The sequence below is a fragment of the Microbacterium meiriae genome, assembly GCF_025143875.1.
GTDB classification, from domain to species: domain Bacteria; phylum Actinomycetota; class Actinomycetes; order Actinomycetales; family Microbacteriaceae; genus Microbacterium; species Microbacterium meiriae.
Genome location: NZ_JAMBDU010000004.1, coordinates 113573 through 169209 on the forward strand (window position 1 = coordinate 113573; position 55637 = coordinate 169209).

The 55637-nt window shown below is 71.6% G+C and carries 54 protein-coding genes, 1 tRNA gene and 1 riboswitch (2 of these 56 running past the window's edge); of the genes, 33 read left to right on the forward strand and 22 right to left on the reverse strand.

What is annotated here, in order from left to right; translation table 11 throughout:
- Together M4D53_RS03950 and M4D53_RS03955 are read left to right on the forward strand one after the other, a co-directional pair.
- Nucleotides 1–1013: the 3' portion of a glyceraldehyde-3-phosphate dehydrogenase gene (locus M4D53_RS03950; RefSeq protein WP_259952092.1), read on the forward strand. Its footprint begins 430 nt before the window's first position; only the last 1013 of its 1443 coding nucleotides appear in the window; its start codon lies off the left edge, out of view; it ends in the stop codon at nucleotides 1011–1013.
- 104 nt (nucleotides 1014–1117) lie between these two features.
- On the forward strand, nucleotides 1118–2161 hold the full coding sequence (locus M4D53_RS03955) for a winged helix DNA-binding domain-containing protein (RefSeq protein ID WP_259952095.1): 1044 nt from the start codon (nucleotides 1118–1120) through the stop codon (nucleotides 2159–2161).
- A gap of 92 nt (nucleotides 2162–2253) precedes the next feature.
- Here the strand turns inward: M4D53_RS03955 and M4D53_RS03960 are convergent, their stop codons facing one another.
- Nucleotides 2254–3696: an XRE family transcriptional regulator gene (locus M4D53_RS03960; RefSeq protein ID WP_259952096.1), complete on the reverse strand. Its 1443-nt coding sequence runs from the start codon at nucleotides 3694–3696 to the stop codon at nucleotides 2254–2256.
- A 109-nt stretch (nucleotides 3697–3805) separates the two neighbouring features.
- Between M4D53_RS03960 and M4D53_RS03965 the strand changes: the two genes are divergently transcribed.
- Nucleotides 3806–5668 carry a phosphoenolpyruvate carboxykinase (GTP) gene (locus M4D53_RS03965; protein ID WP_259952098.1) on the forward strand — a complete coding sequence of 621 codons (1863 nt, stop codon included), beginning with the start codon at nucleotides 3806–3808 and terminating at the stop codon, nucleotides 5666–5668.
- Nucleotides 5669–5907: 239 nt separating this feature from the next.
- On the opposite strand, the gene M4D53_RS03970 is transcribed toward M4D53_RS03965, so the two are convergent.
- The gene (locus tag M4D53_RS03970; RefSeq protein ID WP_259952100.1) at nucleotides 5908–7794 is read right to left on the reverse strand and encodes an ABC transporter ATP-binding protein; all 1887 of its coding nucleotides are present in this window, start codon (nucleotides 7792–7794) and stop codon (nucleotides 5908–5910) included.
- A gap of 76 nt (nucleotides 7795–7870) precedes the next feature.
- Nucleotides 7871–8077: an AsnC family protein gene (locus M4D53_RS03975; protein ID WP_187663555.1), complete on the reverse strand. Its 207-nt coding sequence runs from the start codon at nucleotides 8075–8077 to the stop codon at nucleotides 7871–7873.
- Between the two features lie 119 nt (nucleotides 8078–8196).
- On the opposite strand from M4D53_RS03975, the gene M4D53_RS03980 reads away from it, so the two are divergent.
- On the forward strand, nucleotides 8197–8442 hold the full coding sequence (locus M4D53_RS03980) for a FitA-like ribbon-helix-helix domain-containing protein (RefSeq protein ID WP_259952102.1): 246 nt from the start codon (nucleotides 8197–8199) through the stop codon (nucleotides 8440–8442).
- Entirely contained in the window at nucleotides 8439–8825 is a 387-nt protein-coding gene (locus M4D53_RS03985) for a type II toxin-antitoxin system VapC family toxin (protein WP_259952103.1), read from the forward strand. Before M4D53_RS03980 ends, M4D53_RS03985 begins: the two co-directional genes overlap by 4 nt.
- 68 nt (nucleotides 8826–8893) lie before the next feature.
- Here the strand turns inward: M4D53_RS03985 and M4D53_RS03990 are convergent, their stop codons facing one another.
- The gene (locus M4D53_RS03990) at nucleotides 8894–10354 is read right to left on the reverse strand and encodes an MFS transporter (RefSeq protein WP_187663556.1); all 1461 of its coding nucleotides are present in this window, start codon (nucleotides 10352–10354) and stop codon (nucleotides 8894–8896) included.
- A gap of 144 nt (nucleotides 10355–10498) precedes the next feature.
- Here M4D53_RS03990 and M4D53_RS03995 point away from each other — a divergent pair, with 144 nt between their 5' ends.
- A complete protein-coding gene (locus M4D53_RS03995) occupies nucleotides 10499–10996 on the forward strand; it encodes a metallophosphoesterase family protein (RefSeq protein ID WP_259952106.1) in 498 nt (165 codons plus the stop codon).
- Nucleotides 10993–11496 (forward strand): GAF domain-containing protein, encoded by a 504-nt coding sequence (locus M4D53_RS04000; protein ID WP_259952108.1) that lies wholly within the window; start codon nucleotides 10993–10995, stop codon nucleotides 11494–11496. Before M4D53_RS03995 ends, M4D53_RS04000 begins: the two co-directional genes overlap by 4 nt.
- Before the next feature lie 8 nt (nucleotides 11497–11504).
- On the opposite strand, the gene M4D53_RS04005 is transcribed toward M4D53_RS04000, so the two are convergent.
- The 7 genes from M4D53_RS04005 to M4D53_RS04035 all read right to left on the reverse strand — a co-directional run bounded on the left by M4D53_RS04005 (nucleotide 11505) and on the right by M4D53_RS04035 (nucleotide 17220).
- Nucleotides 11505–11864, reverse strand: a complete 360-nt coding sequence (locus M4D53_RS04005; RefSeq protein ID WP_187663559.1) for a Fe-S protein — start codon at nucleotides 11862–11864, stop codon at nucleotides 11505–11507.
- Between the two features lie 87 nt (nucleotides 11865–11951).
- Nucleotides 11952–12425, reverse strand: a complete 474-nt coding sequence (gene ribH / locus M4D53_RS04010; RefSeq protein WP_025103903.1) for a 6,7-dimethyl-8-ribityllumazine synthase — start codon at nucleotides 12423–12425, stop codon at nucleotides 11952–11954.
- Nucleotides 12422–13690, reverse strand: a complete 1269-nt coding sequence (ribA, locus tag M4D53_RS04015) for a GTP cyclohydrolase II (protein ID WP_187663560.1) — start codon at nucleotides 13688–13690, stop codon at nucleotides 12422–12424. The genes ribH and ribA overlap by 4 nt, the downstream gene beginning before the upstream one ends.
- Nucleotides 13687–14409, reverse strand: coding sequence for a riboflavin synthase (locus tag M4D53_RS04020; protein WP_259952112.1), 723 nt, complete (start codon nucleotides 14407–14409; stop codon nucleotides 13687–13689). Before M4D53_RS04020 ends, ribA begins: the two co-directional genes overlap by 4 nt.
- Complete coding sequence (gene ribD / locus M4D53_RS04025; RefSeq protein ID WP_259952114.1) at nucleotides 14409–15467, reverse strand: bifunctional diaminohydroxyphosphoribosylaminopyrimidine deaminase/5-amino-6-(5-phosphoribosylamino)uracil reductase RibD; 1059 nt, start codon at nucleotides 15465–15467, stop codon at nucleotides 14409–14411. The genes M4D53_RS04020 and ribD overlap by 1 nt, the downstream gene beginning before the upstream one ends.
- Nucleotides 15468–15533: 66 nt before the next feature.
- A riboswitch (FMN riboswitch) is annotated at nucleotides 15534–15678 on the reverse strand.
- 66 nt (nucleotides 15679–15744) lie between these two features.
- Nucleotides 15745–16608 (reverse strand): Fpg/Nei family DNA glycosylase, encoded by an 864-nt coding sequence (locus tag M4D53_RS04030; RefSeq protein ID WP_187663563.1) that lies wholly within the window; start codon nucleotides 16606–16608, stop codon nucleotides 15745–15747.
- A 48-nt stretch (nucleotides 16609–16656) separates the two neighbouring features.
- Nucleotides 16657–17220 (reverse strand): GNAT family N-acetyltransferase, encoded by a 564-nt coding sequence (locus M4D53_RS04035; RefSeq protein WP_259952116.1) that lies wholly within the window; start codon nucleotides 17218–17220, stop codon nucleotides 16657–16659.
- Between the two features lie 142 nt (nucleotides 17221–17362).
- Between M4D53_RS04035 and mfd the strand changes: the two genes are divergently transcribed.
- Nucleotides 17363–20929 carry a transcription-repair coupling factor gene (gene mfd, locus M4D53_RS04040; RefSeq protein WP_259952118.1) on the forward strand — a complete coding sequence of 1189 codons (3567 nt, stop codon included), beginning with the start codon at nucleotides 17363–17365 and terminating at the stop codon, nucleotides 20927–20929.
- Between the two features lie 145 nt (nucleotides 20930–21074).
- Nucleotides 21075–21671 carry a gamma carbonic anhydrase family protein gene (locus M4D53_RS04045; RefSeq protein ID WP_025103909.1) on the forward strand — a complete coding sequence of 199 codons (597 nt, stop codon included), beginning with the start codon at nucleotides 21075–21077 and terminating at the stop codon, nucleotides 21669–21671.
- A gap of 74 nt (nucleotides 21672–21745) precedes the next feature.
- Here the strand turns inward: M4D53_RS04045 and gdhA are convergent, their stop codons facing one another.
- A complete protein-coding gene (gdhA, locus tag M4D53_RS04050) occupies nucleotides 21746–23116 on the reverse strand; it encodes an NADP-specific glutamate dehydrogenase (protein WP_259952120.1) in 1371 nt (456 codons plus the stop codon).
- Between the two features lie 132 nt (nucleotides 23117–23248).
- Nucleotides 23249–26065 (reverse strand): phosphoenolpyruvate carboxylase, encoded by a 2817-nt coding sequence (locus tag M4D53_RS04055; RefSeq protein WP_370428669.1) that lies wholly within the window; start codon nucleotides 26063–26065, stop codon nucleotides 23249–23251.
- Between the two features lie 78 nt (nucleotides 26066–26143).
- Between M4D53_RS04055 and nhaA the strand changes: the two genes are divergently transcribed.
- The 4 genes from nhaA (at nucleotide 26144) to M4D53_RS04075 (ending at nucleotide 30174) form a co-directional block, all read left to right on the forward strand.
- Nucleotides 26144–27310, forward strand: a complete 1167-nt coding sequence (nhaA, locus tag M4D53_RS04060; RefSeq protein WP_259952122.1) for a Na+/H+ antiporter NhaA — start codon at nucleotides 26144–26146, stop codon at nucleotides 27308–27310.
- 19 nt (nucleotides 27311–27329) lie between these two features.
- The gene (locus M4D53_RS04065) at nucleotides 27330–27992 is read left to right on the forward strand and encodes a nucleoside triphosphate pyrophosphohydrolase (RefSeq protein WP_259952124.1); all 663 of its coding nucleotides are present in this window, start codon (nucleotides 27330–27332) and stop codon (nucleotides 27990–27992) included.
- 67 nt (nucleotides 27993–28059) lie between these two features.
- On the forward strand, nucleotides 28060–29310 hold the full coding sequence (gene hisS, locus M4D53_RS04070; protein WP_259952193.1) for a histidine--tRNA ligase: 1251 nt from the start codon (nucleotides 28060–28062) through the stop codon (nucleotides 29308–29310).
- A 60-nt stretch (nucleotides 29311–29370) separates the two neighbouring features.
- Entirely contained in the window at nucleotides 29371–30174 is an 804-nt protein-coding gene (locus M4D53_RS04075; RefSeq protein WP_259952126.1) for an SGNH/GDSL hydrolase family protein, read from the forward strand.
- Here M4D53_RS04075 and M4D53_RS04080 read toward each other — a convergent pair.
- On the reverse strand, nucleotides 30143–30670 hold the full coding sequence (locus tag M4D53_RS04080) for a VOC family protein (RefSeq protein ID WP_259952128.1): 528 nt from the start codon (nucleotides 30668–30670) through the stop codon (nucleotides 30143–30145). The two genes, M4D53_RS04075 and M4D53_RS04080, sit on opposite strands and share 32 nt — an antisense overlap.
- A 93-nt stretch (nucleotides 30671–30763) precedes the next feature.
- On the opposite strand from M4D53_RS04080, the gene M4D53_RS04085 reads away from it, so the two are divergent.
- Nucleotides 30764–31543: an AraC family transcriptional regulator gene (locus M4D53_RS04085; RefSeq protein WP_259952129.1), complete on the forward strand. Its 780-nt coding sequence runs from the start codon at nucleotides 30764–30766 to the stop codon at nucleotides 31541–31543.
- A gap of 6 nt (nucleotides 31544–31549) precedes the next feature.
- Here the strand turns inward: M4D53_RS04085 and M4D53_RS04090 are convergent, their stop codons facing one another.
- Nucleotides 31550–32788 carry an APC family permease gene (locus M4D53_RS04090; protein ID WP_259952130.1) on the reverse strand — a complete coding sequence of 413 codons (1239 nt, stop codon included), beginning with the start codon at nucleotides 32786–32788 and terminating at the stop codon, nucleotides 31550–31552.
- Nucleotides 32789–32829: 41 nt separating this feature from the next.
- Nucleotides 32830–33300, reverse strand: a complete 471-nt coding sequence (locus M4D53_RS04095; RefSeq protein ID WP_259952131.1) for a PaaI family thioesterase — start codon at nucleotides 33298–33300, stop codon at nucleotides 32830–32832.
- Between the two features lie 99 nt (nucleotides 33301–33399).
- Between M4D53_RS04095 and M4D53_RS04100 the strand changes: the two genes are divergently transcribed.
- The 11 genes from M4D53_RS04100 (at nucleotide 33400) to M4D53_RS04150 (ending at nucleotide 44226) form a co-directional block, all read left to right on the forward strand.
- Nucleotides 33400–33807 (forward strand): GntR family transcriptional regulator, encoded by a 408-nt coding sequence (locus M4D53_RS04100; RefSeq protein WP_259952135.1) that lies wholly within the window; start codon nucleotides 33400–33402, stop codon nucleotides 33805–33807.
- Entirely contained in the window at nucleotides 33794–34849 is a 1056-nt protein-coding gene (locus tag M4D53_RS04105) for a DUF1648 domain-containing protein (RefSeq protein WP_259952137.1), read from the forward strand. Before M4D53_RS04100 ends, M4D53_RS04105 begins: the two co-directional genes overlap by 14 nt.
- Complete coding sequence (locus M4D53_RS04110; protein ID WP_259952139.1) at nucleotides 34846–35814, forward strand: CPBP family intramembrane glutamic endopeptidase; 969 nt, start codon at nucleotides 34846–34848, stop codon at nucleotides 35812–35814. The genes M4D53_RS04105 and M4D53_RS04110 overlap by 4 nt, the downstream gene beginning before the upstream one ends.
- 4 nt (nucleotides 35815–35818) lie before the next feature.
- A complete protein-coding gene (locus tag M4D53_RS04115; RefSeq protein ID WP_187663577.1) occupies nucleotides 35819–36478 on the forward strand; it encodes an O-methyltransferase in 660 nt (219 codons plus the stop codon).
- 112 nt (nucleotides 36479–36590) lie between these two features.
- Nucleotides 36591–37871, forward strand: coding sequence for a phosphopyruvate hydratase (gene eno, locus M4D53_RS04120; RefSeq protein ID WP_259952141.1), 1281 nt, complete (start codon nucleotides 36591–36593; stop codon nucleotides 37869–37871).
- Nucleotides 37872–38053: 182 nt separating this feature from the next.
- On the forward strand, nucleotides 38054–38482 hold the full coding sequence (locus tag M4D53_RS04125) for an FtsB family cell division protein (protein ID WP_259952142.1): 429 nt from the start codon (nucleotides 38054–38056) through the stop codon (nucleotides 38480–38482).
- A 48-nt stretch (nucleotides 38483–38530) separates the two neighbouring features.
- Nucleotides 38531–39073, forward strand: coding sequence for a DUF501 domain-containing protein (locus M4D53_RS04130; protein WP_259952143.1), 543 nt, complete (start codon nucleotides 38531–38533; stop codon nucleotides 39071–39073).
- Nucleotides 39070–40389: a S8 family serine peptidase gene (locus M4D53_RS04135; RefSeq protein WP_259952144.1), complete on the forward strand. Its 1320-nt coding sequence runs from the start codon at nucleotides 39070–39072 to the stop codon at nucleotides 40387–40389. The genes M4D53_RS04130 and M4D53_RS04135 overlap by 4 nt, the downstream gene beginning before the upstream one ends.
- A 25-nt stretch (nucleotides 40390–40414) precedes the next feature.
- Nucleotides 40415–41926 carry an NAD(P)/FAD-dependent oxidoreductase gene (locus M4D53_RS04140; RefSeq protein WP_259952145.1) on the forward strand — a complete coding sequence of 504 codons (1512 nt, stop codon included), beginning with the start codon at nucleotides 40415–40417 and terminating at the stop codon, nucleotides 41924–41926.
- Between the two features lie 163 nt (nucleotides 41927–42089).
- Complete coding sequence (locus tag M4D53_RS04145; RefSeq protein ID WP_259952147.1) at nucleotides 42090–43172, forward strand: hypothetical protein; 1083 nt, start codon at nucleotides 42090–42092, stop codon at nucleotides 43170–43172.
- Between the two features lie 199 nt (nucleotides 43173–43371).
- Nucleotides 43372–44226 carry a cation-transporting ATPase gene (locus tag M4D53_RS04150; RefSeq protein ID WP_259952149.1) on the forward strand — a complete coding sequence of 285 codons (855 nt, stop codon included), beginning with the start codon at nucleotides 43372–43374 and terminating at the stop codon, nucleotides 44224–44226.
- A gap of 4 nt (nucleotides 44227–44230) precedes the next feature.
- Here M4D53_RS04150 and M4D53_RS04155 read toward each other — a convergent pair.
- A tRNA-Leu gene (locus M4D53_RS04155) sits at nucleotides 44231–44303 on the reverse strand.
- Between the two features lie 64 nt (nucleotides 44304–44367).
- On the opposite strand from M4D53_RS04155, the gene M4D53_RS04160 reads away from it, so the two are divergent.
- The 3 genes from M4D53_RS04160 (at nucleotide 44368) to M4D53_RS04170 (ending at nucleotide 47577) form a co-directional block, all read left to right on the forward strand.
- On the forward strand, nucleotides 44368–45612 hold the full coding sequence (locus M4D53_RS04160) for an alanine racemase (RefSeq protein ID WP_259952155.1): 1245 nt from the start codon (nucleotides 44368–44370) through the stop codon (nucleotides 45610–45612).
- Nucleotides 45609–46922, forward strand: coding sequence for an FAD-linked oxidoreductase, L-gulonolactone oxidase family (locus M4D53_RS04165; RefSeq protein WP_259952156.1), 1314 nt, complete (start codon nucleotides 45609–45611; stop codon nucleotides 46920–46922). The genes M4D53_RS04160 and M4D53_RS04165 overlap by 4 nt, the downstream gene beginning before the upstream one ends.
- Before the next feature lie 88 nt (nucleotides 46923–47010).
- Nucleotides 47011–47577: a LemA family protein gene (locus M4D53_RS04170; RefSeq protein WP_136051621.1), complete on the forward strand. Its 567-nt coding sequence runs from the start codon at nucleotides 47011–47013 to the stop codon at nucleotides 47575–47577.
- 9 nt (nucleotides 47578–47586) lie between these two features.
- Here M4D53_RS04170 and M4D53_RS04175 read toward each other — a convergent pair whose 3' ends face one another.
- Both M4D53_RS04175 and M4D53_RS04180 read right to left on the reverse strand, forming a co-directional pair.
- The gene (locus M4D53_RS04175) at nucleotides 47587–48486 is read right to left on the reverse strand and encodes a hypothetical protein (protein WP_259952157.1); all 900 of its coding nucleotides are present in this window, start codon (nucleotides 48484–48486) and stop codon (nucleotides 47587–47589) included.
- On the reverse strand, nucleotides 48483–49742 hold the full coding sequence (locus M4D53_RS04180) for a winged helix-turn-helix domain-containing protein (protein WP_259952158.1): 1260 nt from the start codon (nucleotides 49740–49742) through the stop codon (nucleotides 48483–48485). Before M4D53_RS04180 ends, M4D53_RS04175 begins: the two co-directional genes overlap by 4 nt.
- Nucleotides 49743–49827: 85 nt before the next feature.
- On the opposite strand from M4D53_RS04180, the gene M4D53_RS04185 reads away from it, so the two are divergent.
- Together M4D53_RS04185 and ilvA are read left to right on the forward strand one after the other, a co-directional pair.
- Complete coding sequence (locus tag M4D53_RS04185; RefSeq protein ID WP_259952159.1) at nucleotides 49828–51024, forward strand: AI-2E family transporter; 1197 nt, start codon at nucleotides 49828–49830, stop codon at nucleotides 51022–51024.
- The gene (ilvA, locus tag M4D53_RS04190; protein WP_187663590.1) at nucleotides 51021–52250 is read left to right on the forward strand and encodes a threonine ammonia-lyase; all 1230 of its coding nucleotides are present in this window, start codon (nucleotides 51021–51023) and stop codon (nucleotides 52248–52250) included. The genes M4D53_RS04185 and ilvA overlap by 4 nt, the downstream gene beginning before the upstream one ends.
- 66 nt (nucleotides 52251–52316) lie before the next feature.
- On the opposite strand, the gene greA is transcribed toward ilvA, so the two are convergent.
- Together greA and M4D53_RS04200 are read right to left on the reverse strand one after the other, a co-directional pair.
- A complete protein-coding gene (gene greA, locus M4D53_RS04195) occupies nucleotides 52317–52808 on the reverse strand; it encodes a transcription elongation factor GreA (protein ID WP_136051615.1) in 492 nt (163 codons plus the stop codon).
- Between the two features lie 97 nt (nucleotides 52809–52905).
- Nucleotides 52906–53292, reverse strand: a complete 387-nt coding sequence (locus M4D53_RS04200) for a DUF4307 domain-containing protein (RefSeq protein ID WP_187663591.1) — start codon at nucleotides 53290–53292, stop codon at nucleotides 52906–52908.
- 68 nt (nucleotides 53293–53360) lie between these two features.
- On the opposite strand from M4D53_RS04200, the gene M4D53_RS04205 reads away from it, so the two are divergent.
- Complete coding sequence (locus tag M4D53_RS04205) at nucleotides 53361–53648, forward strand: hypothetical protein (RefSeq protein ID WP_259952160.1); 288 nt, start codon at nucleotides 53361–53363, stop codon at nucleotides 53646–53648.
- Between the two features lie 7 nt (nucleotides 53649–53655).
- Here the strand turns inward: M4D53_RS04205 and trhA are convergent, their stop codons facing one another.
- A complete protein-coding gene (gene trhA, locus M4D53_RS04210) occupies nucleotides 53656–54387 on the reverse strand; it encodes a PAQR family membrane homeostasis protein TrhA (RefSeq protein ID WP_187663593.1) in 732 nt (243 codons plus the stop codon).
- A 96-nt stretch (nucleotides 54388–54483) separates the two neighbouring features.
- On the opposite strand from trhA, the gene M4D53_RS04215 reads away from it, so the two are divergent.
- Nucleotides 54484–55263: an isoprenyl transferase gene (locus M4D53_RS04215; protein WP_187664116.1), complete on the forward strand. Its 780-nt coding sequence runs from the start codon at nucleotides 54484–54486 to the stop codon at nucleotides 55261–55263.
- 34 nt (nucleotides 55264–55297) lie between these two features.
- Nucleotides 55298–55637, forward strand: partial view of an aminotransferase class V-fold PLP-dependent enzyme gene (locus M4D53_RS04220; RefSeq protein WP_259952163.1) — the start only. It continues 791 nt past the right edge of the window; the window shows 340 of its 1131 coding nt (coding positions 1–340); the start codon lies at nucleotides 55298–55300; the stop codon falls past the right edge of the window.

The window sequence follows — 55637 nt, forward strand, 5'->3', positions numbered from 1 at the left end:
CGCACACCGGCGGCGGGAGCGGACTCCGGCTCCGCGCCATCGTCGTGCGCCGCGGCTCCGAGAACGACCTCGTCAAGCGCGCGTCGCTGCTGCTGCGGGACTCGGTGCACGGCCGCTTCGCGGGCTCGGTCACGGTGGATGAAGAGGCCGAGCAGATCATCGCGAACGGCACGCGCATCCAGGTCATCTACTCCGACGACCCGGCGGCGGTCGACTACACCGCCTACGGCATCGATGACGCGATCGTCGTCGACAACACGGGCCGCTGGCGCGACGAAGCCGGACTCTCCCAGCACCTCCGTGCGAAGGGCGTCGCCCGCGTGCTGCTCACCGCCCCCGGTAAGGGCCCGCTGAAGAACATCGTGCAGGGCATCAATGACGACACGATCACCGAGGAAGACCGCATCGTCTCCGCGGCGTCGTGCACGACCAACGCCATCACCCCGGTGCTCGCCGCGATCGACGAGGCCTACGGCGTCGTGAAGGGCCACGTCGAGACCGTGCACTCGTTCACGAACGACCAGAACCTCATCGACAACTTCCACAAGGGCGACCGCCGCGGCCGCTCCGCCGTGCTGAACATGGTGATCACCGAGACCGGGGCGGCGAAGGCCGTGGCCAAGGCCCTCCCGCAGCTGGAGGGCAAGCTCACGGGCAGTGCGATCCGCGTCCCCACGCCGGACGTCTCGCTCGCGGTGCTGCACCTCACGCTGGAGCGCCCCGCCACCAAGGACCAGGTCAACGACTACCTGCGCCGGGTGTCGCTGCACTCGAAGCTCCGGCAGCAGATCGACTACGTGGAGAGCCCCGAGGTGGTCTCGACGGACTTCGTCGGCTCGCACCGCGCCGGCATCGTCGACGGTCTGGCCACGATCGCCGACGAGGACACCCTCATCCTCTACGTCTGGTACGACAACGAGTTCGGATACTCCTGCCAGGTCATCCGGGTGCTGGAGACCATGGCGGGTTCGCACCCCGTCGTCCTCCCCACCCGCCGCGAAGTCACCCTCTGACCTCTCCCGTCGACCCACCCCCTTCCGCTCGACCCGGCCCCCTGCGTCCGCACGCACGGGGCCGGGGCACGCGAAAGGGGGTGGGTCGCGGCATGATGAGGGGCATGAAGACCTCACAGTGGCGGGAGGAGCGGCTGCGGTGGCAGGGGCTGACCGCGCCGGAGGCGGACGTGGCGGGGGCGGCGGGACGGCTGCTCGCGGTGCAGAGCCAGGATCTCACCGCCGGACGGTGGGCGCTGGCTGTGCGGACGAAGGGCGACGTACGCCTCCGCGACGTCGATGCCGCGTTCGACCGCGGGGACCTCGTCCGGGCCTGGACCATGCGGGGGACGCTCCACACGATCCCCGCGCGCGATCTCGGGTGGGTGCTGGAGGTCACGGCCGCACGACAGCAGCAGCAGGCGGCCTCCCGACAGCGGCAGCTCGGCATCGACGACGCCATGATCGACGCGGTCGTCCGGGAGCTCACGCCGCGGCTCCGTGACGGCGGCCTCACCCGGAGCGAGATCTTCGCGGTGCTCGAGGGCATCGGCATCGACCCCTCGGGGCAGCGCGGCATCCACCTGCTGTTCGCGATGACCGTCTCCGGCGTGCTCGTGCAGGGGCCGGTCGTGCCGCGGGAGGGCATCACGCGGGAGCAGCGGTTCGTGCTCGCGGCCGATCACATCCGCGACCACGCCCACCCGGAGGACCCGCTGGCCGAGCTGTTCGTCCGCTACGTCGAGGGACACGGGCCCGCCGGGGTCGCGGACTTCGCGTGGTGGTCGGGCCTGACGCTCGGGCGGTCCCGGGAGGCGGCGGATCGGGCGGCACCCCGGGTGACCGAGGTTGACGAGGGGGTCTTCGTCGGGAGCACCCCGCCCCGGCGCGCGGCGGGCCGGCCGTCCGTGTTCGCCCTCGGTGCCTTCGACGAGTACTACATCTCTTATGCCGACCGCACCGTCGTGTGCGCTCCGGAACACCTCGCCGCCGTCGGGCCGGGGAAGAACGGGATGGTCCGGGCGACCGTGGTGGAGCACGGCCGCGTGATCGGCTGCTGGACGCACGCCGCCGCCGCCCACACCGCCCCTCCGACTCTCTTCGAGCCCCCCGAGGACCCCGCCGCCGTCACCGCCGCACTCGCCCGCTTCGCGGCCTTCATCGCCTGAGCCCCTCGTCGACCCACCCCTTTCCGTGCCTCCCGGCCCCCTACGGCAGCGCGTAACGGGCCGGGGTGGACGCAAGGGGGTGGGTCGGCGGGTCACTCACTCGCGTGGCGGCCGAGGAAGTTGTAGACCTCGTTGTCGTCCACGCCGGGGAACATGCCGCGGGGGAGCGGCGAGAACATGTGGGTGTGCACGCGGGCGCTCGGCCACGCCCGTCCCTTCCAGCGCTCCGTGAGCTCGGCCGACGGGCGGCGGCAGCACGCCTCGTCGGGGCAGGTCGACACCGCCCTGTCGTTCGTCTCGCGTCCCCGCCACCACCGGGCGTCGTCGAACGGCACGCCGACCGTGACGGAGAACTCGCCCTCGCTCGACGACCCGGTCTGCGTGGAGCACCAGAACGTGCCGGACGGGGTGTCCGTGTACTGGTGGTGCTCGACGGTGCGGTTCTGCTCCGTGAAGGCGGAGCGGGCCTGGAACTTCCGGCACACGCGCTGCCCCTCCACCGCTCCCGTCACGTCCATCGGCAGGGGCAGGTCGTCGTTCTCGTAGACGCGCGTGATGGCTCCGGTCGAGTCGACGCGCAGGAAGTGCAGCGACATGCCGAGGTGCTGCGTGAGCAGGTTCGTCATGCGCATGCCGGCCGCTTCGTGCGTCACGCCGAACCCGTCGCGGAAGTCCTCCACCGCGAGGTTGCGGTCCTTCTTCGCCTGCTGCAGGAAGGCCACCGCGGCGGTCTCCGGCATCAGGCAGCACGCGGCAAAGTAGTTGATCTCCAACCGCTGCTGCAGGAAGTCGGCGTAATCCGTCGGCGGCGTGTGCCCGAGCAGTCGGTGCGCCATGGCCTGCAGTGCCATCGACCGCAGGCCGTGTCCACCGGGGATCGAGGCGGGGGGCAGGTAGATGCGACCGTTCTCGAGATCGGTGACCGAGCGCGTCGAGTGCGGCAGGTCGTTGACGTAGATGAGCTCGAAGCCGAGCTTCTCGGCCATGATGCTCACGGTGCGGTGGGTCAGGGCACCCTGCGAATGGCCCGCCGCCTTGAGCTGCTTCTCCGCGAGCTTCTCGATGTCGGGGAGGTAGTTGCTCTGCGCGCGCATCCGCAGGCGCAGCTCCGTGTTGGCGCGACGGGCCTCCTCCGGTGTCGCGATGGCCTCGCGCTCGCGGCGCTGCAGCTCGCGGTGCAGCCCGAGGATGGACTCGATGGTCTCGTCGCTCATGCCCTTCGTGACGCGGACCGGGGAGACCCCGAGCTGACGGAACACCGGGCTCTCCTGGGCCCGCTCCAGCTCGATCTCCAGGGCCGCGCGCCGGTTCGGCGGCTCGCCGGAGATGAGGTCGGTCACCTCGGTGCCGGTGGCCTGCGCGATCGCCTGGAGGAGGGAGAGCTTGGGCTCGCGCTTGCCGTTCTCGATGAGGCTGAGCTGGGAGCCGGCGACGCCGACGAGGGCGCCGAGCTCGTCGAGGGTGTACCCCTTCTCCAGGCGGCGGTGCCGGATGCGGTGGCCGAGGGTCGTGAGGTGGATGCCGGAGGACGCCATTGTTTGAGTCTAGCGAAAGAACAGCGATTCTTATCGTTCGGTTTGGCCGAAAGTCCGCGTCAAGGGCGAAGAAGATGGAAGCAACGCCCCACACTTCGAAGGAGCAGTCATGGCCATGGCCGAAGTCCTCACCCCTCGCACGTCCCCTGTCACCCCGACGCGCACGTTCGGCACCGCCCCCTCCTACGACACCCCCGCAATGGCCGAGCTCGCCGCCTGGGTGGAAGGGATCCGCGCGCTCACGCAGCCGGACGCCGTGCACTGGGTGGACGGCTCGCGCGCCGAGAACGACTGGCTGCTGCGCGGACTCGTCGACGAGGGCAAGCTCATCAAGCTGAACCCCGAGTGGCGCCCCGGCTCGTACCTGGCGCGCTCGCACCCCAGCGACGTCGCCCGCACCGAAGCCCGCACCTTCATCGCCTCGGAGCGCGAGGAGGACGCCGGGCCCACCAACAACTGGGCCGACCCGGAAGAGATGCACAGGAAGATGGACGAGATCTTCGAGGGCTCGATGCGCGGCCGCACGATGTACGTCGTGCCGTTCTCGATGGGTCGCGTCGGCGGACCCCTGTCGCACATCGGCGTGCAGATCACCGACAGCGCCTACGCCGTCGCATCGATCGGCATCATGACCCGCGTGGGCGACGAGGTCACCCGCCAGATCGCCGAGGGCGCGCCGTGGGTCAAGACGGTGCACTCCGTCGGTGCTCCGCTGGAGGCCGGCGAACCGGACGTCGAGTGGCCCTGCAACGACGACAAGTACATCGTGCACTTCCCGGAGACGCTCGAGGTCTACTCGTACGGCTCGGGCTACGGTGGCAACGCCATCCTGGCGAAGAAGTGCTTCGCGCTGCGCATCGCCTCGGTGATCGCGCGTGATGAGGGCTGGCTCGCCGAGCACATGCTCCTCATCCGCGTGATCGACCCGCGGGGCAAGGCCTACCACGTCGCGGCCGCGTTCCCGTCGGCCTGCGGCAAGACCAACCTCGCGATGCTCCGCCCGACGATCCCCGGCTGGAAGGTCGAGACCCTCGGTGACGACATCGCCTGGATCCGTCCCGGCGAGGACGGCCGCCTGTGGGCCATCAACCCCGAGGCCGGCTTCTTCGGCGTCGCGCCCGGAACGGGTGAGTCGACCAACGTCACCGCGGTCGAGACGCTGTGGGGCAACACGATCTTCACCAACGTCGCGCTCCGCCCCGACGGCGACGTGTGGTGGGAGGGCCTGACCGACGAGGCGCCCGCGAACCTCATCGACTGGGAGGGCAACGACTGGACGCCCGACTCCGGTCGTCCCGCGGCGCACCCCAACTCGCGCTTCACGGTGTCGGCGGCTCAGTGCCCGCAGATCTCCGAGGACTGGGAGGAGGCCGTGCCGCTCGACGTCATCCTCTTCGGCGGACGCCGCGCGAGCAACGTGCCGCTCGTAGTCGAGGCCACCGACTGGACGCACGGCGTGTTCCTCGGCTCGAACATCTCCTCCGAGCGCACGGCGGCGGCCGAGGGCACGGTCGGCGAGCTGCGCCGCGACCCGTTCGCGATGCTGCCGTTCTGCGGCTACAACATGGCCGACTACTTCGGGCACTGGCTCAAGGTCGGCCGGGGCCTGCGCTTCGACCGCGCGCCGCGCATCTTCCAGGTGAACTGGTTCCGTCGCGGAGCGGACGGCCGGTTCCTCTGGCCCGGATTCGGCGACAACTCCCGCGTCGTCGACTGGATCATCCGCCGCGTGGCCGGTGACGTGCCGGCGGTGGACAGCCCCATCGGACGCCTGCCGCGCGTGGAGGACCTCAACCTCGACGGGCTCGACATCCCCGCGGAAGACCTCGACGAGCTCTTCTCCGTCGACCCCGAGGCGTGGAAGGCCGAGGCCGACCTCACGGAGGAGTTCTACGACACCTTCGGCGACCGGGTGCCCGCGGCCCTCCGCACGGAGCTCGCGTCGCTGCGCTACCGCCTCGCGAAGGCGTAGCCCCCAGACCGGTGCCGGTTCGGGGGAGCCGGCACCCTCGGCCTCAGGCCGAGCCCTACCCGCGAAGGCGGGGCATCAGAGACGAACCCATGGCTGAGTGGTCTCCGACGCCCCGCTTTCGTGGCACCCACTCCCGCCGAGACCCCGGTTTCGCGTCGAGACCCCGCCCCGCATACGTGCGGAAGGTGGGGTCTCGGCAGAAAGGCGGGGTCTCGGCGGTGTACAGGGGGGACAGGGAGCTAGGCGAGGAGCTGGTGGCGGGCGAGGTCGCGGTAGAGCGGGGTCGACTCCACGAGCTCGGCGTGGGTGCCCTGTCCCACGACCACGCCGTCCTGCAGCACCACGATGAGGTCGCTGTCGACGACGGTGGACAGACGATGGGCGATCACGACGAGCGTACGGTCTGTGGCGACCGCATCGATGGCCTCGCGCATGCGCTGCTCGTTCACGCCGTCGAGCGAGGAGGTCGACTCGTCCAGCAGCAGGATCGGGGCGTCCGTGAGGAGCGCCCGGGCGATCGCGAGCCGCTGCCGCTCGCCGCCGGAGAGCATCACGCCGTCCTCGCCGACGGGAGCGTCGACGCCGAGCGGGTTCCGTTCCAGCACGTCGCCGAGGTTCACGGCGCGGAGCACGCGCTCGCAGTCCGCGTCCGTGGCGTCGGGGGAGGCGAGCCGCAGGTTCTCGGCGAGGGTGCCGGCCAGCGTCGGAGCGTCCTGCTCGACGTAGCCGAAGTGGGCGCGGAGCTCGTCCCGCGGATAGGTGCGGGTGTCGTGCCCCTTCAACCGGATGGATCCGCCCGTCGGGTCGTAGAAGCGCTCGATGAGGGAGAGGATCGTGCTCTTCCCCGCTCCGCTCGGACCGACCAGCGCCACGCGTGCCCCACGAGGGACCGCGAACGACACCCCGCGGAGCACCTCGTGGTCCTGGGGGTCGGGTGCGGCCTCGGCCTGCTCCAGGTGCGCATCGGCGAGCAGGGTCTGCGCCTCCCTCGCGGCGGCACGGCGGGCGGCGACGACGTTCTCCGGGTAGCGGAAGCGCACGTCGCGGAACTCCAGAGCGGGGGCGTCCGGAGCCGGTTCCTCGTCACGGGGCAGGGCCGCGGCGGTGGCCGCGTCGTCCCGGGTCTCGGTGGGCAGGTCGAGCACCTCCTGGATGCGGCCGAGCGCGCCGAGGGCCTGGTTGACGGAGGTGATCGCGCCGAACGTCGAGGCGAGCGGCATCACCAGCAGGAAGAGGAACATCACGAACGAGATGAGGGCCGCGATCGAGATGGCTCCGGCCGCGACGCGGAAGCCGCCCACGCCGAGCACGACGAGGAGGGAGAGCTGGAGGGCGATGCCGGCGACCGGCACCACGAGCGAGGAGATCTTCGCGATCCGCACGCCGATGCCGTACGCCTCGGAGGCCCGCTCCGTCACCGCCGCGGTCTCGCGTTCGGTCGCACCGGAGGCCCGGATGGTGCGGATGGAGCCGACGGCCCGCTCGACGCCCGAGGCCAGCTCGCCGACCTTCTCCTGCTGGGCAGTGGACGCCGTCCGGATCCGGCCGCTGAGGGCGACGACGACCACGACGGAGACGCCGATGACCAGGACGATGAGCAGGAGCAGAACGGGGTCGATGAGCAGCATCGCGATGAGCGCGCCCGCGAAGAGCACGACGTTGCCGACGGCGTCGGCGAGCCCCTGCGTGAGGACGGCGTAGAGGAGCGTGGTGTCGGTGCCGACGCGGGAGACGAGATCGCCGGTGCGCCGTGCGTCGAACTCGGACGTCGGCAGGTGCAGGATGCGGGCGATGAGCTTGCGGCGGCTCGAGTAGACGACCGCGGTGCCGGTGCGCTGCAGCAGATAGTGCTGGAACCCGGAGATGATCGACGACACGATCACGAAACCGACGAGCAGCCACACGAGGACGCCGATCGTGCCGTCGGCTTGCACGGCCTCGATGACCTGTCCTACGAGGAGGGGCTGCACGAGCGAGGTCGCGGCGCCGAACACGCTGAGGACGGCGACGACGACGAGCGTGCGCTTGTGCTCGAAGAGGAAGGGGAGGAGCTGGCGGAAGGTGGCGCGCGGCCCGTCGGCCGGTGCGCCCCGTCCGCGTCGGCGTGCTGTCGCCGTGCGGGACATGGGGGACCTCGATCTGGAGATGGTACTTCGACCGTACTCGGGGCGCGGTCATTTCCTATGGGGTGGCTGTATGGGCTCAGGTGCGACCGAAACGGCGATGTGCCGCCTGCTTGGTGACGCCGAGGGCGCTCGCGATCGCCTGCCACGAGTAGCCGCTCGTGCGAGCGCGACGGACCTGGGCCTCTTCGGCGCGCGCGAGCTCCTTGCGTAGCGCCGCCAGGCGGTGGAGCTCGGCGAGGGGTTCGCCGCCCTCGGCCGCGGCGATGGTGGTGGGGTGAGACATGGAGACCTCCTTCGCGTCAATATTCGTTGACGCTTGGGGCGGTGTCAAGAAGTGTTGACGTGCGCGTTGTCCACAGGGGCGCCCTTGTCCGCATGTGTGGCGCATGCGATGCTGACAGGATGGCTCGCATGCTGCAAGTGAGGAACCTGCCCGATGACGTGCATGCCCGGCTCAAGGAGCGTGCCGCGGCGGAGCGCATGAGCCTGTCGGACTACGTAGCGCGCGAGTTGGAAGACCTCGTCCGCTACCGCAGCAATGCCGAGATCCTCGAGGCGTCGCGAGCACGAGCGCGCGCGGCCGGCGTCTCTCTGACGCGCGAGAGCATCCTCGCCGCCCGTGATCGTGAACGGGACGAGCGGGAGTGAGCGGGACGTCCGAGGCGGTCGTGCTCGATGCCTCGGCGGCGATCGAGGCACTGCTCGGCGAGGAGGTTTGGACGCACGGCGAGGGGTTCCATGCGCACGCGGGCCTCGACATCGAGGTCCTCTCCGTGCTCCGACGCCTCACGATGCGGAATTCGGTGCCGGCGCATGCTGCTCGTGAGGCCCTCGAGGCGTTCGCGGCGCTGCAGATCACCCGCCATCCGCTGCGTCGGCTCATCCCGCGGATCTGGTCGCTGCGCGAGGACGTCTCCGCGTACGACGCCGGTTATGTCGCGCTCGCGGAGGCCCTCGACGTCCCACTGCTCACGGCCGATCGCCGGCTGGCGAAGACGGCGACCCGGTACTGCGATGTCGTGGTGCTGTGAGCGTCTGACCAGGAAGACGAGAACGGCTGCACCCCCGAGGGAGTGCAGCCGTTCCGCTCGTCTCGGTTCTAGAGCTCGACGGCGGAGGCGAGTCCGAGGTCGTCCTCGTAGTCGTGGTCCTTCGTCTCGGGAGTGAAGATGAGCGCGATGAAGGTCAGCACCGCCATCGACGACAGGTACAGGCCCACGAGCCAGGGCTCGCCGCCGACGGCCGCCCACAGGGCCACCGCGATGAACGGCGCCACGGCCGCTCCGAGGATCGACGACACGTTGTACGCGATCGCCGAACCGGAGTAGCGCACGTTCGTCGGGAACAGCTCCGGCAGGAGCGCCCCCATCGGCCCGAACGTCGTGCCCATGAGCATGAAGCCGAACACGAGGAAAGCCTGGGTGAGGGCCCCGGTGAACTTCGGGTCGGCCTGCGGCAGCAGGAAGAGGTTGAACGACAGACCGAAGACGACGATGAGTCCCGTGACCCACAGGAGCAGCTTGCGGCGCCCGATGGCGTCGGCGATCGGTCCGGACAGCAACGTGAAGATGCCGAAGAACACGACGCCGATGATCTGCATGAGTACGAAGTCGGTGTAGCCGAAGCCGAGGCCCGGGTAGAACTGCGCCGCGAACACACTCGGGTCGAAGTCCTTGCCGGTCGCCTCGGCCGCTGCCCGGGCGGCGGCCGACGCGGTCTCGAGGTCGGCGGCCTTCGTGCCGTAGGTGAGCGTGAAGTTCGTCATCAGGTAGAACAGCACGTACGTCGCCAGCATGATGAACGTGCCGAGGATGAGCTGCTTCCAGTGGTGCCGGAATACGGTCGCGAGCGGGAGCTTGCGGATCGCGCCGGTCTTCTCCGCCTTCTTGAACGTGTCCGACTCGACGAGGCGGAGCCGCACCCACAGACCGATGATGACCATGACGGCGGAGAACAGGAACGGCACGCGCCAGCCCCAGGAGAGGAAGGCCTCCGACTTCAGCGCCGAGTCCTCCGGGTGCGGGAGGGCGAAGTTGATGGCGAGGAAGATGCCGTTCGCGATGATGAAGCCGAGCGGTGCGCCGAGCTGCGGGAACGAGCCGTACCAGGCGCGCTTGCCCTTCGGGGCGTTCTCGGTGGCCACGAGCGCCGCGCCCGACCACTCGCCGCCCAGCGCGAAGCCCTGGGCGAGACGGAGGATCAGCAGGAGCAGCGGGGCGACCCAGCCGATCTGCTGGAACGTGGGCAGGAGGCCGATCACGAACGTCGCGATGCCCATGGTGAGGAGCGAGGCGACGAGGGTCGCCTTGCGCCCGAACTTGTCGCCGAAGTGCCCGAAGACGACGGCGCCGATCGGGCGGGCGACCATGGCCGCGCCGAAGACGGCGAACGACGACAGCAGCGACGCGGTGTCGTTCGTGCTCGGGAAGAAGAGTGTGGGGAAGACGAGCACGGCTGCCGTCGCATAGACGTAGAAGTCGTAGAACTCGATGGTGGTGCCTACGAGGCTCGCGGTGATGACGCGCGAGCGGGGGTTCGCGGGGGTGGTGGCGGTGCTCAAGGGGTCTCCGATCCTCCGCCGGTATACCGGCGGACTCGGGCGAGTCTACGCCTTCCTGGGAGTTCCCTGGACGTTGATGACGGACCGGGTCGAGGGCGTCGGTGCCCGCGCGTAGAGTCGGGGGAGACCGGCCGGAGGGGGATCATGACGACACGGATGCTGCTCCTCGCCGATACGCACGTCCCGAAGCGGGCGAAGCGGCTGCCGGACGCGGTGCTGCAGGCCATCGACGAGGCCGACGTCGTCGTGCACGCGGGGGACTGGGTCGATCTCCCCACCGTTGAGCTGCTCCAGTCCCGCGCGCGCGTGCTCCACGGTGTGCACGGCAACAACGACGGCCCCGAGATCCGCCGGGTGCTGCCGGAGATCGCGCGGTTCACCGTGGAGGACACCGCCGTCGCCGTCATCCACGAGACGGGCGCCGCGACCGGGCGGGAGAAGCGGATGGATCTCGCCTTCCCCGATGTCGACGTGCTGATCTTCGGACACTCGCACATCCCTTGGGACACCGTCACGCCGAACGGTCTGCGGCTGCTCAACCCGGGCTCTCCGACCGACCGGCGTCGACAGCCCGTGCACACGATGATGCGCGTCGTGGTCGACGGGCGCGATGTCGAGGCGACCCTCGTGCCGCTCCCATGACGGACGATGGCCCCGGCGAACCGCTCGCCTACCGCGCACCGATGCGCTCTCGCGACGATGCCGTCGCGCCGGGAGTCGCGGTCGAGCGTGCGCTCGCCGAGGGCGTCTGCGGCATGGGTGGGCGGCTCGACAGCACGCCCGGCTCTCTGACTGCGGCGCTCGCCGCCGTCGACGCCCGCCATGGAGAGCGGGCCGCGCGGCGGCTGGAGCGCTTCGCGGCGCTTCCGATGGGAACCCTCGTCTGGACCAGGGACGTCGACGGACTCTTCTGGCTCGGGCGGCTGACGGGACCGTGGCGCTACGACGACGATCCGGCCGCGGTGGCGGCAGACCTCGTGCACGTGCGCGCCTGCACCTGGTCGTCGAGCCCGGTGGCGGCTTCCGACGTCCCGCCGGGCGTCACCGCCACGTTCGCCCGCGGGGGACGCAACGGCCAGCGCATCCGTACGGATGGGGCCGGGGAGCAGTCATCCGCGCTCTGGGAGCGCAGCCGGGGCTGATCCGCGCGTCAGCGCCAGATCGCGGCGATGGCGGCGTTCACGGCCGTGAGGATGCCCACGAGCCAGAAGATCGCGGGCGGCACGACCTGGTCGCGCTTCTGGCGCGCCGTGCCGATGCCGAGCAGGGCGCCGATCACGAGGAGGATGACGAGCTTCGTGCCGATCTTGGCGTAGTTCATCTCGACGCCCTCCGGGAGGCCCCACGGGGCGGCGAGGGCGAGGCCGGCGACCGCGGCGATCGTCATGCCGATGGTCATCAGACGCGTGAACACCCGCTTGCCGCCGAACGCCTGCGCCGCCCAGGCCCCGAAGAGCACGGCGAAGCCGATGAGGTGGACGAAGAGCACGATGTGGCGCAGGGTCTCCATGCCCTCACCGTACGAGAGCGCGGCATTCCGCGCCACCAAGGCACGCCTGACCTCGCGCCCGCGACCGGGCGCAGAGCGTGAGCGTGCTCAGCCGCGCAGCTCGCGGATCACGAGGGCGGTGCGCAGCGCCGCGTCCGCGGCCTCCGCGCCCTTGTCCTCCTTCGAGCCCTCCAGGCCCGCGCGGTCGAGCCCCTGCTTCTCGTCATCGAGCGTGAGCAGCCCGAACCCGACCGGCTTGCCGGCATCGAGGGAGACACGGGTGAGGCCGTCGGTCGCCGCGGCCGAGACGTACTCGAAGTGCGGCGTGCCGCCGCGGATGATGACCCCGAGGGCGACCACCGCGTCCGCACCGCCCGCGAAGGCGGCCTGCGCGGCCACGGCGAGCTCGAACGAGCCGGGCACCCGCACCAGGCGATGCGTCGCTCCGGCCTCGTCGAGCACCCGCTGGGCGCCGGCGATCAGGCCGTTCGAGATCACCTCATGCCAGGTGCCGGCGATCACGACGACCTCCAGCCCCCGCCCGTCGATGTTCCCCGTCTTGGGTGCTCCGGCGCCGCTCATTCCTCGTCCTTTCCTGCCGCGAGGGCCTCGGCGAGCTCTGCTTCGCCGATGATGTGGCCCATGCGGTCGCGCTTGGTCTCCAGGTACTGGTGGTTGTTCGGACCCACGCCCACGATCAGCGGCACTTGCTCGACGACGTCGAGGCCGAGCTCACGCAGCTTGTTCACCTTGTCGGTGTTGTTGGTGAGCAAACGGACCTTCGAGACCCCCAGATCGGTGAGGATCCCGGCCGCCGCCGCGTAGTCGCGGGCGTCCGCCGGGAGGCCCAGTGCCAGGTTCGCATCGACGGTGTCCAGGCCGTCCTCCTGCAGGCTGTAGGCGCGCAGCTTGTTGATGAGACCGATGCCCCGGCCCTCGTGTCCCCGCATGTAGATGACGATGCCGCCTTCGCGGTCGATGGCGTCCAGCGCGGCATCCAGCTGCGGGCCGCACTCGCACTTCTGGGATCCGAACGCCTCGCCGGTCAGGCACTCCGAGTGCACGCGCACGAGGGCGGTCTCGGTCGGCTCGCCCGATACGACCGCGATGTGGTCGGTGCCGGTGACGCGGTCCTTGTAGGCCAGGAAGCGGAACGTGCCGTGGTCGGTGGGCACGGTGGCGTCGGCACGGAGGCTCACCCGGCGACCGCGCTGGGCGGCCGGGGTCGCCCCCTCCGGGTCGATCTCGTTGAGGTGTGCGATGAGCTGCTCGATCGTGATGACCGGCACGCCGTCGCGGGCGCCGAGTTCGAGGAGCCCGGGAAGCCGCATCATGCTGCCGTCCTCGGCGACGACCTCCGCGATCGCGCCGACGGGCCGGAGGCCGGCGAGCTTCATGAGCTCGACCGCGGCCTCGGTGTGACCGCTGCGCTCGCGCACGCCGCCGTCCACGGCCCGGAGCGGGAGCACATGGCCGGGGCGGATGATGCTCGTCGCCGTCGAGTCGGGGTTCGCCAGCACGTTGAGGGTGCGGGCGCGGTCGCTGGCGCTGATCCCGGTCGTCACCCCTTCCGCGGCGTCGACGCTGACGGTGTACGCGGTGGAGCGCGCGTCCTCGCTGGCCGCGACCATCGGCGGGAGGTTGAGGCTGTCCGCGAGGTCGGTGGGCATCGGCGCGCAGATGAACCCGGAGGACCAGCGCACGGTCCAGGCGACCCACTCGGGTGTGGCGAGTTCGGCGGAGAGGACGACGTCGCCCTCGTTCTCCCGATTCTCGTCGTCGGCCACGAGTACGGGGCGTCCTGCGCGCAGCGCCTCCAGGGCTTCGGGGATGGTTGCCAGGCTCATCGCGAGCCCCCTTCCGGTGCGGCGCGGAATGCGAGCAGCCGCTCGACGTGCCGCGCGAGGATGTCGGTCTCGAGGTTCACGCGGTCGCCGACCGCGCGGGTGCCGAGGGTGGTCGCCGCCAGGGTCTCCGGGATGAGCGACACCTCGAACCAGTGCCCGCCCCCGGTGCCCGAGCCCTCCTGGGTCCCTGAGCCCTCCCGGGTTCCTGAGCCCTCCTGGGTCCCTGAGCCCTCCTGGGTCCCTGAGCCTGTCGAAGGGGTCGAAGGGCTCACTGCGCTCACCGTCAGCGACGTGCCGTCGACGGAGATGGAGCCCTTGTCGACGACGAGCGGCGCGAGGTCGTCGGGAAGGCTGATACGCAGGACGCTCCACTGCGCGCCGGGGCGCACCTCGAGCACGGTGCCGGTGCCGTCGACGTGGCCCTGCACGATGTGCCCGCCGAGCCGCGCCCCCACGGGCATCGCCTTCTCGATGTTGACCCTGGTGCCGACGGTCGCCGCGCCGAGGGCCGCGACGTCGAGCGTCTGCTTCATGACGTCGGCGTCGAAGGTCTCGGCGGTGGAGCCGACGACGGTCAGACAGACGCCGGAGACCGCGATCGACTCGCCGTGCACGGCGTCGGCAGCGGCCTTCGGGGCGCGCACCGTGAGGCGCCAGCCGTCGCCCGACTCCGCGATGGCGGTGATCTCGCCGATCTCCTCGATGATTCCGGTGAACATCAGAGGGTTCCCTCCTTCTCCGGGCCGGTGCGGTCCGGGTCGTCCGCGTCCGCAGGATGCGCGATCGCGAGCAGGTCTGCACCCAACGGCAGCCACTCGTCCACGACGAGGCGATGTGCCTGGTCGATCGAGCGGACACCGATGTCGGTCACGGCCAGGCGGCTCCCGCCGAGCAGGACGGGGGCGACGTACGCGAGCACGCGGTCCGCGAGCCCGGCGGAGAGGAACGCGCTGGCGAGCGTCGGGCCGCCCTCCACGAACAGCGTCTGGATGCCGCGCGCATGCAGCTCGGCGAGGACCGCCGACAGGTCGTGCGTGTCGAAGAACAGTGGCGTGTGCGGATGACGATGCACCGCCGCATCCGCAGGGGTGGGTCTGGTGCCGATCACGACCGGGACGGGCTGGTGCGTCAGGAGCTCGTCGCCGGCGCGGGCGGTGAGCGCGGGGTCGTCGGCGAGCACGGTGCCGGTACCCACCGCGATCGCGTCGGCCTGGGCGCGTCGCCGGTGCACGTCGGCGCGGGCCTCCGGGCCAGTGATCCACTGACTGGAACCGTCGTCCGCCGCAGCCCTGCCGTCGAGGCTCTGCGCCCACTTGACGGTCACGTGCGGACGGCCGAGGCGCGACGCGGTGAGCCAGTCGCCGATCACGGCGCGGGCCTCGGTGGCTCGCTCGCCGGACTCCACGCTCACGCCCGCGGCGCGCAGCCGCTCCGCGCCGCCGCCGGAGACCTCACCGGGGTCGTCGAGCGCGTAGACGACCCGCGTCACGCCGGCCTCGATGAGCGCGAGCGCGCAGGGGCCGGTGCGACCGGTGTGGTTGCAGGGTTCCAGCGTCACGATCGCCGTCGCGCCCCGTGCAGCGCCCGGCGCGAGCTTCGAGAGGGCGTCGACCTCGGCGTGCGGGGTGCCGGAGCCCCGATGCCAGCCTTCGGCCAGCACCTCGCCGTCGGGGGAGAGGATCACGGCGCCCACCTGCGGGTTGACCCCGCGCGGGCCGCGGGTCGCGAGGGCGAGCGCACGATCCATCGCACGGCGCTCTGTCGCGGTCACTGCCATCCGTCGTCGTCCTCTCTGCGGCTCGGGGTCGCTGCAGGCTGGCGGAACGGACGCACGCGCGTGCGCCTCGTGCTGCCTCCCTTCCGGACTAGCGAGGTGTCCCTCGCATCACCGTCGGTTCCGGAATTCCACCGGATCGGCATCCCGATCACTCGGAACGCTCGCGGACTGTCACCGCCGGTTCGGATTCCCACCGACCCCGGAGCACGTTGCTGCTCTGAGTGTACTCAACGCGTCTGCGCCCGTTTCATTCCGTGGCAGGGGCCGTGCCCGGCCCTCACTTGAGCAGGCGGGACAGTCGCCGGTCGGCGAGGACCTTGCCGCCGGTCTGACAGGTGGGGCAGTACTCCAGCGAGCGGTCGGCGAAGAAGACGCTGCGCACCTCGTCGCCGCAGACCGGACACGCCTCGCCCCGGCGGGCGTGCACCCGCATGCCGCGGCGCTTGGCGTCCTTGAGGTCGGCCGGAGGTTTGCCCGCGGCAGCAGCGACGGCCTCGGCGAGGGTCTCCTGCATCGCCGCGAACAGCCGGTCGATCTCGGCGTCGTCCAGCGTGCCGGCGATGGCATACGGCGACATGCGGGCTGCATGCAGGATCTCGTCGGAGTAGGCGTTGCCGATACCCGCGATGACGCCCTGGTCGCGGAGCAGCCCCTTGATCTGCATCCGGCGGTCGTCGAGCAGCGCGGCGAAGGCGTCGCGGGTGAAGGACGGGTCGAGCGGATCGGGGCCGAGGCGGGCGATACCCGGCACCTCGGCGGGGTCGCGGACGACGTACACGGCGAGCGACTTCTTCGTCCCGGCCTCGGTCAGGTCGAAGCCGCTGCCGTCGTCGAGGGCGATCCGCAGCGCGATGGGCGACTTGCCCGGCTTGAGGAGCGTGGTGGGCAGGGTGTCGTACCAGCGCAGCCATCCCGCCTTCGCCAGGTGGAAGACGAGGTGCAGCTCGGGCCCGCAGGACAGCACGACGAACTTGCCGCGGCGCTCCGCCCCGGTGATCGACGCGCCTTCCAGCGCCGAGATCGGCGGGTCGTAGGTCTTCAGCGCGGCGATCGCGGCCACGGAGGCACGGGTGATCGTGCGTCCGGTGGTGCGCTCGCCGAGGAACGCGACGAGTCCTTCGACCTCCGGCATCTCAGGCATGCAGCCATCCTGTCACCGGGGTCCGACGCTGTCACGCGTGGCGTGCGCTCAGAGCACCGGCCACTCCACCGGCGTCCGGTCGTCGTCGCGCAGCAGCGCCGCGAGCCAGCCGTCGTCCCGACCGCGCTGGCTGGTGAGGCCCTGACGCATGGTGCCCTCGAAGCGGAAGCCGAGGGCGCGGGCGGCGCGGGCGGAGGGGACGTTGCCCACGACGGCCTGCCAGCGGATTCGGGCGAGGCCGAGCTCCGCGAAACCCCAGTCGAGCACCGCGCGCGCGGCCTCGACGAGGTAGCCGCGGCCGCGTGCGTCCGCGACGACCCAGTAGCCGAGCTCGGCATGACCGCCGGCCGGATGCTCCTCGATGTGGTGGAGGCCGACCATGCCCACGAGGACGTCGTCGGCGTAGACACCCCAGACGGTCTGCGAGCCGTCCTCCCACCACTGCTCCACGAGGGCGACGAAGTCCTCCGCGTCCTGGCGGAAGTAGGGGGAGGGCACCGTCGTCCACCGCCCGATCTCGGGGTCCTGGCAGGCCTCGGTGATCGCGTCGACGTCGGCCTCCGACGGAGCGTGGAGGACGAGTCGTGCGGTGGTGAGGGTGACCGGAGGCATCCCTCCAGCCTAAGACGCCCGACCCGGCCCCTTCGGTCCGCCCCGGCCCCTTCCGCGCGTCCGTAACGGGGTGGGAGGCACGGAAAGGGGTGGGACAGGGAGAGTCGACCGCAGTGTCCGTGGGCGCGATTAGGCTTGTCCGGTGACTGTTCCGGGGATTCTGCGCGCCTTGGAAGAGGCGTCTCTGTATCGTGACGCTCTCGCTTGGGCGCACACCGACGCCGACCTCGGCATGGTCGACGGGCTCGACGCGCCCGTTCTCGCCGGTCTGCTCGCCAAGCGTGCGGCGGCCGGCCACCCGGCGGCGCTGCTGGCCGTGGTGCCCACGGGGCGCCGCGCGGAATCGGTCGCGCAGGCCCTGGAGACCTACGTCCCGGATGCCGAGGTGCTCACCTTCCCGGCCTGGGAGACGCTGCCGCACGAGCGCCTCAGCCCCAGCCCGGACACGGTCGGCCTGCGACTGCAGACCCTGCGCCGCGTCGCCGAATGGACAGGGGAGCGCCCTCTCGTGGTCGTCGCCTCCGTGCGCGCCGCGCTCCAGCCCATCGCCGGGAACCTCGGCGACATCGTGCCGCTGGAGCTGACGGTGGGCAGCCGCGGCAACGAGCTCGACCACGTCGCCGAGCAGCTCGTGGAACGGGCCTACTCCCGCGTCGACATGGTGTCGCGACGGGGCGAGTTCGCCGTCCGCGGCGGCATCCTCGACGTCTTCCCTCCCACGTCCGAACACCCGTACCGCGTGGAGTTCTTCGGCGACGAGATCGATCAGATCCGCGCGTTCTCCGTGGCGGACCAGCGCTCGCTGCCCGGCGACGTGCCAGGCGTCGACCTCCCGCCCAGCCGCGAGCTCCTGCTCACCGCCGAGGTGCGGGAGCGGGCCAGGGCGCTCATCGGGGGCTTCCCCGCCATCAGCGGCATGCTCGAGAAGATGGCCGAGGGCATCCCGGTCGAGGGCATGGAGTCGCTGCTGCCCGCGGTCGCCGGTCCCCTCAAGTCGCTCGTCGAGTACCTGCCCGAGGGCACGGCGACCGCCGTCATCGACCCGGAGCGCTCGACCGCCCGCGCCCTCACCCTCGGCGAGACGAACCGCGAGTTCCTCGACGCCGCCTGGAGCGCGGCGACCTCGGGAGCCTCGGCCCCCATCGACCTCGGCGCCGGCGACTTCCTCACCATCGCCGATCTGCGCGAGGTCGTCCGCGACCGCGGCGGCGTGTGGTGGCGCCTGAGCCCCTTCGGGATCGGCGACGCGACCGCGGAGAGCGTCGAGGCGGCCACCGTCATCCCCTCCTTCCACGGCAACGTCGACGGCGCGATCGCCTTCGTGGAGGCGAAGGTCGCCGACGGCTGGCGGGTGGTCGTCCTCGCGACCGGTCACGGCCTCGTCGACCGCGCCCGCGACGTGCTCTCCGACCGCGGCATCGCGGCCCGGGTCGTCGAGACCATCGCGGCCGCACCGGACCCGGGGGTCGCGACCCTCACGGTGGGCGGGGTCGAGGCCGGCTTCCAGGTGCCCGAGGCGAAGCTCGCCGTCCTCACCGACAACGAGTTCTACGGCCGCACGATCGGCGGCGACCAGCGCGTCGTCAAGAAGCTCGCGTCCCGTCGGAAGAACGTCGTCGACCCGCTGCAGCTCAAGCAGGGCGACTTCGTGGTGCACGCCACGCACGGCATCGGCCGGTTCGTCGAGATGACCCAGCGCGAGGTCTCCACCGGCGGCCGCAACGCCGCGAAGTCGATCCGCGATTACCTCGTGCTGGAGTACGCGCCGTCCAAGCGCGGCTACCCCGGCGACAAGCTGTACGTGCCCACCGACCAGCTCGACCTCCTGTCGAAGTACGTCGGCGGCGAGGCCCCGACGCTGTCGAAGATGGGCGGCAGCGACTGGGCGCAGGCCAAGGGCAAGGCGCGCAAGGCGGTCCGCGACATCGCCGTCGAGCTCGTCAAGCTCTACTCCGCCCGGATGAGCGCCAAGGGGTACGCCTTCGGCCCTGACACCCCCTGGCAGCGCGAGCTGGAGGAGGCGTTCCCGTTCGCGGAGACCCACGACCAGCTGCAGACCATCGACGAGATCAAGGCCGACATGGAGCGGCCGATCCCGATGGACCGGCTGCTTTCGGGCGACGTCGGCTTCGGCAAGACCGAGGTCGCGGTCCGGGCGGCGTTCAAGGCCATCCAGGACGGCAAGCAGGTGGCCATGCTCGTCCCGACGACCCTGCTCGTGAAGCAGCACCTCGAGACGTTCACGGAGCGCTTCGCGGGGTTCCCGGTCAAGGTGCGGCCGCTGTCGCGGTTCCAGACCGACAAGGAGGCGCGGCTCACCCTGCAGGGCCTGCTCGACGGCTCCGTGGACATGGTGATCGGCACGCACCGCATCCTCACGGACCAGGTGCTGTTCAAGGACCTCGGCCTCATGATCATCGACGAGGAGCAGCGGTTCGGCGTCGAGCATAAGGACGCGCTGAAGAAGATGAAGACCAACGTCGACATCCTCGCCATGAGCGCCACCCCGATCCCGCGCACCCTGGAGATGGCGGTCACCGGCATCCGCGAGATGTCGACCCTCGCCACGCCGCCGGAGGATCGGCACCCGATCCTCTCGTTCGTCGGCCCCCGCAGCGACAAGCAGATCGCCGCCGCCATCCGCCGCGAGATCCTTCGCGAGGGCCAGGTCTTCTTCGTGCACAACCGCGTGCAGTCGATCCAGCGCGTCGCGGCGGAGCTCGCCGAGCTGGTCCCCGAGGCGCGGATCGCCGTCGCGCACGGCCAGATGGGCGAGCACGCGCTGGAGCAGGTCGTCGACGACTTCTGGGAGCGCAAGTTCGACGTCCTGGTGTCGACCACGATCATCGAGACCGGCCTCGACATCTCCAACGCGAACACGATCATCATCGACCGCGCCGACAAGTACGGTCTGAGCCAGCTCCACCAGCTCCGCGGACGCGTGGGTCGCGGACGGGAGCGCGCCTACGCGTACTTCCTCTACGACGACATGAAGCCGCTGAGCGAGACCGCGGCCGACCGGCTGCAGACCATCGCGGTCAACAACGACCTCGGCTCCGGTATGCAGGTCGCCCTCAAGGACCTCGAGCTGCGCGGTGCGGGCAACCTCCTCGGCGCCGAGCAGGCCGGACACATCGCGGGGGTCGGCTTCGACCTCTACCTGCGCATGATCGGCGAGGCCGTCGCGACCTTCCGGGGCGAGGAGGTCGAGACCGGGCAGGAGCTCCGACTCGAGCTGCCGCTCGACGCCCGCATCCCGGAGGACTACATCGACAGCGAACGCCTCCGGCTCGAGGCGTACCAGAAGCTCTCCGCCGCCTCAGCCGCGACCGCGAAGGACGACGCGATCGACCTCGTGGTGGAGGAGCTCGTCGACCGGTACGGCACGCCGCCGGACGAGGTCACCGGACTCGTGTCGATCGCGCGACTGCGGCGCCGGGCGGCCAGGGCCGGGCTCACCGATGTCGTGGCCATGGGCTCGAACCTGCGCCTCGCGCCCGCCCGCCTCGAGGACTCGATCAAGGTCCGGCTGCAGCGGCTCTATCCGAAGGCGAAGCTCGTCTCCGGCGGGGAGGCTCTCGTCGTGCCGATGCCCACGGTGCCCGCCGCGGTCGGCGTGGGCGTGGAGCCGCTGCCCGACGCGGAGCTGCTCGCCTGGGTCGACCAGCTGTTCACCGCCATCTTCCCCGAGCCCGCCAAGCCCGAGTGACCCGGCCGGCGGTCGCGGCCGCCTCCGCCGTGCACGACTGCGGAGCCCGCGGACGACACGCCGTCGCCGGCGGCTCGGGTCCGGCGTGTCGGTGATGATCTCCGAAGTCGTGCACGCCGCAGACGCCCGGGGCTAGTCTGGCCGCATGTTGTACGAGCACCTCGGGGCTCGCCCCCGCATCCACGACACCGCCGTCGTCGCTCCCACCGCCGTCATCTCCGGCGACGTGGAGCTCGGACCCGGCTGCCAGGTGCTGCACGGCGCCGTCATCACTGCGGAGGGCGGCCCCATCACCCTCGGGGCGCACGTCATCGTCATGGAGAACGCGCTGATCAGGGCGACCGCGGCCAACGCCGTGCACATCGGTGCGCACACCCTCGTCGGCACGCTGGCGAGCATCGCGGGGGCCACCGTGGGCGAGGAGGTGTTCTTCGCGTCCGGGGCCCGGGTCTTCAACGGGGCGCTCGTCGGGGACCGCTGCGAGGTGCGGGTCAACGCCATCGTGCATCGCCGGGCCGTGCTGCCGTCGGGGACGGTGGTGCCGATCGGCTGGGTCGCGGTGGGGGATCCCGTGCAGCTGCTCTCACCCGACAGGGACGCGGAGATCGCGGCGGCACAGCCCGAGCTCGACTTCCCCGGACACGTCTTCGGCGTCGACCGGGACACTCCCGACCTCATGGTCCAGCTCACGGAGCGCTACGGCAGCTCCCTCGCGCGGCACGCCGACGACCGCCAGGTCTGACCGCACACCCTTCGAATCGTCCGATTGGTCGCATTCCGGCCGGATTCACGACCAATCAGGCGATTCGAACCGGGTCAGATGACGCCCTGGGCGAGCATCGCCGCAGCGACGCGCTCGAAGCCGGCGATGTTGGCGCCGGCCACGTAGTCGCCGGGGACTCCGTGACGCTCGGCGGCCTCGAAGGCGGCACGGTGGATGTCGCCCATGATCTCGCGGAGCTTGTTCTCACTGTCGCCGAAGCTCCAGCGCTGCCGCGAGGCGTTCTGGCTCATCTCCAGCGCGGAGGTCGCGACACCGCCCGCGTTCGCTGCCTTGCCCGGGGCGAACAGCACGCCCGCCTTCTGGAAGGCCTCGACGGCCTCGGGGACGCACGGCATGTTGGCGCCCTCGGACACGGCACGCACGCCGTTCGCGATGAGGGCCTCCGCATCGGCGAGGCTGACCTCGTTCTGCGTGGCGGAGGGCACCGCGATGTCCACGGGCACGTCCCACACGCTGCCGCTCTCCACGAAGCGGGCGCTGGGGCGGCGGTTCGCGTACTCGACGATGCGGGCGCGCTCGACCTCCTTGAGCTGACGCAGCAGATCGAGGTCGATGCCCGCGTCGTCGACGACATAGCCGGAGGAGTCGGACGCCGTGACCGCGGTCGCGCCGAGCTGGGCGGCCTTCTGGATCGCGTAGATCGCCACGTTGCCGGAGCCTGAGATGCCGACGCGCTTGCCCTCGAGGGAGTCGCCGTGCACGCCGAGCATCTCCTGCGCGAAGAACACCGCGCCGTAGCCCGTGGCCTCCGTCCGCACCTCGGCGCCGCCCCACCCGGTGCCCTTGCCCGTGAACATGCCGGACTCGTGGCGGTTGGTGACCTTGCGGTACTGGCCGAAGAGGTAGCCGATCTCGCGGCCGCCGACGCCGATGTCACCCGCGGGGACGTCGGTGTGCTCGCCGAGGTGCCGGTAGAGCTCGTTCATGAACGACTGGCAGAACCGCATGACCTCGGCGTCGGACTTCCCGTGCGGGTCGAAGTCGGAGCCGCCCTTGCCGCCGCCGATGCCCTGACCGGTGAGCGCGTTCTTGAAGATCTGCTCGAAGCCGAGGAACTTGATGATCGAGAGGTTGACCGACGGGTGGAACCGCAGGCCGCCCTTGTACGGGCCGAGCACAGAGGAGAACTGGATGCGGTACCCGCGGTTGACCTGCAGCTTTCCGGCATCGTCGACCCACGGTACGCGGAACATGATCTGCCGCTCCGGCTCGACCAGGCGCTCCAGGATCCCGCCGTCCACGTATTCCGGGTGGCGCTCCAGCACCGGGGCGATGGAGTGCAGCACCTCGTGGACGGCCTGGTGGAACTCCGGCTCGTGCGGGCTGCGTGCCAGCACCGTGTCGAAGACGGGCTGCACGGAGTCGGCGAGCGGGTGGAAGTCGGTGGGGGTGGTGACGGTCACGCGGGAGGGCTTTCTGATGGGGGATGGGGTGCGGGCGATCGTGTCGCGCGCGAAAGCAGAGCCGGGTGAGGCGGAGGTTTCACTCTAGCGTCGGCGACGAGGGCCTCCGCGCACGCGGCGGGAGGGCTCGGGTCACCCGGTGTTCTGCAGGCCGGCGGCGACCCCGCTGACGGACAGGAGGAGCAGGCGCTGCTGTTCGGCGTCGGCCCCCGATCCCTCCGGCTGCTCCGGCGCCGACCGGAGAGCGCGGAGCGCCCGCAGCTGCAGGAGCGAGAGGGCGTCGACGTACGGGCTGCGCAGCTGCACGGCCCGCTGCAGCACGGGCTTGTTCTCCAGCAGGCCCTCGCCACCGGTGAGGCGGATGACCCAGCGGCGGGTGAGCGCGAGCTCGTCGAGCACCAGGGCGGCGAGGTCGTCGCGGTCGCCGAGGGCGAGGTACTGCCGGGCGATGCGCTCGTCGGTCTTGGCGAGGCTCATCGCGACGTTGTCGACCATCGTGCGCAGCAGCGGCCACTCGCGGTAGGCCTCCGCCAGCAGCTCCTCGTCGCCGACGGCCTCGAGCGCGGTGCCGAGCCCGAACCAGCCCGCGAGGTTGATACGGGCCTGCGTCCACGCGAACACCCAGGGGATGGCCCGGAGGTCCTCCAGCGACTCGACCGAGAGGCCGCGGCGGGCGGGACGCGAGCCGAGCGCGAGCAAACCGATCTCCTCCATCGGGGTCACGGTGGCGAACCACGGGGCGAAGCCCTCGGCCTTGACGAGCGCGAAGAACCGCTCGCGCGAGGCGGCGTCCATGGTTGCGGCGACATCGGCGTAGCGGGCTGCTGCGCTGCTGGTGCGTTCCTCGACCGTGGGGGACGAGGCGAGCAGCGTCGCCGCGGCGACCTGGTCGATGTGCCGCATCGCGATCGCGGGCTCGCCGTAGCGGGCGAAGATGACCTCGCCCTGCTCGGTGAGCTTGAACCGGCCGTCGACCGAGTGCGGGGGCTGCGCGAGGATCGCCGAGTTCGCGGGACCGCCGCCGCGGCCGAGCGCACCGCCGCGGCCGTGGAAGAGAGTCAGTTCGATGCCGGACTCCTGCGCCCAGCGGGCGATCTTCTCCTGCGCCGTGTACAGCGCCAGGTTCGCGGCGACGGGCCCGACGTCCTTGGAGGAGTCGGAGTAGCCGAGCATGACCTCCAGCCGGTTCCCTGTTGCGGCCATCCGCTCGCGGAACTCGGGGAAGGTGACGGCCTCGGCGAGGATCTCCGGGGCGGCCTGGAGGTCGGCGAAGGTCTCGAACAGGGGCACGACGTCGAGCACCGGGGCGTCGTCGCCGAGCGCGTGGCGGGCGAGGCGGTGCACGTTCGCGAGGTCGGAGGCCGCCTGTGTGAAGGAGACGACGTAGCGGCCCGCGGCGCGAAGCCCCCGGTCGCGCTGGATGTCCGCGATCGCGCGGAACACCTCCAGCACCTCCTCCGTCTGCGTGCTGATCGCCCCGCCGGCCTCCAACTCGGCCAGAGCCTTCGCGTGCACCTGGGAGTGCTGGCGCACCTCGAGCTCCGTGAGGTGGAAGCCGTAGGTCTCGACCTGCCAGATCAGGTGCTGCACGCCCCCGAAGGCGTGGCGGCGGGCTCCGGCGGCGACGAGGGAGGACTGCACGGCGCGCAGCTCCGCGAGCAGCTCTTCGGGACCGGTGTAGCCCTCGTCGTCTCCGCGGCGGGTGGCCGCCACGCGGCGGGCCATGACGAGGACGACACGGCGGTGCGGCTCGTCGGGCGAGCGGGCTGCGAGTTCGTCGGCGACCGCCGGCTCTGCGGCCGCGAAACGCTCCCAGAGCGCGATGACTTCGGTGCTGGGCGGGGTGTCGTCGGCGGCGAGCGTGAGGGTGCGGCCGATCCGGTCGAGTGCCCGCTCGAGCCCGCGGAGCACGTGGTCGGAGGCGATCTGCGAAGCCTCACGGGTCACGGCGGCGGTGACGAACGGGTTGCCGTCGCGGTCGCCGCCGACCCAGGAGCCGACACGCACGAACGCGGGGACGACCGGAGCGCTGGCGCCGGACTCCTCGCCGCGGAGGGCGTCGTCGATCCGGCGGTAGACGTGCGGGACCGTGGTGAACAGCGTCTCGTCGAAGACGCCCATGACGGTGCGCACCTCGTCGGTCGGGGAGGGCTTCTGTGCGCGCAGCGGCGCCGTCCGCCAGAGGGTGTCGATCTCCTCGAGCATCCGGCGGCGGGCCCGGTGCTCCTCGGAGCCGCCGACGCTCGCCGCGTCGTGCTGGGTGAGCAGCTCGGAGAGGCGGCGGATGCTCGACGAGACGGCGCGTCGACGGGCCTCGGTCGGGTGCGCCGTGAAGACCGGGTGGAAGCGCAGGCCGTCCAGACGCCGGCGGGCCTCGTCGTCGCCGACCTCCTCGCGCAGCCGCGCATACGCCCCCGCGACCGTGTCCGTCGCCTGGGTCCCTGAGCCTGTCGAAGGGCCCGAGCCTGTCGAAGGGCCCGAGCCCCCCTGGGTCCCTGAGCCTGTCGAAGGGCCCGTGCCCCCCTGGGTCCCTGAGCCTGTCGAAGGGCCTGAGCCTGTCGAAGGGCTCGGCTGTCCCGCCCGCTCCCGGAGCACGCGCACGCGCTGGTGCTCCTCGGCGAGGTTCACGAGGTGGAAGTAGCAGGTGAACGCCCTGGCGACCTCGTCGGCGCGGGCGATCGTGAAGGAGTCGGCGATCGCCGCGGCGCGGTCGAACGCGTCGGAGCTGTGGTCCTCGTAGGCCTGGATCGTCGCGAGGCGCAGGCGCTCGACGTCCTCGAAGAGGTCGTCGCCGCCGGCTTCGCGGAGCACCTGGCCGAGGAGCTGGCCCAGCATCCGCACGTCGGAGCGCATGGCATCGGGGATGCCGCGACCGGCTTCGAAACGACCGATCACGCGGATGGCCTCGGTGGGCGTCGGCTCGGAGAAAGCGGGGGAATCGGGGATCACCCTCCGAGAGTAGCCGGGTGGATCGGGGTGTCCCGCACGCATGACGACCGTGTGACATCCCGGCCTACGATGGACGGGATGCGCATCACAGCGAACCCCCTCCGCGGGCAGCAGTTCCCCGCCGTCCTCCTGCTCGTGGCCGCCGGCCTCGGCCTCCTCTTCGCGAACCTGCCCACGCACGACGCGATCGCCGGACTGCTGGAGACGCATCTCGCGGTCCCGGGGACGGCGCTGGACCTCTCGATCGCGCACTGGGTGTCGGACGGCCTGCTCGCGATCTTCTTCCTCGTCGTGGCGATCGAGCTGCGGCACGAGCTCACCCACGGCGAGCTCGACTCCCCGCGGAAGGCTGTGCAGCCGGCCATCGCGGCGACCGGCGGCGTGCTCGTGCCGATCCTCGTGTACCTGCTGATCGCGGGCGGGCCGGAGACGGCGTCGGGCTGGCCGATCCCGACCGCCACCGACATCGCCTTCGCCCTCGGCGTGCTGGCGATGTTCGGTCGCGGCCTGCCCTCCCGGGTGCGGGTGTTCCTGCTGGCCCTTGCGATCCTCGACGACATCATCGGCATCATCTTCATCGCGGTGCTCTTCGCGCACGACGTGCAGTGGCTCCTCTTCGGTCTCGCGATCGTCGGGGTGGCCGTGTTCTGGTTGCTGAGCCGCCTGCTGCATGCGACCGGCCACACACTCGTCGCTGTCGCGATGGCCGTCGTCGGCGTCGTCACGTGGGGCCTCGTCGCCTCGTCCGGCATCCACGCGACCATCGCCGGCGTGATGCTCGGCCTCGTCATGGCGCCGGTACCCGCCGGACGCACCCGGCATGCGCTGGAGCCGACCGTGAACGGGGCGATCCTGCCGCTGTTCGCGTTCGTGGCGGCGTTCGTCGTGATCCCGGCGGTCTCGCCGACGGCCCTGTCCCCGGCGTTCTGGGCGATCGTCGTAGCGCTGCCGGTCGGGAAGATCATCGGCATCTCCCTGTTCGGCTGGCTCGCCATGCGCATCCGGCCGAAGGGCGCCGACCCGGCTCTGCCCTTCGCGGACATCGTCGCCGCTGGCGCCCTGGGCGGTATCGGGTTCACCGTCTCGCTCCTGCTCGCGAACCTCGCGTTCGAGGGCGATGCGGTCATCCGGGACCAGGCGATCCTCGGCGTCCTCGTGGGGTCGCTGCTCGCGCTCATCCTGTCCGGCATCGTCGTCACCCTGCGCGCCCGGTGGTACCGTCGCGCTGCGCCCATTCCCGCGTGAGCCGGAGTCCGGAGGAAGCATGACCAGCGAGCAGCGAGGACCCGAGGGCATCGATGATCCGCTGCGTGCGGCCGCGGAGACCATGCGCACGGTGCGGGAGCGGTGCGTGTGGTCGCAGCGCATCACGCATCGCGATCTCGTGCCGTACCTCATCGAGGAGTCCCACGAGGTGATCGACGCGGTCGAGGACGGGTCTCGCGCCGACCTCCGCGAGGAACTCGGCGATCTGCTGTGGCAGGTGCTCTTCCACGCCGCCATCGCGGCGCAGGATCCGGACGACCCCTTCGACATCGACGATGTGGCCCGCACGCTCACCGAGAAGATGGTGCGGCGGCACCCGCACGTGTTCGGCGACGAGGTCGCGGAGACGCCGGAGGAGGTGCTCGTGCACTGGACCGCGGCGAAGGCGGCGGAGAAGCGCACCCGCCGCAGCGTGCTCGACGGGATCCCGCGCGCGATGCCGGCCCTCGCCCGCGCCCAGAAGATGTCGGGCCGTGCCGCCGGTGCCGGCGTGGTGCCCACGCATCCGTCCGCCCTGCGCCCGTCTTCGGAGGAGGAACTCGGCGATGCCCTGCTCGCACTCGTGGACACCGCCAGGGCCGAGGGCTGGGACGCGGAGCGCGCGCTCCGGGAACGGCTGACGCGCCTGGAGGACGAGGTCCGCGCCGCCGAGGCCGGCTGACGCGACGCGGACACCGCCGCCGACCTGGGAAGATGGACGGGTGGCTACCGTGAACGCGCCGCGCGGCATGCGCGACTTCCTCCCCGCCGACAAGGCCCGCCGTGAGCGGGTGCTCTCCGTCATCCGCGACCGCTATCGCGCGCACGGATTCGATGAGATCGAGACCCCCGTGGTCGAGGAGTACGACCGGCTGCATGCCGGCATCGGCGGCGACAACGAGAAGCTGTCGTTCAACATCCTGCGCCGCGGCCTGGATGCGGAGGCCATCCGCGCCGCTGCCGATGACCCCGCCGAGCTCTCCGATCTCGGCCTGCGCTACGACCTGACGGTGCCGCTCGCCCGCTTCTACGCGAGCAACCGCGGGCAGCTCCCCGGTGTCTTCCGGTCCATCCAGATCGGGCCCGTGTGGCGGGCCGAGCGCCCGCAGAAGGGGCGCTACCGCCAGTTCGTCCAGTGCGACATCGACATCATCGGCGACGCGTCGGCGCGCGCGGAGGCCGAGCTGCTGGCGGCCTCGCTCGACACCGTCGACGCGCTGGGTCTGGAGGGCGCGAGCGTGCGGATCAACGACCGCCGCGTCCTGGAGTGGATGCTCGAGCACTTCGGCTTCACCGAGGACGAGCGCCCGCAGGTGCTGATCACGATCGACAAGCTCGACAAGATCGGACCGGAGGGCGTGGCCGCCGAGCTCCGCGAGCGGGGGGCGACGGCCACGGCGGTCGACGCGTTCCAGGCCTTCCTCGGTCGCCCGCAGACGCTCGAGTACCACCCGTTCGGCGACAGCCAGATCCGCAAGGCGCTCCCGGACGGCGCGCCGGACGAGCTCGTCGCCCACCTTGTCGGCATCGGCGAGGCGGTCGCGGCGGGGCGCGGGCAGGACGACATCCCTCTCGTGTTCGACCCCTTCCTCGTGCGGGGCATGGGCTATTACACGGGGACCATCTTCGAGCTCGCGCACCCCTCCGTGACGTACTCGCTCGGCGGCGGTGGACGGTACGACGGCATGATCGGCCGGTTCCTGCAGCAGGAGGTCCCCGCGGTGGGCTTCTCCCTCGGCTTCGAGCGCCTGGTCGACCTCGTCTCGACGGATCCGGCGACCGCCGCGCAGGCCATCGTGCTCGTCCACGACGCCGCCGTCCCCGTGGCGGAGCTCGTGGCGCACAAGACGGCTCTCGTCGCCAAGGGCGCGCGGGTGCGACTCGAGCAGCGGACGAAGAACCTCAAGGCGCTGCTGGAACGGTCGGCGGCGGACGGGTACACGCACTTCGCGAGCGTGCGACCGGGAGACGACGAGCTCGAGATCAAGACGCTGGCCTGAGTCGCCCCCGTCGGAAGACGCGTTCACCGGGCGTTCACGGCGGTCGGCTCGAATCGGGCCGTGCGCCGCCTGCCTCTCTTCACCGTCATCGCGCTCGCCGCGGCCCTGCTCGTGGGCGCCCGCACGGTCCTCGACCGGCAGGCCGCCGTCGCGCGCCGGCGCATCGGGAAGCCGCTGGGGGAGCAGTCGCTCGACGCCGACCGTGTCTGGCGCCCAGGGCTCGAGGGCGAGCCGCTCGACCTCCTGCTGCTGGGCGACTCCCTCGCCGCCGGGCTGGGAGCGGCACGGCGGAAGGAGACCCTCGGGGCGCGGCTCGCGAAGGCGACGGCACGCCGACTCGGGCGTCCGGTGCGGCTGCGCACCGCCGCGGTCGTGGGCGCGGAGTCGCGGGATCTCGCCGGGCAGATCTCCCGGCTCCCCACGGACTATCGCCCCGACGTCGCCGTGATCGTGGTCGGCGGAAACGACGTCACCCACCGCCTCCCGCCCGCGGAGTCGGCACGGCATCTGCGCGAGGCCATCGTCAGCCTGCACGCGCTCGGCGCCCGCGTCGTCGTCGGCACCTGCCCCGACCTCGGCGCCCTGCGTGCCGTGCCCCAGCCGCTGCGCCGCATCGCCTCCGGTCTGTCCCGGCGGCTGGCCGAGGTGCAGGCGGAGGCGGCAGGCCGAGAGGGCGCGGAGACGGTCGACCTGCGGCGCGCCGTGGGGCCGATGTTCTTCGACGAGCCCGAGGAGATGTTCAGCCTCGACCGCTTCCATCCGAGCGCCCTCGGCTACCGCCGCACCGCGGAGGCGCTGCTGCCCGCGGTCGAGCGCTCCGCCGTGGCCGCTTTCAGCTCTCGGCGCCCTCCGGTGCCGCAGTGAAGGAGGCAGCCCACGCGGCCACCCGTCGGGCGCTCTCCTCGTCGGACAGATCCTCCACGCGCGTCATGATCGACCACCGCACGCCGAACGGGTCGCGGATGCTCGCGTAGCGGTCGCCGGAGACGAACAGGGACGGCGCCTCGCGGACGGTCGCCCCCGCCTCGACGGCGCGCGCGACGACGGCGTCCACATCCGGGACGTAGAGGCCCATCGAATAGCAGTCGTCGTCGCCGGAGGGGGCGGGCACGAGGTGGTACTCGGGACTGGGTTCGCCGAGCTGCAGCCGGCCGAGTCCGAAGTCGAGGTCGGCGTGCGCGACGGTGCCGCCGAACTCCGTGACGTCGACCACGCGGGCGCCGAAGACGTCCCGGTAGAACTCGACGGCGCGGGCGGCGTCGGGGATCGCGAGGAAGGGGGTCAGCGAGGTCGCGCTGTGGGGGCGGCCGTCGGTCGTGTGCGCGCCGGTCACGCCGGCCGGGGGTGTCTGATCCGTCATGTCGCCACGGTAGGACGGGGAGGGCGACAGCCGCTTGAAGATCCGCGACACGTCCTCGACGACACGTCGGTGGCGCGCTCTACGCTGGGGGCCATGGTGGACCGGACGCGCGGAGTGCTCTACCCCGCGCGGCTGCCCGCGTTCCATCGGCTGCCCCCGCCCGAAGACGCCGCCGCGCTCGTCGCCTGGTTCTGGATCCCGGAGTGGAGCCTTCCGGAGGGCGAGGTGTCCCGGCAGGAGATCGTCGCGTATCCGGCCGTCAACCTCGTCGTCGCCCCCGAGGGCGTGTCGATCTCGGGCGCCACGACACGGGCGTCGACCAGGGAGCTGCGGGGGTCGGGGTGGGCTGTCGGCGCTCTCCTGCGCCCGGCGGCCGTCGTGGCCCTCACCGACGACGCGCCGGGTCTGATCGACGCGGAGCGGTCCTTCGACGCCCCCGATCTGCACGAGGGGGTGACGGCGGCGATGCGGTCACAGCCCGGGCGACGGGAGCGCGCCGTCGCGGTCTTCTCCGCGTGGCTGTCTCAGCGCGTCGGCCCGGTCGGCGCGGTGGGGCGGCAGGCCAACGCGATGCTCGACGTGCTGCTGGGGGAGGGGGCGGCGCTGACTCCGGAGGAGGCGGCGACCCGACTCGCGGTCTCGGTGCGCACGCTGCAGCGGCTCACGCACCGCACCGTCGGGCTCTCGCCGGGCGCGATCATCCGCCGCCGCCGGTTGCAGGAGGCGGCACAGCGTCTCCGCGAGGAGCCGGAGACGGATCTGACGTCGCTCGCCGCCGCGCTGGGGTACGCCGACCACGCCCATCTCACGCGCGACTTCGCGGCCGTCCTCGGTCTGCCACCCCGCGACTATCGCGCGGGTGTCTCCGGCTGAGACCGATCAGGGCCGCCCGCGCTGCGGCCACCGCATCCGCAGGGCCCGTCCGGCGATGCCGAGCAGCACGACGCCTGTGCCGAGGAGCGAGGCCAGGACGGGGAGCGTGCTCACCAGCGCGAGACAGCCGAGCGCTCCTCCCACCTGCAGCATCCGCGGGTAGCGTCGGGCGGCCCCCTGCTGGCGGAACGCGGCGGCGTTCGCGATGAGGTAGTACAGCAGCACGCCGAAGGACGAGAACCCGATCACCTCCCGGAGGTCTCCCACGAGCACCAGCCCGATCACGATGACGGCGAGGGTGATCTCGGCACGGCGCGGCACCTGGTGCCGGTCGTCGATACGGGCGAGGACCCGGGGGAGATCGCCTTCCCGCGCCATGGCGAGCGTCGTGCGGCCGATGCCGGTGAGCAGGGCGAGCAGCGCGCCGAGGGAGGCGGCCGCCGCAGCGATCCGCACCACGGGGGCGAACGCCGACCAGCCGGCCGCGGTGAGGATGTCGGCCAGGGGCGCGGCCGCTCCCCGCGCGTCGCCGCCGAGGACGAGGAGCACCACGAGGCCCACGAGCGCGTAGACGACGACGGCACCGCCGAGAGCGAGCACGATCGCGCGCGGGATCGTCCGCGCGGGGTCCACCACCTCCTCGCCCATCGTGGCGATCCGGGCGTAGCCCGCGAAGGCGAAGAAGAGCAGCCCGGCGCCCTGCAGCACCCCGTAGACGGTCGCGTCAGGCAGCGGTGCGGGCGAGGCGGCCGGGGCGGCGCCGAAGCCGACCGCCACCACGACCGCGAGCCCGAGGAGGGAGCACGCCACGAGGATGCGGGTCGCCAGCGCCGTCCGGGTCACGCCCAGGCAGTTCACGACCGCGAGGGCGGCGACGGCGATCACGGCGACGGGGGTCTGCCATCCCGCCGGCGCGGCGTAGGCGGCGAAGGTCATGGCCATGGCGGCGCAGCTCGCGATCTTGCCGATCACGAAGCTCCATCCGGCGACGAAGCCCCACCACGGTCCGATCTCCGCCCGCGCATAGGCGTACGTGCCGCCGGCGACCGGGTGCACGGCGGCGAGCTGCGCGGAGGCGGTGGCGTTCGCGTAGGCGACCGCGGCGGCGATCGCGAGGGCGACGAGCGTCGCGTTTCCGGCGACGTCGACGGCCGGACCCCAGACCGCGAACACGCCGGCGCCGATCATCGATCCGAGGCCGATCGCTACGGCGTCCGGCAGCGTCAGGCGGCGGGCGAGGGGCATCCGGTCATCGTCCCACGCCGGGGTGAACGGCGGGTGACGGGTCATCCCCGCGCGGCGGTGACGCGCTTCTTCTCGCGGATGTAGACCTCGCGGCGCACCTTCGCCACGACGTCCCCGTGGCGATCGGTGATGACGGTCTCGAACCACTCGAGCACTTTGGCCCCGCCGTGGGCACGCTGTCGCAACTCCTCGGCCTTCTCCCGCGTCACCTCGAACTCCGCGGTCAGCACCCCACGCCCCGGCTTGAGGAACTCGATCTCGCCGCGCGTGTCCCATACGACGTAGTCCCGCCCGAGCTGGTGCATGACGAGCATGAAGAAGTAGGGGTCGGTCATCGCCGACATCGACCCGCCGAACGCGGTATTCACATAGTTGCGGGTGAGGAGGTTCACGTGCAGCTCCACGGTCGCGCGCGTCCAGTCGTCGCTGAACCGGCGGACACGGATGCCGCTGCACAGGTTGGGGATCCAGAGGCTCATGCCGAGGGCGAGGCGGCGGGGCGTGATGCGCATGAGGTCAGTGTGGAGGATGCGCGCGGCTGCGACGAAGACGACTGGAGGGTTGGCACAGTTGTTCTAGTTCACCTAGAATAACTAGGGAAGGGAGGCGCCATGCTCATCCGCGTCGATGTCGACAGCCCGCACGCGCTCTACGACCAGGTCGCCGCCTCGGTGCGCGCCGACATCCTCTCCGGAGCCCTCGCGCCCGGCGACCGTCTGCCGGCCGCCCGCGACGTGGCGGCTGCGCTCGACATCAACCAGCACACCGTCCTGCACGCCTACCAGCGCCTGCGCGACGAGGGCCTGGTCGACCTCCGGCGGGGCAGGGGCGCCGTGATCGCCGCCTCCGCCGCGCCCCTCGCGGTGCTCTCGCACGAGATCGACGGGCTGATCCGACGGGCCGCCGCCCTGGGGGTCTCCGCCGACACTCTCGCCGGAATCGTCCGCACGCACCGCGCAGAAGCCGAACCGCCCACTCCCGCCGCGACTCCCCAGGAGGCCCCCGATGACGACGCCTGACCCCACTCGCACCCCTCCGGCCACCCTGCGCCGCGCGCGACGGGCCTTCGTCCTCGTGGCGTCGGTCCTCCCCGTGCTCATCGTCGCGATCTCCGCTCTCGTGCTGATGACCTTGCTGCCGTCGTTCCCCGCCGACGTCGCGATCCACTGGGGCGTCGACGGGGCGGACGGGTTCGGCCCGGCAACCACCTACCTCTGGGTGCTCCTCGGGGTCGGTCTCGGCATCCCGGTGCTCCTGACCATCACGACGCTCGTCGCCGTCGGGGCGCACTGGGGCGCCACCGCCCGGCTGCTCGGGGCGACCGCAGCCGGCATGTCGGCGTTCGCGGCCGTGATCTGCCTGGGTTCCCTCGCGATCCAGCGCGACCTGCCGCCCGCCGGTGACGTCCCTGGCATCGCGGGGGTGATGGGGCTGGCCTTCGCGGCCCTCCTCGGCGTGGGCGCGATGGCGTGGTTCGTGCAGCCGCGCGTCCGTGCGATCCCCGGCGCCGCCCTCACGCCGCGACACGACGTGCGGGTCGGCGAGGGGGAGCGCGTCGTGTGGGTGGGGACGACGACCATGCCCACCGGTGCTCTCGTCTTCCTGCTGCTCGTGCTGCTCGGGCTCGTGGCGCTCGCCGTGATCATGGTCGTCACCCGAACCCCGATGGCCTGGGTCTCGGCCCTGGTGGCGCTCGTCGTCGGATTCGCGCTGGCGGCGACCACGTCGTTCCGGGTGCGTGTCACGCCGGACGGCATCGACGCCCGCGCCGTGATCGGGTGGCCTCGCAGGACCATCCCGGTGGCGGAGATCGTCTCGGTCCGGGCCGTGCGCATCTCGCCCTTCGGGGAGTTCGGCGGCTGGGGCTGGCGTCTCGCCCCGGACGGCCGCAGCGGGATCGTGATGCGGCAGGGGCCGGCGATCGAGGTGCATCGCCGCGACCACGGTCCCTTCGTCATCACGATCGACGGCGCGGAGGAGGCGGCAGCGCTCCTGCAGACGTACGTGGACCGGTCTGCGGGGCCTGCAGTCTCCGGGGAGACGGAGAGGGCGGAGCGATGACCACCACGACACCGACGCGCGTCCCGTGGCGCGCCGTCCTCATCTTCACCCTCACGGCCTGCGGGCTCGCCGCTCTCGTCTGCCTGCCCCTCTGGCTCGGCGACGGCCTCGCCGAGCCCTTCGCGGGGGCGATCCTTCCCGTGATGATGTTCACCCCGGCGGCCGCGGTGCTCGTCGTCATGCTCACCACGGGCGTGCCGGAGAAGGGCGTCCGCGCGCGCTTCCTCGGGATGTGGCCCCTGCGGCCCGCGAAGCGCGTCGTCGGGCTGCTGGTCGCGGCCTGGCTCGTGCCGCCGGTGCTCGTCGCCCTCGGCATCCTCCTCGCGGCCGTGCTCGGGTGGGTGCGACTCGACCTCACCTTCTCGGCGTTCGCGGACCAGCTCGCCGAGGCCCTCCCTGCGGGCGCACCCGTGCCGCCGGTCGGCGTGGTCGTGTTCGCGCAGCTCGCGGCGATCCCCGTCGGCGCCCTCGTGAACAGCGTGCTCGCCTTCGGGGAGGAGCTCGGGTGGCGCGGCTGGCTGCTCCCGGCGCTTCGTCCGCTCGGCACCTGGCCGGCGCTCCTGCTCACCGGAGCGATCTGGGGGCTGTGGCACAGCCCTGTCATCCTGCTCGGCTACAACTTCGGCCGGACGGACGTCACCGGCGTGCTGTTCATGATCGGCGGCTGCGTGGCGTGGGGCGTGCTGTTCGGCTGGCTCCGGCTGCGCTCCGGCTCGCTGTGGCCGGCGGTCGTCGCGCATGGATCCCTCAACGCCGCCGCGGGCATGATCATGATCGTCGCCGCCGTGCAGCCCGACCTCGCCCTGGCCGGGCCGCTCGGCGTGGCGGGCTGGATCGTCGCCGCCGTCGTGGCCCTCGTCCTGGCGCTCACCGGGCAGTTCCGCCGTCAGCCGGAGCTCGCCGCGCCGCGGACCCCTCCGGCCCCGCCGACGCTTGACGGCCGACCGGCGCCGGGGGTTGGCTGAGCACATGGAATCCACTCCCGCCGCCTGGGCCCGCGCCGACACCTTCCTCGCCGACACGCTCGTGGGCACGGACCCGGCCCTGGAGGCGACGCTCGAGGCGCAGCGGGCCGCGGGGCTCCCCGAGATCGAGGTCGCCCCGGTCGCGGGGAAGCTGCTGAACCTCCTCGTAAGGATGAGCGGTGCGCGCCGCGTGCTGGAGATCGGCACCCTCGGCGGCTACTCGACGATCTGGATGGCGCGAGCGGTGGGACCGGACGGACGAGTGGTGACGATCGAGGCGGAGGCCGACAACGCCGCCGTCGCCCGCGCGAGCATCGATGCCGCCGGGGTGGGGGATCGGGTCGACATCCGGATCGGGCGCGGAGCCGACGTGCTCCCGACCCTCACCGGCGCCTTCGACCTGGTCTTCATCGACGCCGACAAGGAGTCGAACACCGTCTACCTGGACTGGGCCGCGAAGCTCGGTCACCCCGGCACCGTGGTCGTGCTCGACAACATCGGCCGCGACGGCGAGATCGTCCGCGACGACTCGACGGACTCCAAGGTCAACGGCACCCGTGCGGGCCTGCGGATGCTGGGGGAGGACCCGCGCTTCGACGCCACGGCGCTGCAGACGGTCGGGATCAAGGGGTGGGACGGCATCGCGCTCGCCCTCGTCGTGTGACTCCGGCGCATCGCGCCGCTTCATCTCCGGGAGCCGTCCGATGCCGGGGATAGACTGGGCGCGGATCGACGACGCTCCACACACCCTTCCATCCTGAACAAGGAGCACATCAGTGGCACTGATCGAGGCTGTAGGCGCACGCGAGATTCTCGACTCGCGCGGAAACCCGACCGTCGAGGTGGAGGTGCTCCTCGACGACGGCATCGTGCAGCGCGCGGCCGTCCCCTCCGGCGCCTCGACCGGCGCCTTCGAGGCGTACGAGCTGCGCGACGGCGACAAGAGCCGCTACTCGGGCAAGGGCGTGCTCAAGGCCGTCGAGGCCGTCATCGACGAGCTCGGCCCGGCCATCGAGGGCGTGGAGGCGAGCGAGCAGCGCATCGTCGACGAGATCCTCATCGAGGTCGACGGCACGGACAACAAGAAGCGCGTCGGCGCCAACGCCATCCTCGGCGTGAGCCTCGCCGTGGCCAAGGCGGCCGCCGACTCCGCCGACCTGCCGCTGTTCCGCTACCTCGGCGGTCCCAACGCGCACGTGCTGCCCGTGCCGCTGTTCAACGTCATCAACGGCGGCGAGCACGCCGACAACGGCATCGACATGCAGGAGTTCTTCCTCGCGCCCATCGGCGCGGAGACCTACTCCGAGTCGCTGCGCTGGGGCGTGGAGACCTACCACGTGCTGCGTGCCGAGCTGAAGGCCGCGGGCTACGCGACCGGTCTCGGCGACGAGGGCGGCTTCGCCCCCGACCTGCCCAGCAACCGCGAGGGCCTCGACTTCCTCGTCAAGGCGATCGAGAAGGCGGGCTTCACCCCCGGCACCGACATCGCGCTCGGCCTCGACGTCGCTGCCACCGAGTTCTTCACCGACGGCGTCTACCGTCTCGACAACAAGGACTGGGACGCCGAGGCGCTCACCGAGTACTACGTCGGTCTCGTCAACGACTTCCCGATCGTCACGATCGAGGACGCCCTCGCGGAGGACGACTGGGACAACTGGAAGCACCTCACCGACGCCCTGGGCTCGAAGGTGCAGCTCGTCGGCGACGACCTGTTCGTCACGAACCCGCAGCGTCTGGCCGACGGCATCACGCGCGGCGTCGCCAACTCGCTCCTGGTGAAGGTCAACCAGATCGGCACGCTCACCGAGACGTTCGACGCGGTCAGCCTCGCGCAGCGCTCGGGCTACACCGCCATGCTCTCGCACCGTTCGGGTGAGACCGAGGACACGACGATCGCCGACCTCGTGGTCGCGACGAACGCCGGCCAGATCAAGGCGGGCGCCCCGGCGCGCAGCGAGCGCGTCGCGAAGTACAACCAGCTGCTGCGCATCGAGGAGGAGCTGGGCGACGCGGCGGTCTTCGCCGGCCGCTCGGCCTTCCCGCGCTACCAGGCCTGAGCGCCCGAGACAGCGACGCCGCTTCCGCGGCACGACCGCGCCGCCCGGAAGGCGGCAGAGACGAAGGAGGAGCCGTGGCACGACGACCGGCTCCTCCTTCGCCGTCTCCCGGGGCGGCCCCTGCCCGCCCCACATCGTCCAGGTCGCGACGGCCCCGCGAGGCCGCCACGACCGCGCCACGCGTGGACGTGCGCGAGTGGGCATCCGGCATCCGGCTGTCCGCGTTCTCGGTGATCATGCTGTCCCTCGTCGTGCTGGGCGCCTGGGTGCTCGTCCCCACGCTCGGGACCTTCATCGACCAGCGGCAGAAGATCGCCGCGCTGGAGCAGTCCGTGCAGGTGAGCGAAGACGAGATCGCGGCGCTGACCGCGGAGCGCGAGCGGTGGGACGACCCCGCGTACATCACGACGCAGGCCCGTGAGCGGCTCTACTACGTCAAGCCGGGCGAGGTCGTGTACCTCATCGACAACGACCTCGATCCTTCCGCCCTCCCGCGGGAGCAGGAGCCGGTGAGCGACACGCTCGAGGAGAAGCCGGCCGACTGGATGCCGCAGCTGCTGCGCACCCTCGTCTCCGCGGGCCTGAGCGACACCGCCGCCACCGCCGGCTGAGGGTCCGGCTCCGAGCATCCTCCCGGACGGCTCCCCTACGCTGGTGGGGTGACCACTCCGCCGTTCCCCGCGCCCACTTCCGCCGAGCTCGCCGTCGTGTCGACCCAGCTCGGACGGCCCGCCCGCGGAGTCGTCGGCATCGCGGCCCGTTGCCGATGCGGCAACCCCACGGTGGTGGCCACCACTCCGCGCCTGCCGGACGGCGCGCCGTTCCCCACTTTCTACTACCTGACGCACCCGGCCGCGACGGCGGCGATGTCCACGCTCGAGGCGAACCAGGTCATGCCCGAGCTGGCGGGGCTGCTCGCCGAGGATGAGACCGTGGCCGCGGCCTATCAGGCGGCGCACGAGGCCTATCTCGCGGACCGGGCGCAGTTCGGCGAGGTGCCCGAGATCGACGGGATCTCTGCCGGAGGCATGCCCACGCGGGTGAAGTGCCTGCACGCGCTCGCCGGGCACGCCCTGGCGGCGGGTGCCGGTGTGAACCCGATCGGGGACGCCGCGCTCGCCCGCAGCTCCTGGTCTCCCGAGGTGTGCCGCTGCGAGGAGCCCGGCGCCGCCCTCCGCGACGATCCGGCACGCTCGGCATGACGCGGCGGCGGGTGCTGCGCGGCGCCGTCGCCCTCGTGGCGGTGGCGGCATCCGTCCTGCTCCTCGGATCGACCGCCACGCCGACCCCCACGCCGCCGCCGGTCGCCGACGACCCCGCCGACCCGATCCGCGCGGCGGAGTACTGGCTGGACGGCGCCGGCATCAGGGAGGCCTGGCAGACCACGCGCGGCGAGGGCGTGACCATCGCCGTCATCGACACGGGCATCGGCAAGGTGCCGCAGGTCTTCGGCGAGGCGGTCGTCGGCGGCACCGACGTGTCCGGCGCCGGCACCCCCGACGGCCGCACGCCGCTCGGTGCGGTGGACGGCAACCACGGATCCTGGGTCGCGTCGCTCGCGGCCGGGCGAGGCAAGCCCGACGGCACCGGGATGATCGGCGTCGCCCCGGAGGCGGACCTGCTCTCGGTCTCGGTCGGCTTCGGCGCCGCGGCGGCCGTGCCGTTCACCGAGCAGGTGGCCAAGGGCATCCGATGGGCGGTCGATCACGGCGCCGACATCATCAACCTGTCGTTCACGACGAACACCCTCGACTGGGACGAGAGCTGGGACGACGCGTTCCTCTACGCCTTCGAGCATGATGTCGTGGTCGTCGTCGCGGCCGGCAACCGCGGGAGCGGCACGAACATCATCGGCGCTCCCGCCACGATCCCCGGCGTGCTCACGGTCGGCGGTGTCGACCAGACCGGAACGGCCAGCATCGAGGCCTCGACCCAGGGCATCACCATCGGCATCTCGGCGCCGAGCGAGGGCCTGCTCGGCGTGTCCGCGGACGGCGAGGTCGTCTCCTGGAGCGGGACCAGCGGCGCGGCCCCCATCGTGGCCGGTGTCGCCGCACTCATCCGCTCGGCGCATCCCGACATCTCGGCCAACGACGTCATCAACCGCATCATCAAGACGGCGATGCCGGTGGCCGATGCGCAGAAACCACGGGACCCGCTGTACGGTTTCGGGCTCGTGGACGCGGACGCGGCGATCTCGGCGACCATCCCGACCGTCAGCGAGAACCCGATGGGCGACCTGGCCGAATGGGTGCGGCTGTTCCGCCGCGCGGACAGCGCGCCGACCCCCGAGCCCACACTCGCCCCCGTGGACATCCCGCCGCTGCCGGATGCGGATGCACCGACCGAGCCCGGTTCACCGCTGCTTCCCAGCGCCGATTCCCTGCGCTACGGTACCCTGCCGCTCATCGCCCTCACGGTCCCTGGTATCCTGGTAGCGCTTGGCGTCACCGCAGCTGCCCGGCGCATCCGATCGGCGCGCGTTCCCGTACGCCACAATCCCGACTCCGAGGAGTAGTTCTTCTGTGCCTCAGAACAGCACTGTGCCCAAGATCCTGATCGTCGGCGGAGGGTACGCGGGTTTCTACACCGCGTGGAAGCTCGAGAAGCACCTGCGCAAGGGTGAGGCCGATGTGACCATGGTCGACCCGCTGCCGTACATGACGTACCAGCCGTTCCTCCCCGAGGTCGCCGCCGGATCGATCGAGGCCCGGCATTCGGTCGTCGCGCACCGCCGTCACCTGAAGCGCACGCACGTGCTCACCGCCAAGGTCACGAACATCAACCACGCGCAGAAGGTGGCCACCATCACGCCGCCCGTCGGCGAGCCGTACGAGTTCGCGTACGACCAGATCGTCGTCACCGCGGGCGCCGTCTCGCGCACGTTCCCGATCCCGGGCATCGCCGACAACGCCATCGGGCTCAAGACGATCGAAGAGGCCGTCGCGATCCGCGACAAGGTCATGTCGAACTTCGACAAGGCCGCCTCCCTCCCGGCCGGCCCCGAGCGCGACCGCCTGCTGACCGTCGTCGTCGTCGGCGGTGGCTTCGCGGGTATCGAGGTCTTCGCGGAGCTCCGCTCGCTCGCCTCCTCGCTGGTGAGCAAGTACCCGCAGCTGAGCTTCGAGGACACGCACTTCCACCTCATCGAAGCCATGGGGCGCATCATGCCCGAGGTCTCGCTGAAGACGAGCGAGTGGGTTCTCAAGGACCTCGCCAAGCGCGGCGCGAACGTCCACCTCGACACACAGGTCACCGGTGCCATCGACGGCAACGTCGAACTCTCGACCGGCGAGGTCATCCCGACGGATGTCATCGTCTGGACCGCCGGTGTCATGGCCAACCCGACCGTCGTGCGCGGCGGCGATCTGCCGGTGGAGGAGCGCGGTCGCATCCAGACCCGTGCCGACCTCCGTGTCGGTACGCCCGAGGCGTTCGTCGAGGGCGCCTGGGCCGCCGGTGATGTCTCGGCCGTCCCCGACCTCTCGGGTGGCGGCGTGGGCGGCTTCTGCGTCCCGAACGCCCAGCACGCCGTGCGTCAGGCGAAGCTCCTGGCCAAGAACGTCGTCGCCGTGCTCCGTGGCGAGAGCCCTAAGGAGTATTTCCACAAGAACCTCGGCGCTGTCGCGGGCCTCGGTCTGTACAACGGCGTCTTCCAGTCCGGCAAGATCGCGCTCAAGGGCTTCATCGCCTGGCTCGCGCACCGCGGCTACCACGGCCTCGCGATGCCGACGTGGGAGCGCAAGTGGCGCGTGCTCTGGGGCTGGTGGAACAACCTGTGGCTGGGCCGCGACCTCGTGAACCTGCAGACGGTGCAGAACCCTCGCTACGTCTTCGAGGAGTTCGCCGCCCGCCCGCGTCCCGCCGCACCCGCGGACACTGCTCCGGCGTCTGGAGCCCCGGCGGCGAAGGCCCCGGCCGCCGAGAAGCCGGCAGCTGCCCCCGCGGCGGAGACGCCTGCAGAGATCAAGAAGCCGGCCGCCAAGCGGCCCGCAGCCAAGAAGGCTCCGGCCTCTTCGTCGAAGGACTCCGCGGAGACCGCTGCGGCGAAGTGACCACCCGGTTCTGAGGAGAAGGCCCTGAGCGCGTGAGCGCCGGGGCCTTCTTCCGTTCGCGGCGCGGCGAGAGTTGGCGACGTAACATCTCACATTGTACGCTCGCAGGGTGCTCGGGAAGGGCGTGTGCACGCACCCCCGGACGACGCTGGGAGGAGGTCCGGTGAGCGCGCACGGGGGAGAGTCGCCGACCGTCAGTGTGTCAATCCGGACGGCGGCGGGCGACGAGGAGCGGGCGGAGCGCCTCGCGGAACAGCTCGACGGCGCGCTCGTCCGCATCAGCCGCACGAACACGGAGGCGGATGTCGGCGCCGAGGCCGGGGCGTGGCAGCCATGGGCACGACGAGCCACCCACCATCTGGTACTCGACGCCGCGGTGCGCCCGCACCCGCGTCTCATCGCGCAGGTGCACGAGGCGATCGCCGGACGGCCCGGGGCGGCCCTGAGACTCTTCACCCCCGGAGACGGCTACGCCTCGCACGCCCTCCGGGTGGCGGCGTTCTCCGGCCGCCCGTGGCTCATGCCGCCCGGACCCGACCCGTCGGCGGTCGCCGTGGTGCTCCCGCTCCCCGAGGCCGCGGAGTTCGCGCGTTCCCTCCAGGTCGGCGAGGTCGCCCCTGCGGGAGTGCTGCTGCATCGGTTCGCGAGGGAACGCGGCCTCGCTCTGCTCGCCAGTACCGCCGATCTCGTGCAGCCCGACCGGCCGGGGACGCACGCTCCGGGCACCGCCTTCCTCCCCGCCGCGGTCGCTCCCGCGGACTGGTGGCAGCGCGAGACGCTCCTCGCGCCGCCCTCGATCCCGGTGGTGCATCTGCGGGATGGAGAGCCGCTCTCCTACGAGGCCGTGCCGGGCGCGGCGGACAGCTGGCGCCTTCGCGCGCGGCGAGACGTTCCGACGCCGCATGCCCGCCGATTCGCACGCATGATGCACGACCGCCTTCTCGGCACGGAGGTCGCTCGCAGCCACCTGCGCGCGGCCGCCGTGCTCCTCGGGGTGGCGGGAGTGCTGCGCGACCAGCTCGTCCTGGCATCGGATCGGGGGCGGCCGTCCGACGGCTTCGGCGCGGCGGTGGCACGGGAGGCGGCGGCGACCCTCGCCCTCGGGACGCTGCCGGAGGCGGTACCGGCCGCGGGGCGACCGGATGGCGCTGCCGAGCTCCGCGACGCGTTCCAGACGCTGTATGAGGAGATGACCGGGATCTTCGGCGGCTCCCTCCCCGTGCCGGAGCGTGGAGCCGATCCATAGGCCGCCTCGCTAGCGTGTCGAAGGCAAGGGGAGTACTCCCGTCTGCAGCGACGTCGTCATGACGGGCATGTCATCGTGCCCCGGCCCGCTGGCCCGCGAGGGTGGAGGAGACCTTGGCACCCGAATCGCGGGCTGCCCGGAACCCTTGTCGTCGCCCGACGTCGCGGAGAACGGCGGCCCGTCCCACGAAGGGACCCCCATGTCGAAGCTCTCCCGCCTGATCCGCCTCGCCACCGATGCCATCGATGCGAAGGGCGGAAGTCCCGGTGCGCGTACCGGCGACGGCACTCGCCCCTCGACGGACTGGAGCGGGATGATCCGGAGCGCGGTGGACGCCGTCCGAGCCCAGGACCCCCAGCCGCAACGCCCGACCACGCCTTCTGCCGCCTCCTCGACTCCGGACGCCCGTCCCGGTGGCGCACGAGCGTCCACCTCGGGCACGTACGCCCCACCGCCGGCCCCTGGTGCCGCCGGCGGGCGCGACGTCACCGCGGCGGACCGTGCGGCCATCGCCCGGTACGACTACCTCCTGCAGACGGCCGACCCCCACCGGATCGAGCAGATCCATCGCGAGGCCTTCACGCGCCTCACGCCGACGCAGCGGGAGCACGTCGAGGCCCGCATGCGGGCCGAGCTCCCCGCGGAAGAGCGGCCGCGCTCGTCCTCCCCTGACGACCTCGCCCGCGCGGCCGGGCGGACCGAGGCGATGCGACCGGGCCGTCTGCGCGGACTCCTCTCCCGTGTCCGCGGCGGCGGTGCGGGCGGGGCCGCGGTCGCTGCGGGCGGCGCGGCGGTCGGCGTGCTGGGCGTCGTGGCCGGCGGCGCCGTCGTGAGCACCGTGGCCGCACCGCTCCTGGAGCAGGCGGCGGGGCTCGGCGTGGACTTCGAGGCCCTGGCCTCCGGCGTCGACCTCGATGCTCTGGCCGGCGGCGCCGACGAGATCCTCGGCTCGGCCGGCGAGGCCGTGTCGGGGCTCGGCGAGGCGGCGACCGGTTGGGGGGAGCGGCTCGGTGATCTCGGCATCCCCGGGATCGGAGACATCCTCGGACGGTGACGGGTGCCCCCGCTGGGACTCGAACCCAGACTGAAGCGATTTTAAGTCGCCTGCCTCTGCCATTGGGCTACGGGGGCCGCGCGGCCAGCCTATCGTCGGCGGGGTCGTGACCCGGCGGGGCTCAGGCCATAGGGTGGGGGAGTGCTCGACCTCACCGACGAACTGAGCCCCGTCCCGGGCGGCCCCGCGGTCGCCCCCGAATGGGAGGACCCGGGCCGCTACTGGCCGCGCTTGTCGGCGGCGACCGGGCATCTTCCGGCGCCGGTCGCGGTGATCGATCGCGAGGCCCTCCGCTACAACGCGATGGACCTGCTCGTCCGTGCGGGCGGTCTGCCGATCCGGGTGGCGTCGAAGTCGGTGCGGGTGCGTGCGGTCCTCGATGCCGTGCTGCGCCTCCCGGGTTTCCGCGGCATCCTCGCGTTCACGCTGGAGGAGGCCCTCTGGCTCGCGGAGACGCACGACGACATCGTGCTGGGCTACCCGACGGTCGACCGGGCCGCCCTCGAACGGCTCTGCGCCGACGAACAGGCGGCGCAGCGCATCACTCTCATGATCGACGACCCGGTGCACCTCGATCTCGTCGACAGCGTTGCGGCTCCTTCGGCGCGGCCCGAGCTCCGGGTGGCGATCGACGTCGACGCGTCCTGGCGATCGGCGCTGCTCGGACACATCGGCGTCCGCCGCTCGGCCCTCTTCTCGGCCGGTGAGGTCGCGGCGTTCGCTCGGAAGGTCGCGGCGCGCCCCGGCTTCCGTCTCGTGGGGCTGCAGATGTACGACGCGCAGATCGCGGGACAGGGCGACGCCGGCCCCGATGGGCCGCTCACCCGTCGAGTCCAGGCCCGGTCGCGTGACGAGCTGCGGGAGCGGCGGGCGGCGATCGTCTCCGCAGTCGGCGCGGTGACGCCCCTCGAGTTCCTCAACGGCGGGGGGACGGGCTCCCTCGAGTTCAGCGGCAGCGACGAGTCCCTCACCGAGGCCAGCGCGGGCAGCGGCCTGCTCGGGGGACACCTGTTCGACGGGTACCGGTCCTTCCGGCCCGCACCGGCCGCCGCGTTCGCCTTCGACGTCGTGCGCCGTCCCGCGGTGGACATCGCCACCGTGCTGGGCGGCGGCTGGATCGCCTCCGGTCCCGCGGTCGCCTCGCGGCAGCCGCGCCCGGTGTGGCCGGCGAACCTCCGCACGCTTCCGCGGGAGGCGGCCGGAGAGGTGCAGACGCCGGTGCAGGGGCCGACCGCCGCGACCCTGGGCGTCGGCGATCGCGTCTGGTTCCGTCACGCCAAGAGCGGCGAACCGGCAGAGCGCATCGCCGCCTACCACCTCGTCTCCGGCGACGAGGTCGTCGACGAGCTGCCGACGTATCGCGGCGAGGGGAAGGCGTTCCTGTGACGAGGATCGGCGGCACCTGGCAGAACTGGGGCCGATCGGCGTCCGTCCGCCCGGTCCGGGTCGAGCGCCCGCGCAGCCCCGAAGGCGTGCAGCGCGCCGTGCGGGCAGCGGCGCGGCAGGGGCTGACGATCAAAGCGGTCGGCGCCGGTCACAGCTTCACCGGGATCGCCGTCGCGCCCGGTGTGCTCCTCGAACTCGACGATCTCCAGGGCCTCGTCTCGGCAGACGTCGCGAGCGGACACGTCACGCTCCTCGCCGGCACGCGGCTGCATCGCATCCCCGGGCTGCTCGCGCGCTACGGTCTCGCGATGGAGAACCTCGGCGACATCGACCGGCAATCCATCGCGGGCGCGATCTCCACGGGCACGCACGGGACCGGCGCCGGCTTCGGCGGTCTCGCCACGCAGGTGGTGGGGGTGACCCTCATCACCGCAGACGGGGAGTTCCTCCGCATCGATGAGGCGCACAGTCCCGAGCTGCTGCCGGCGCTCGCCCTGGGGCTGGGTGCGCTCGGAATCATCGTCGAGGTGACGCTGCAGTGCGTGCCGACGTTCGTGATGCATGCGATCGACGAGCCGGTGCCCCTGGACGAGGTGCTCTCCACGATCGACGAGCGCGTCGCCGCGGCCGATCACTTCGAGTTCTACTGGTTCCCGCACACCGACGTGGCACTGACCAAGCGGCAATCGCGGCTGCCCGAGTCGACGCGGAGAAAGCCTCTGCCGATCGTGGGCCGGTGGGTGGACGAAACCCTTCTCGCCAACGGCGTGTACCGCGTCGTCTGCGCGGCGGGACAGGCCGTCCCGGCGATCACGCCGCCGTTCAACCGGCTCGCCGTGCGGCTCACCGGGGACCGGGAGTACACCGACCTGTCGAACCGCGTGCTCACCCAGAGTCGGACCGTGCGGTTCCGCGAGATGGAGTACGCGCTGCCGGCCGCCGAGGTCGTGCCGGCGTTCCGCGCCCTCCAGGAGCTCATCGCACAGCGCGGCTGGCGCATCGAATTCCCCGTTGAGGTGCGGTTCGCGGCGGCGGACGACCGCTGGCTCTCGACGGCGCACGACCGCGCGACCGCGTACATCGCGGTGCACCGGTACTGGCGGGCGGACCCGACCGTGTACTTCGGCGCGGTGGAGGAGATCATGCTGGCGCACGGCGGCCGCCCGCACTGGGGCAAGCTGCACACGCTGACGCACGAGACCCTGCGTGACCGGTATCCGCGCTTCGACGACTTCGTGGCAGTGCGCGACCGCCTCGATCCGGAGCGCCGGTTCACGAACCGGTACCTGGAGCGGGTTCTGGGCAGCTGATGCGCGGGCCGGCGAGCTGCCGAGTCCCCAGTCCACGTGCAGGCACCGCGTCTAGGATGAGAGAAACACGGGAAAGGGTGGGGCACTGATGGAATGGCTCGTGCCGGTACTGATCGTCGTCGGGGTGATCCTGCTCGTCGGCGTCTATCTCTGGGCGACGTACAACTCGCTGGTGCAGCTGAACGTCCGCGTGGACGAAGCCTGGAGCGGCATCACGGTCCAGCTCAAGCGCCGTGCCGACCTCATCCCGAATCTCATCGAGACGGTCAAGGGCTATGCCTCGCACGAGAAGGCGGTGTTCGAGAACGTCACCCGCGCCCGTGCCGAGACCCTCTCCGCCGGCAGCCCCGGTGAGGCGGGGATCGCCGAAGGGCACCTGCAGCAGGCGCTGCGCAGCCTCTTCGCCGTGGCCGAGGCCTACCCGCAGCTTCAGGCGAGCCAGAACTTCCTGCAGGTGCAGCAGGCCCTCGTCGACACCGAGGACAAGATCCAGGCCGCGCGGCGCTTCTACAACGGCGGGGTGAGGGAGCTGAACACGAAGATCAAGGTGTTCCCCAACAACCTCTTCGCCAAGGGGCTCGGCTTCACGGAGCGCGAGTTCTTCGAGGTCGCCGACAGCGGCGCCATCTCCGAGCCGCCGCGCGTGCAGTTCTGATCCTCGCCCTCACCACACGGTGAGGGCGAGTTCGTCTGCGGTGATCTCGACGCCTCCGCGCACGCTCCATGCGGTGCTGCGATAGGTGACCGAGCGCGTCGTCCCGTTCTGTCCGGTGCCGGTCACGGTCGCCTCGAGGACGCCGTCGTCGGCGGCGAACGTCGTCGGGGTGAGGGTCACCATCGGGAACCGCTCGACGCGGAAGGCGACATCGGAGACCTCTCGGAACTCCGTGCCCCAGGGGATCCGGATGCCGCAGTTCTCGGGAATCGCGCTTCCACCGGCCGTGCAGGTCTCCAGGTAGGCCTCGAGCTGCGACTGTGCGGCCTCGGTCGCCTCGGGGCGGAGCGCGGCGGTCACTGTCGCCGTGGCGTCGCCGCCGGGCAGCACGACGGCCTCGGTCGTCCCCGTCAGCAGCGTCAGGGGCGCGGCCGCCACGGGATACACGGCAGGCAGCAGCGCCGCATCCTCCGCCACCGGGAGGACGGCATCGCCGACCTGCACGGCCGTCCCGACCGTCGTCGTGGCGCGGAGCGTGCCGAGGCCGGAGGCGTCGACGGCCCAGCGCCCGTCCTCCTGATCCAGCCTCAGCCGGGCGTCGTGCTCGTCCCCGTCGAGCCGGAACGTCACGGTTGCGGACACCTCGCCGTCGCTGTCGCGGACCCCCGTGACCTGGGCGTCCTCGATGGTCGAGGCTGCCCCGGCGAACGCGGCGAGGGCGCGGTCGGACACCGCCGTCCCGGTCGCCGAGACCGCCTCCGGATCGCCCGTCTCCAGAGCCCGGAGGTAGTCCCGCACGGCCTCTTCCGGTGTGGGCGAGCGGAGCGTGGAGACACCCCACCACACCGCTGCCGCCACGGCGACGACCGCGACGAGACCGGCCAGGAGCCACCGGTGACGACGGGTCATGCGACACCCTCGCGCACGTGGACATGACGCCGCACCACGCCCGGCGCGGTCGAGGCGAGCGCCGCGTGGACGGCTGCGGTCGCATCGCCCCACCCGGAGACCGACACCTGCTCAAGGCCCTGCCACTGCGCGGCCCGCAGGAGCTCCGCGGCGATCGGCTCGGCATCACCCGGGCGAGCCTGCGGCTCCCACCACGCCGACTGCACCTGGAGGGTCGAGGTGCCGCGGTCGGCCTTGAGGTCGACGCGCGCCACGATCCGGTCGCCGACGAGCACGGGAAGCGAGTAGTAGCCGTAGCGGCGCTTCGCAGCCGGGACGTAGATCTCGATGCGGTAGTCGAGCTCGAATGCCCGCAACGCGCGTTCCCGGAACCACACCACCGGATCGAACGGGGTCAGCAGGGCGGCGGTCTCGACCCGGCGTGGGAGCACGGCGTCCCGGTGCCGCCAGGCGGGGAGAGGTCTGCCACCACGCTCCCAGCCGCGGACGCTCACCGGCTGCACCTCTCCGGTGTCCACGAGGTCGGCGATCGCCGCCGTCACCGCAGCGCGGTCGCGGAGACGGTAGTAGTCCGCCAGATCGGCCGCGGTGCCGACGCCGCTGGAGCGCGCCGCACGCCGGACGAGCTCGCGGATGGCGTCCTCCCGCGGGATCTCCCGGGACCGGATGCCGTCCGGGATGACCTGCTCGGCGAGGGCGTACGTGCGTTCGAACCCCCGGCGCCCGCTCACGGCCACATCGCCCGTGCGCCACAGATGCTCGAGAGCGAGCTTGACCTCGTCCCAGTCCCACCAGGTGCCGCGCTCGCGCGGGGCATCGGCACGGAGGTCGACGGGGCGCAGGGGTCCGCGCGCGCGGAGCTCGTCCTGGACCCACTCCACCGTCCGGGCATTCGAGCGGAGCCAGGAGTCCTCCGCGGACCAGCGTCGCCGGAAGTCGTCCATGCGGAACCGCCACAGGGGCCAGTCCTCGACGGGGATGAAAGTCGCCTCATGGGCGAGATACTCCACGTAGTGGGTCGTGCGGGACAGGAAGAGGCGGTCGAGGAGCGCGGGATCATAGGCCCCGAGACGGGAGAACAGCGGGAGGTAGTGCGACCGGGCGAACACGTTGACGGAGTCGATCTGCAGCACGCCGAGCCGGTCCATCACGCGGTGCAGATGGCGCCCGGAGACGGTGGCCGGACGTGCGCGGGTGAAGCCCTGGGCGGCGAGGGCGATCCGGCGTGCCTGAGCGGGACTGAGGGTGTCGGTCACGCCGCCAGCGTATCCCCGGTATCCGACATCGTCGCCGCGCGCAAGATGCGTCGAACGGCATACGGCATGACCGTAGACTGAGGCGATGAGCGAGGACCAGCGACCCCGGCTGCGCGATCTGTTCCGTCCGCGCCCCGTGGTGACCGATCGGACCGTGACCACCGAAGCCGACGAAGCGGTGCCGCTGCCTCTGCGCATCACGGCGAGCTACGCCTGGCGCCTGCTGCTCATCGCAGCGGCCATCGGCGTCTTCATCTGGCTGGTGATGCTGCTCAAGCTCCTCGTCATCCCGCTCATGGTCGGGATCCTCATCACCGCCCTGCTGTGGCCGGCGTTCTCCTGGATGCTGCGCCACGGGTTCCCGCGCTGGCTCGCGATCGCCGTCTCGCTCATCGGCACCGCGGCGATCGTCACGGGACTCATGTGGCTCGTGGTGTGGCAGGTGCGCGCCCAGCTCCCCGACGTGCAGCAGCGCACGACCGAGGCCTTGGACAAGTTCCAGGTCTGGCTGCACGAGGGCCCGCTGAGTCTGTCGGACACGCAGATCGCGGACTATCTGCAGCAGGGCCTCGACTTCATCAGCGAGCAGGCGCAGGTCCTCTGGACGGGGGCCCTCGCGATCGGGACCACCGTGGGGCACGTCGCCACGGGGGCGCTGCTGTCCCTCTTCATCCTCATCTGCCTCCTCGCGGACGGCGCCGGTATCTGGCGCTGGACGCTCCGGATCTTCCCGCGGAAGGCCCGTCCCGCTGTCGACGGTGCCGCGCGCAACGGCTGGACGACGATCGTCAACTACGCCAGGACGCAGCTGTTCGTGGCGACGATCGACGCGATCGGCATCGGCCTCGGTGCCTTCCTGCTCCAGGTCCCGCTCGCGCTGCCCGTCGCCGTCCTGGTGTTCCTCGGCTCGTTCATCCCGATCGTCGGTGCGGTCGTGACCGGTGCGGTCGCCGTGTTCCTCGCGCTCGTCTACAACGGCCCGTGGATCGCCCTCTGGATGCTCGTGGTCGTGCTGGCCGTGCAGCAGATCGAGGGTCACATCCTGCAGCCGATCATGATGGGTTCCGCCGTCAAGGTGCACCCGCTCGCCGTCGTCCTCGTGGTCGCGGGCGGCGCGATGATCGCGGGGATCCCCGGCGCACTCTTCGCCGTTCCGCTGGCCGCGTTCGTGAACGTGGCGGCGGTGACCATCAGCTCGGGATCCTGGCGCACCGGCGTCGGGCCGAGCGGAGACCTGATCTGGAGCACAGTTCCGCGCGAGCGGAGACGGAGGAATCGATGAGCGCAGTCCCCAGCCTGACCGAGTTCCAGGACGCGGCTCGAAGTCTGGCTGAGGTGATCTCGCACACCCCGACCCTGCCCTCGCGGGCGCTGTCCGATGCGCTCGGCGCCCCGGTGCTGCTGAAGATGGAGAACCTGCAGCGCACGGGCTCCTTCAAGATCCGGGGTGCGGCCTACCGCCTCTCCCGGCTCAGCGCGGAGGAGCGCTCCCGCGGCGTCGTGGCGGCCTCGGCCGGGAACCACGCACAGGGCGTCGCCCTGGCCGCCCAGGCACTCGGCATCCCCGCGACGATCTTCATGCCGCTCGGGGTCCCGGTTCCGAAGCTCCTCGCCACACGCGGGTACGGCGCGGACGTGGTGCTCGAGGGGGAGACGGTCGCCACCTCGCTGCGCCTGGCCGCCGAGTTCTCCGAGCGCACCGGTGCCGTGCTCATCCATCCCTTCGATCACCGTGACATCGTCATCGGGCAGGGCACGCTCGGCCTGGAACTGCTGGAGGATGCGCCCGAGATCGACACCGTCGTCCTCGGGATCGGCGGCGGCGGGCTGATCGCCGGCGTCGCCGCAGCGGTGAAGGCCAAGGCCGCGGAACTCGGTCGCACGATCCGCGTGATCGGCGTGCAGGCGGAGAACGCGGCCGCCGTCCCGCCGTCGCTGGCGGCCGGGGAGCCGGTCGACATCGTCACGCGCCCCACCATCGCGGACGGCATCCTCGTCGCGCGACCGGGCGCCGTGCCGTTCGAGATCATCAAGGAACTCGTCGACGAGGTCGTCACGGTCTCCGACGACGACCTCGCGCGCGCGATGCTCGTGCTCCTGGAACAGGCGAAGGTCGTGGTCGAGCCGGCCGGTGCGGCAGGCGTCGCTGCCATCCTCTCCGGACGCGTGTCGGCGACCGGCACGACGATGGCGGTGCTGTCCGGCGGCAACATCGACCCGCTCCTGCTGCAGCGGGTGGTGTCGCACGGCCTCGCCGCCTCCGGGCGGTACCTCACGATCCGCATCCCGCTACCCGACCGTCCGGGTCAGCTCGCCCGCGTGTCCGAGCTCATCGCGGAGGCGGGAGCGAACGTCATCGAGGCCATGCACACCCGTCACGGCCACGGACTCCAGATCAGCGAGGTCATCCTCGAACTGAGCGTGGAGACCCGCGGGGCGGAGCACTCGGCCCACACGCTGGACACCCTCCGTCGCGCCGGGTTCGCGCCCATCGTCGTCCCGGACTGAGTCCGCCCGATACGACGCACCCCCTCGACCGTCGCGGTCGAGGGGGTGCGTCGTGACGAACAGGCGTCAGCCCGTGTAGGTCTCGACCTTCACGATCTCGACGCTGATCGAGCGGCCGTTCGGCGCCTCGTACGACGAGGACTCACCGACCTTGAGGCCGAGGATCGCCTGGCCCAGCGGGCTGGCCTCGCTGTAGACGTCGAGGTCGCTGCCGGCGGCGGCGATCTCGCGGCTGCCGAGGAGGAAGACCTCCTCGCCGCCCGCGACGACCGCGGTCACGACAGTGCCTGGCTCGACGATGCCGCGGCTGGCGGGAGCCTCGCCCACCTTCGCGGTCTTCAGCAGCGCCTCCAGGGTGCGGATGCGCGCCTCCTGCTTGCCCTGCTCGTCCTTCGCCGCGTGGTAGCCGCCGTTCTCCTTGAGGTCGCCCTCCTCGCGGGCCGCCTCGATGCGCTTGGCGATCTCGTCGCGGCCGACGGTGGAGAGGTGTTCCAGCTCGGCGACGAGCCGGTCGTAGGCTTCCTGCGTGAGGAAGGGGACCTGAGCATCGGTGGACATGACGAAGCTCCTTCTATCGGGATCCCGCCGAGATGCCGCGGGGGATATGCCAAGACGCCCCGGCACGGTGCCGGGGCGTCGTCTGTCTGGCATCAGTCTAGGCGACCCAGCAGGTGTTCACCAAACCTGTCGTGGCCTCCGCGACGGTCGGGATGCGCTCCGCACGGGTGAGCGAGTGGGCGTCTCCGGCCGGGATCTCCACGATCTTCCAGCCCACGACACCGAACTCCTCGTCGAGGGCTTCGAGCACGCAGACGACGTCCTTGCCCTGGACGCCGGTGACCTGGAAGCGGAGGTCGACGGCATGCTCGTCCACGAGTTCGAAGCCCAGGTCGTCGGCATCGACGGAGCTCATCGACTGACTCACGGTGGACCAGGCGAGGGCGGCGAGGAGGAGCAGGGCGACGGCCCCGGCGAGGAACCACGGCCACCGACGGCGGCGGGTGCGGCCGTAGCGTTCGTCGAGCTGGAGGGCGGTCGTCACAGGTGGGGTCTTCCGGTCGTTAGGCTGGTGTTACCAGGTTATGCGACCTGCGTACGAAAGGCCGATTCATGCGCTTCCTCTCCGAGACTCCGATGCCGACACCGTCGATGACGGTGGCTCCGGAGTCGGTCACGCCGGGCTTCGCCGGCTTCGCGGTGATCGTCTTCGTGCTCATCGCCGTGATCCTGCTGATCTGGGACATGAACCGCCGGATCCGCCGGGTGCGGTACCGCGAAGAGGTCCGCGAGGAGCTCGACGCGGAAGAAGCCGCCCGCGCCGCCGAGAACGCCGCGGACGACGGTCGCACCGCACCGGAAGCTCCGGCCGCGTCCGATGAGGGGCCGCGCGAGCGCTGACCCCGGCTCAGGGCGCGCCGAGCGACGGCGACAGCGGGTGCAGGGCGATCAGCAGGCACGCCGTCCAGTGGCACAGGAACGCCAGAACAGTGCACACGTGGAAGATCTCGTGGAAGCCGAAGTGTCCGGGCCAGGGGTTCGGCTTCTTCAGCGCGTAGACGATGGCGCCGCCCGTGTAGAGCAGACCGCCGACGATCACGAGGACCATCATGGCGACGTTGGCGTCGAGCAGGTCGACGATGTACATCACCGCGGCCCAGCCGAGCAGTAGGTACAGCGCGACGTAGAGCCAGCGCGGCGCGTGGATCCAGAACACCCGGAAGAGGATGCCGAGCAGGGCTCCGCTCCAGACCAGCGTCAGCAGCAGGACGCCCTTCGCCGGCGGCAGCGCCAGGGTCGCGAGCGGCGTGTACGTGCCGGCGATGAGCAGCAGGATGTTCGCATGGTCGATCCGCTTGAGGATGCCCTTGACCCGCGGCCGCCAGTTGAAGCGGTGGTACACGGCCGAGTTCCCGAACAGCAGCAGCGAGGTGGCCATGAAGACCACCGCGGCCCACTTCGCCGCGGCGCCCTGCGACACGACGACGAGGATGATGCCGGCGACGAGCGCGACGGGGAACGTGCCGGCGTGGATCCAGCCGCGCCAGGTCGGTTTGATCTCGGTCGCCGCATCGGCGGCCGCGGCTTCGAGCAGCGGCAGCTGTGGGACGTCGGCGCCGGTCTGGTCGGAAGTGCTCACGTGCTCACTCTAAGCGGCTGCGCATGCCCCGCCCCGTACATGTCCCCAGGTTCTGCACCGGCGCGGAAGACCGGGGCAGGGTAGCGTAGGTGGGTGATGTCACGCGAGAGCCCGGGGCGGGGACCGCTGTACCGGCTGTACACCAGCCGGCTGCGTCGTCAACTCGATCCGGCCTCCGTTCCGCACCATGTCGCGATGATGATCGACGGCAATCGCCGGTGGGCGCGGCAGCTCGGATTCGACACCCCGGCCGAAGGACACCGTGCGGGGGCGGCCAAGATGCAGGAGTTCCTCGGCTGGTGCGATGAGCTCGGGGTACGGGTCGTCTCGCTCTACCTCCTGTCCAGCGACAACCTCCGCAAACGGGACTCGGCCGAGCTCGCCGATCTCATCGAGATCATCGCGGAGCTCGCCGAGGCGCTATCCCAGAAGGGGAACTGGCGGGTCAAGCACGTCGGCCGCTCCGACATCCTCCCCGTCGAACTGGCACGGGTGCTCGCCGACGCGGAGGAGCGGACGAAGGACCACACCGGACTGCACGTGAACCTCGCGGTCGGCTACGGCGGCCGGAACGAGATCGTCGACGCGGTGCGCAGCATCATCACGAAGCATGAGGCATCGGGTGGCACGCTGGAAGACCTCGCGGCGCACCTCACTCCGGAGATGATCGGGGAGCACCTCTACACGGGCGGCCAGCCCGACCCCGACCTCGTGATCCGCACGAGCGGCGAGCAGCGGCTGAGCGACTTCCTGCTGTGGCAGAGCGCGCACAGCGAGTTCTACTTCGTCGAGGCCCTGGGGCCGGACCTCCGCCAGGTCGACTTCCTCCGCGCGATCCGCGACTACGCCGACCGCGACCGCCGATTCGGACGCTGATCCGGGAACCGCGCGCGCGTGTCACAATGACGCAGTGAGCTCCTTCGACGACTACATCGGAACGTTCGACGCCGAGCCCGGGTACCTGAACTGGGCGGCGTTCGGCCCCGTGTCACCCTCGGTCCGTGCCGAGGTGTTCGCGGACGCGGACCTGCTCGGCAGCGGTCGGCCGTCGTCGCTGGCCCTCGTGGGAGAGCGGATCGGGCAGGCGCAGGAGGTCATCGCCGAACTCCTCGGCGCCGACGCCGCGGAGGTCACGCTGCAGCCGTCGTCGACGCACGGCCTCATGCACGCGCTCTACGGGGTCTCCGGCGCGGTCATCGCGAGCACGGCGGAGTTCCCGAGTGTGAGCCTCACTCTGGAGCGCGCGGCGA

Excerpts from the sequence above, each read along its gene's own strand:
- greA (WP_136051615.1), bottom strand. The coding sequence starts at position 52,808 with ATGTCCACCGATGCTCAGGTCCCCTTCCTCACGCAGGAAGCCTACGAC.
- M4D53_RS03980 (WP_259952102.1), top strand. The coding sequence starts at position 8,197 with ATGGCTCGCATGCTGCAAGTGAGGAACCTGCCCGATGACGTGCATGCC.
- M4D53_RS04065 (WP_259952124.1), top strand. The coding sequence starts at position 27,330 with ATGACCAGCGAGCAGCGAGGACCCGAGGGCATCGATGATCCGCTGCGT.
- M4D53_RS04135 (WP_259952144.1), top strand. The coding sequence starts at position 39,070 with ATGACGCGGCGGCGGGTGCTGCGCGGCGCCGTCGCCCTCGTGGCGGTG.
- ribD (WP_259952114.1), bottom strand. The coding sequence starts at position 15,467 with ATGGCAGTGACCGCGACAGAGCGCCGTGCGATGGATCGTGCGCTCGCC.
- M4D53_RS04000 (WP_259952108.1), top strand. The coding sequence starts at position 10,993 with ATGACGGACGATGGCCCCGGCGAACCGCTCGCCTACCGCGCACCGATG.
- M4D53_RS04115 (WP_187663577.1), top strand. The coding sequence starts at position 35,819 with ATGGAATCCACTCCCGCCGCCTGGGCCCGCGCCGACACCTTCCTCGCC.
- M4D53_RS04090 (WP_259952130.1), bottom strand. The coding sequence starts at position 32,788 with ATGCCCCTCGCCCGCCGCCTGACGCTGCCGGACGCCGTAGCGATCGGC.
- M4D53_RS04185 (WP_259952159.1), top strand. The coding sequence starts at position 49,828 with ATGAGCGAGGACCAGCGACCCCGGCTGCGCGATCTGTTCCGTCCGCGC.
- M4D53_RS04110 (WP_259952139.1), top strand. The coding sequence starts at position 34,846 with ATGACCACCACGACACCGACGCGCGTCCCGTGGCGCGCCGTCCTCATC.
- M4D53_RS04170 (WP_136051621.1), top strand. The coding sequence starts at position 47,011 with ATGGAATGGCTCGTGCCGGTACTGATCGTCGTCGGGGTGATCCTGCTC.
- M4D53_RS03995 (WP_259952106.1), top strand. The coding sequence starts at position 10,499 with ATGACGACACGGATGCTGCTCCTCGCCGATACGCACGTCCCGAAGCGG.
- nhaA (WP_259952122.1), top strand. The coding sequence starts at position 26,144 with ATGCGCATCACAGCGAACCCCCTCCGCGGGCAGCAGTTCCCCGCCGTC.
- M4D53_RS03965 (WP_259952098.1), top strand. The coding sequence starts at position 3,806 with ATGGCCATGGCCGAAGTCCTCACCCCTCGCACGTCCCCTGTCACCCCG.
- M4D53_RS04095 (WP_259952131.1), bottom strand. The coding sequence starts at position 33,300 with ATGCGCATCACGCCCCGCCGCCTCGCCCTCGGCATGAGCCTCTGGATC.
- M4D53_RS03970 (WP_259952100.1), bottom strand. The coding sequence starts at position 7,794 with ATGTCCCGCACGGCGACAGCACGCCGACGCGGACGGGGCGCACCGGCC.
- hisS (WP_259952193.1), top strand. The coding sequence starts at position 28,060 with ATGCGCGACTTCCTCCCCGCCGACAAGGCCCGCCGTGAGCGGGTGCTC.
- ribH (WP_025103903.1), bottom strand. The coding sequence starts at position 12,425 with ATGAGCGGCGCCGGAGCACCCAAGACGGGGAACATCGACGGGCGGGGG.
- M4D53_RS04105 (WP_259952137.1), top strand. The coding sequence starts at position 33,794 with ATGACGACGCCTGACCCCACTCGCACCCCTCCGGCCACCCTGCGCCGC.
- M4D53_RS04100 (WP_259952135.1), top strand. The coding sequence starts at position 33,400 with ATGCTCATCCGCGTCGATGTCGACAGCCCGCACGCGCTCTACGACCAG.
- M4D53_RS04030 (WP_187663563.1), bottom strand. The coding sequence starts at position 16,608 with ATGCCTGAGATGCCGGAGGTCGAAGGACTCGTCGCGTTCCTCGGCGAG.
- ribA (WP_187663560.1), bottom strand. The coding sequence starts at position 13,690 with ATGAGCCTGGCAACCATCCCCGAAGCCCTGGAGGCGCTGCGCGCAGGA.
- M4D53_RS04085 (WP_259952129.1), top strand. The coding sequence starts at position 30,764 with ATGGTGGACCGGACGCGCGGAGTGCTCTACCCCGCGCGGCTGCCCGCG.
- M4D53_RS04035 (WP_259952116.1), bottom strand. The coding sequence starts at position 17,220 with ATGCCTCCGGTCACCCTCACCACCGCACGACTCGTCCTCCACGCTCCG.
- M4D53_RS04080 (WP_259952128.1), bottom strand. The coding sequence starts at position 30,670 with ATGACGGATCAGACACCCCCGGCCGGCGTGACCGGCGCGCACACGACC.
- M4D53_RS04045 (WP_025103909.1), top strand. The coding sequence starts at position 21,075 with ATGTTGTACGAGCACCTCGGGGCTCGCCCCCGCATCCACGACACCGCC.
- M4D53_RS04020 (WP_259952112.1), bottom strand. The coding sequence starts at position 14,409 with ATGTTCACCGGAATCATCGAGGAGATCGGCGAGATCACCGCCATCGCG.
- M4D53_RS04215 (WP_187664116.1), top strand. The coding sequence starts at position 54,484 with ATGTCACGCGAGAGCCCGGGGCGGGGACCGCTGTACCGGCTGTACACC.
- M4D53_RS03960 (WP_259952096.1), bottom strand. The coding sequence starts at position 3,696 with ATGGCGTCCTCCGGCATCCACCTCACGACCCTCGGCCACCGCATCCGG.
- M4D53_RS04175 (WP_259952157.1), bottom strand. The coding sequence starts at position 48,486 with ATGACCCGTCGTCACCGGTGGCTCCTGGCCGGTCTCGTCGCGGTCGTC.
- M4D53_RS04205 (WP_259952160.1), top strand. The coding sequence starts at position 53,361 with ATGCGCTTCCTCTCCGAGACTCCGATGCCGACACCGTCGATGACGGTG.
- M4D53_RS03975 (WP_187663555.1), bottom strand. The coding sequence starts at position 8,077 with ATGTCTCACCCCACCACCATCGCCGCGGCCGAGGGCGGCGAACCCCTC.
- M4D53_RS03955 (WP_259952095.1), top strand. The coding sequence starts at position 1,118 with ATGAAGACCTCACAGTGGCGGGAGGAGCGGCTGCGGTGGCAGGGGCTG.
- ilvA (WP_187663590.1), top strand. The coding sequence starts at position 51,021 with ATGAGCGCAGTCCCCAGCCTGACCGAGTTCCAGGACGCGGCTCGAAGT.
- M4D53_RS04005 (WP_187663559.1), bottom strand. The coding sequence starts at position 11,864 with ATGGAGACCCTGCGCCACATCGTGCTCTTCGTCCACCTCATCGGCTTC.
- M4D53_RS04150 (WP_259952149.1), top strand. The coding sequence starts at position 43,372 with ATGTCGAAGCTCTCCCGCCTGATCCGCCTCGCCACCGATGCCATCGAT.